Source organism: Bradyrhizobium yuanmingense, from assembly GCF_900094575.1.
GTDB classification, from domain to species: domain Bacteria; phylum Pseudomonadota; class Alphaproteobacteria; order Rhizobiales; family Xanthobacteraceae; genus Bradyrhizobium; species Bradyrhizobium yuanmingense.
On record NZ_FMAE01000001.1, the window covers coordinates 344,531 to 401,120 of the forward strand.

The following is a 56,590-nucleotide window of genomic DNA, read 5'->3' on the forward strand; positions in this document are numbered from 1 at the left end:
GAACGAGCAGCCGAGCACGAAGGTGACGAGATCGTCGCGCCAGTAGCTCTTCACGTCGGTGGGCTCGTCCACGACCTCGCCGTCGCGCCAGACGCGGTAGCGCGGAACGTCGGTGCGGATGTCGAGATCGGCGCCGAGCGAGGGGATGTAAGGGCTGCCGACATCGGACATGCCGATGATCGGGCACGGCTTGGGATTGAGCTGGCAGAAGCGGTGGAACGCACCGGCATATACCGCCGGCAGGATCGCCAGATTGCCCTGGACATATCCGGGGGCGGCGCCGGCGGTGGATGCGACCAGCCCCTCGCGGTAGGCGAGCCGGGCCTTGCGGCTCGGGAGGGCGTCTGGTGTTTCAGTTTGCTGCGCTGCCACCAAAACAGTCATGTGATCGACCTGCCTATAAACTCGACAAAGACAAGCCAACACCAAGCGTGCTATAAAGTCTAATCTTCGTTTCTAATCAATCTCGATAAATCTGATTTATCGATTGGGAAAATCCTTCCAATGCTGGACTTCAGGTCGATCGAGACGTTCCTATGGGTCGTGAAGCTCGGCAGCTTTCGTGGCGCCGCGCAACGCCTCAACACCACCCAGCCGGCGATCTCCCAGCGCATCGCCCAGCTCGAGCGCGAGATGGGCGTGAAGCTCCTGAACCGCGATCATCGCATCGCCTCCCCGACCCCGAGCGGCCGACAGATGATGGTCTACGCGGAGAAGCTGATCGGCCTGCGCGCTGCGATGATGGCGGAGATCGGCGATGCTTCCGCGATGCGCGGCGTGATGCGGCTCGGCGTCGCCGAGACCATCGTGCACACCTGGCTGCCGCGGCTCGTCAAGAGCGTCAACGAGGTCTATCCGAACCTGTCGCTGGAGATCGAGGTCGACATCACGCCGAACCTCACCGCGCGCCTGCTCGCACAGGAGATCGAGCTCGCCTTCGTGGTCGGACCGCTGTCCGCCTCCGGCGTGCACAACCGCGTGCTCGCCGATTATCCGATCGGCTTCCTCGCGAGTCCCTCGCTCGGGCTCGGCAAGGGCCCGGTGACGCCGGCGGACCTCGCGCGGTTTCCGATCATCACCTTCCCGCGCAAGACCAAGCCCTACGAGGTCGTGCGCGAGGTGTTCGACCGGCCGGAGCTGCCGCCGATCCGCCTGCATGCGTCCGCTTCGCTGGCGACCGTCATCCACATGGCGGTCGAGGGCCTTGGCATCGCCGTGATCCCCGACGCCATCGTCGAGAACGAACTCGCCGACGGACGGCTGCAGCTGCTCGACACCGATCTTTCCATCGCGCCGCTGACCTTCACCGCGAGCTGGCTGGCCTCGCCCGATGTCGTCGCCGTGGAGCGCGTCGCCGAGCTTGCACGGCAAATTGCGCAGAGCAGCCTCGCGGTTGACGCGCCCGCACAGGCGCGTCATTGAAAAAGGCGCCGGACAAAAGAGAGAACGACCGCATGAGCCGAGCCGCGACCAACCTGCAAATCGATTCCGCCCGCCTGTGGGGCTCCATCCACGAGACCGCGCAATTCGGCGCGACGGCCAAAGGCGGCGTGCGGCGGCTGACGTTGAGCCGTGAAGACAAGCAGGTGCGCGATTGGTTCCGCAAGGCCTGCGAGGATGCCGGACTGGAAGTCCACGTCGACGCGCTCGGATCACAGTTCGGCCTGCGCAAGGGCCGCGACATGTCGAAGCTGCCCGTCGGCATCGGCTCGCACCTCGACACCCAGCCGACCGGCGGCAAGTATGACGGCATCCTGGGAACGCTCGGCGCGCTGGAGGTGATCCGCACGCTGAACGATGCCGGCATCGAGACCGAGGCGCCGATCTGCATCGTGAACTGGACCAACGAGGAAGGCTCGCGCTTCGCACCTGCGATGATGGCTTCCGCCGCCTATGTCGGCGACTTCACCACCGACGACATTTTGTCGCGCAAGGACGCCGAGGGCACCACCGTCGGCCAGGCGCTCGACGGCATCGGCTATCGCGGCGACAAGCCGGTCGGCTTCCAGAAGCTCGGCTGCTTCGTCGAGCTGCACATCGAGCAGGGGCCGATCCTGGAAGCCGAAGGCAAGACCATCGGCGTGGTCGATTCCGGCCAGGGCGTGCTCTGGTACGACGGCAAGATCTCCGGCTTCGAGAGCCATGCGGGCTCCACGCCGATGCCGCTGCGGCGCGATGCGCTGGCGACCTTGTCGGAGATCGTGCTGGCGATGGAGTCGATTGCGAGGAAGCACGGGCCGAACGCCGTCGGCACGATCGGCGAGGCCGTCATCGCCAATCCCTCGCGCAACGTCATTCCCGGCGAGATCGCCTTCACCATGGACTGCCGCAGTGCCGACGGTGCCATCATGGACGCGCTCGACGGCGATTTGCGAGCGGCAATCGCCGAGATCGCCGCGCGCCGCAAGGTCGAGGTCAAGATCGATCTGGTATGGCGCAAGCCGCCGACGCATTTCGATCCGAAGCTGATTGCTGCCGTCGAGAACGCCGCGAAGACGCTCGGCTATTCCTCGCGCCGCATCACCTCCGGCGCTGGCCACGACGCCTGCAACCTCAACACGATCATGCCGGCGGCGATGGTGTTCGTGCCCTGCAAGGACGGCATCAGCCACAACGAGCTGGAGGATGCGACGCAGGGCGACTGCGCCGCGGGCACCAACGTCCTCATGCATACCGTGCTGGCAGTCGCCGGCGTCGCATCCTGAGCGGAGAGAACCATGCGCGGAGTTTTCGTCGACGCCAATGAATCGCTGGCCGTGATCATGGAGCGGCTGGAGAAGCCTGGCGATCCCAAGGTGCGGATCAACAGGAATCCCGACATCACGCCCGAGCAATATCCGGAAGTCCTCGACGGCGCCGAGATCGCGATCGTCGACCACACCGCGCTGCCGACCGAGGTCGCGAAGAAATGCACCGGGCTGAAGCACGTCGTGTTCCTCGGCACCGGCGCGCGCAGCTACATGAATCCGGAAGAGCTCGCCGAGCTCGGCATCTCCGTGCATCTGATCAAGGGCTACGGCGACACGGCGGTTGCGGAATCCGCGATCGCGCTGATGTGGGCGTCGGCCCGCGTCATCGCGATGATGGACCGCGAGATGCGGGCCGGGAACTGGCTGCGCGAGGACGGCATGCAGCTCACCGGCAAGACGCTCGGCCTGATCGGCTTCGGCGGCATCGCCGCGGAGGTCGCGCGCATCGCGTCCGGCAGCGGCATGAAGGTGATCGCCTGGAACCGTTCGCCGAAGAGCTATCCGGGGGTCGAATTTACCGATCTCGACAGCGTGCTGGCGAGAAGCGACGTGGTGTCGCTGCACCTGCTGCTCAACGACGAGACGCGCGGCATGATCACGCGCGAGAAGATCCTTGCTATGAAACGCGGCGTCATTCTCATCAACACCGCCCGCGCCGCTGTTGTCGACGAGGCCGCCATGATCGAGGCGCTGAAGTCCGGCCATATCCGCCACGCCGGCCTTGATGTCTTCAACATCGAGCCGCTGCCCGGCGATCATCCGCTGACGAAGCTGCCGAACGTGACGTTGTCGGCGCATTCGGCCTTCCGCACACCGGAGGCGAGCGAGAACCTGATTGAAGCGGCGTTGGTCCATTGCCGCCGGATCGTGAAGGGATAAGAGCAACAACAATGGCCGACTATCGCATCATCAAGGCAGAGTCGCTCACCAAGGCCATCCATGCCATCGTCAGGGCCGGCGGCTCCTCGGACCGCGAGGCCGAGCTCGTGGCCACCAATCTCGTCGAAGCCAATCTGAAGGGACACGACTCGCACGGCGTCGGCATGATTCCGCGCTACGTCCAGAGCGTCACCAATGGCGGCCTCGCCGTGAATTCGCACGTCAAGATCGTGCTCGACACCGGCCCGCTTCTCACCCTCGACGGCCTCACCGGCTACGGCCAGGTGATCGGCCATGAAGCGATGGAGCTCGCGGCCGAGCGCGCAAAGAAGAACGGTGTTTGCCTTGTCGGCCTCTCAAATTCGCATCACATCGGCCGCATCGGCCACTGGGCCGAGCAGTGCATCGACCACGGGCTGGTCTCGATCCACTTCGTCAACGTGATCTCGCGCCCGATCGTGGCGCCCTGGGGCGGCAGCGACGCACGCCACGGCACCAATCCGTTCTGCGTCGGCATCCCGCGCGCCGGCAAGGATCCGATCGTGCTCGACTTCGCCACCAGCAGGATCGCGCAGGGCAAGACCCGTGTTGCCCATAACAAGGGCGTCGAGCTCGAGGTCGGCACCATCATTGATCACGAGGGCAAGCCCACGATCAATCCGCGCTACACCGTGATTCCGCCCTACGGTGCCATCCTCCCGTTCGGCGAGCACAAGGGCTCGGGCCTTGCGCTGGTGTGCGAGATCCTCGGCGGCGCGCTCTCCGGCGGCCAGGTGGTCAAGGGCTCGTCCGACGGCAAGTACAACGTCCTTAACGGCATGCTCTCGATCGTCATCGATCCGGGCAAGCTCGGCACCGGCGAGAACCTTGCACGCGAAGTTGAGAGCTTCGTGAGCTGGCACACCGGCTCGCCGCCTGCCCCCGGCGTCGACAAGGTCAGAATCGCGGGCGAGCCGGAGCGCGAGATCAAGAAGAAACGTCTCGCCGAGGGCATCCCGGTCGACCCAACCACCTGGCAGGAGATCCTGGATGCCGGGAAGAAGTTCGGGCTGGAACAGACGGCGATCGAGAAGATCGCGAGCTGATCGGAGCGAGGCGCGCTCCTCGGCGTCGCCTCGCGCCTCATGACCAATCGCGCAAGAGAGACTGGACGGCGGCGAAATGTCGACGTGCTCGCGGCACGGGTTTGAACCGCCCCGCATGACCTTGCGACAATGCGGATATCCGATTGCATCCGCCCGAGGTTCGCATGCTCTCCCGTCTCGCAAAATTCGTGTCCGGCTCAAACCTTCCGTCGCCCGGATCCGATCTCTACCGGCAACGGCTCGCCATCTACGAGAGCGAGCTTGGCGAGCCCGAGCGCACATTCACTGATAACGCAGAGCGCCGCATCGACATCCACGCCTTCGGCCGCGATTTCGTCCCGGTCTGCCAGGAGGGCTCCGACGAAGGCTATGTCCTTCTCACCAACGGGATGAGCGAGCAACGGATGCACGGCGTCCCCGGCGACGCGAAGCCCCGGGCCGAGCTGATGTGGTACGTCCGCGAGCCGACGCAGGACGTTTGCGCCAATCTGCGCTGGCTGGCCAATCTGCCGTTCATCGACACGACCTGGTTCGGCTTCGGCCATCGCGTCGCGCTTCCGTAGCCGCCGGTTGCAGGAACGGACTTCCAGACGTTCCTGTTGCTCACACCGATCATCGGCCCCGACAAGGAGATCGCCGAGGCGCTGGAGATTGCGGGCGATCCGGTGGAGATCCTGACCGTGAACCTGATCTCGCATCAGGAGCTCGGGCTGATCAAGTCCAGGGGGCTCGATCCGTTTCTCGATCTGCTCGACGAGAACGACTATCCGCCGATATTCGATCCGTCGCGGAAGTCGTATGTGTAGTCGTAGGCCAAAGCACTGCTGCCGTTCCCTTCTCCCCTTGTGGGAGAAGGTGGCGCGAAGCGCCGGATGAGGGGTTCTCTCGGCGAACAATTTTACGGCTGATAGGTCTGCCTCTGCGGAAACAGACCCCTCACCCGTCTTCGATGCTTCGCATCGAAGCCACCCTCTCCCACAAGGGGAGAGGGTGAAGCGGCGAACTAATCCACCATATCCGCAACCGCCTTGCCGCACGCCGTCGTGTCGGCATTGCCGCCGAGATCCTTGGTGCGCAGCGTGCGTTCGGCGAGCGTGCGCTCGATCGCCTCGACGATCGACTTGCCGGCTTCCTTCTCCCCGAGATGCTCGAACATCATCGCGCCGGACCAGATCATGCCGATCGGGTTGGCGATGCCCTGGCCTGCGATGTCGGGCGCCGAGCCGTGCACCGGTTCGAACACGGATGGGAAATCGCCCTCCGGGTTGATGTTGCCGGACGGAGCGATGCCGATGGTGCCGGTGCAGGCCGGGCCGAGATCGGAGAGGATGTCGCCGAACAGGTTGGAGCCGACCACGACGTCGAACCAGTCCGGATGCAGCACGAAGTTCGCGGTGAGAATGTCGATGTGGTACTTGTCCCACTTCACGCCTGGAAACTTCTTGGCCATCGCCTCCACGCGCTCGTCCCAATAGGGCATGGTGATCGAGATGCCGTTGGACTTGGTCGCCGAGGTCAGGTGCTTCTTGGGCCGCGACTGCGCGAGCTCGAAGGCGAATTTCAGGATGCGGTCGACGCCGGTACGGGTCATCACCGTCTGCTGCGTCACGAACTCGCGGTCGGTGTCCGGGAACATGCGGCCGCCGACCGAGGAATATTCGCCTTCGGTGTTCTCGCGCACCACCCAGAAATCGATATCGCCGGGCTTGCGCCCCGCCAGCGGCGACGGCACGCCGGGCATCAACCGCACCGGGCGCAGGTTGACGTACTGGTCGAACTCGCGGCGGAACTTGATCAGCGAGCCCCACAGCGAGACGTGGTCCGGGATCTTGGCCGGCCAGCCGACCGCACCGAAATAGATCGCATCGTGCTTGCCGATCTTCTCCTTCCAGTCGTCGGGCATCATCTGGCCGTGCTTCTCGTAATAGTCGTAAGACGAGAAGTCGAAATGGTCGAATTGCAGCGAGACGTTGTGCTTCTTCGCCGCCGCCTCCAAAACGCGCAGGCCCTCGGGCATCACCTCCTTGCCGATGCCGTCGCCGGGAATGACCGCGATCCGGTATTGTTTCTTGCTCATCGAGAACGTCCTTGGTTGGTCCGGCAGTCGCCGCCTTCTGACTGCACTGCAATGGACCAAACGCGGCGGCAGTGCAACGCTGCACTGCAATGTTGACCATGGCGCGGCCAAGCGCCTACTGATTTGATCCTGTTCCCACGAACGAGTATCCCCATGGATCTGCATCTGCGCGGCAAGCGCGTCCTGATCACCGGCGCGTCCAAGGGCATTGGCGCAGCCGCCGCCGAGGCCTTCGCCGAGGAAGGCGCGCATCTCCTCCTCGCGGCGCGTAGCGGCGATCAGCTCAAGGCGCTGGCCGACCGTTTGCGCGCCGCGCACCAGATCGACGCCACAACGAGCATCGTCGATCTGCGCAAGGAGGAGGACGTGGCCCGGCTGGCGAAGGAAGCCGCCGACATCGACGTGCTCGTCAACAATGCCGGCGACATCCCGGGCGGCTCGATCGGCAAGATCGACGAGGCGACCTGGCGGCACGCCTGGGAACTGAAGGTGTTCGGCTATATCAACCTGACTCGCTACATCTACGCCCAGATGAAAGCCAGGGGCGGCGGCGTCATCGTCAACGACATCGGCGCGGCCGGCGAGAAGTTCGACGCCAACTACATCTGCGGCAGCGCCGGCAATGCCGCGCTGATGGCGTTCACACGGGCGCTCGGCGGCAAGAGCCTGGGCGACAACATCCGCGTGGTCGGCATCAATCCCGGCCCCGTCGGCACCGACCGCCACGTCACCCTGCTCAAGACGCGGGCCAAGCACCAGTTCGGCGACGAGAGCCGCTACAAGGAATTCCAGAAGAGCCTGCCGCTCGGCCGTCCCGCGCATGCGCGCGAGATCGGCGACCTCATGGCGTTCCTGGCGTCGGATCGCGCCGGCTATACGTCGGGCGTGATCTACACCGTCGACGGCGGCATCAGCGCCGGGTGGGGTTAACTCTATTCTCGTCATTGCGAGCGCAGCGAAGCAATCCAGGAATGCCTCTGTGGCAACCGGTCTGGATTGCTTAGTCGCCTCGCTCGTCGCAATGACGAGCCCTCGAATAAGGACAGGAGCAAACTAAGTGTCCCAGGATCTGATCCGCGAAACCGCCTGCACCGTCGTCGACAAGCTGCGCTCCGGCGACGTCTCGCCGCTCGAGCTCCTGGACGTGGTGGAGACGCGCATCCAGGAGGTCGACGGCAAGGTCAACGCGCTGCCGACGCTGTGCTTCGATCGCGCGCGGGAGAGTGCGAAGACACTGATGCAGAAGCCGGCCGGTGCGCGCGGGCTGCTCGCCGGGCTGCCGGTGCCGATCAAGGATCTGACCGACGTTGCGGGTGTGTTGAATACGCAGGGCTCGCCGATCTTCAAGGACAACATTCCCGCGAAGTCTGACCTCATGGTCGAGAACCTCGAGGCAAACGGCGCGGTCGTCTACGCCAAGTCGAACACGCCGGAGTTCGGGGCCGGTGCCAACACGTTCAACGAGGTGTTCGGCGCGACGCTCAATCCCTGGGACACGACGAAATCGGCCGCGGGCTCCTCCGGCGGCGCGGCGGTGGCGCTGGCGACCGGCATGGCCTGGCTCGCCCAAGGCTCCGACATGGGCGGATCCTTGCGCAGCCCCGCGGCCTTCTGCGGCGTCGTCGGCATGCGGCCGAGCATCGGCCGCGTCGCGCATACCCCTAAGTCCGGCATCGATCGCAATCTCGGCGTGGTCGGCCCGATGGCGCGCAACGTCGAGGATCTCGCGCTGCTGCTGGATGCCATGAGCGGCGACTATGCCGACGATCCGCTGTCGCTGCCGGCTCCCGCAACCTCATTCCTGTCGGCGGCCCAGGCGGGCAAGCGGCCGAGGCGCATCGCCTATTCGCCCGATCTCGGCATCACCCCGGTCGATCCCGAAGTGAAGGCGATCACACGAAAGGCCGCCGAACGTTTCGCCGAAGCCGGCGCCATCGTCGAGGAGGCGCATCCGGACTGGCGCGAGGCGCATGAATGCTTCCACGTGCTGCGCGCCTTCGACTTTGCGATCACCAAGGCCAATCTGTTGCGCACCAAGCGCGACCTGCTCAAGCCCGAGGTGATCTGGAACATCGAGGAGGGTCTGAAGCTCACAGTCGAGCAGCTCGCGCGCGCCGAGGCGCAGCGCGTCGGCATGACGGCGCGGGCAGTCGAGTTCTTCAAGAGCTACGATCTGTTGCTGACGCCGACCACGATCGTTCCGCCCTTCCCGATCGAGCATCGCTATGTCGCCGAATGCGCCGGCAAGAGGTTCGAAAACTACGTCGAGTGGCTCGGCATCGTCTACGCCATCACGCTGGCCTGCTGCCCGTCTCTCTCCCTGCCCTGCGGCTTCACGGCCTCGGGCCTGCCGGTCGGCGTGCAGGTGGTCGGCGCGCCGCGCGCCGATGCGCAGGTGATTGCCGGAGCGAAGGTGCTGGAGGATATTCTGGGCCTGCGCGGTACGACGCCGATCGATCCGAAGGTGAAGGACTAGCCTCACTCTCGTGTCCCGGACAAGGGGCAGCGCGCCAGCGCTGCGTCGCAGAGCCGGGACACGAGACCTCACCTCCCGCTGGCCGCCTCCAGGCTGGGACGGTTGCTCGGTTCGCTATTTGGCGATCGGGCAGGAGCCGGGATTGGCGCAGCGAGGAGGCGTCGATCGCGTGGTGCCGGTCGCCTCCTCGGAGCTCGGCCCCACCGCCCCGTTCAGAATGACCGAGACACGCCATCGATATGTTGTTTTCGGCGTCAGACCGGAATCCCCAAAGCTCGCGCCTGTCACGTCGCCAACCGCTTGGAACGCACCATCGGGTCCCGCACGCGAAACCCGGTAGGTCGTTCCGTCGTCTCCTGGAGACCAGGCCAGGTCAGCGCCGCTATCCGACGTATCGATCACCGTGAGCGACTGCGGCGCCGATAGCGAGGGCGCGGTCGCGCCGGCGGGCGCCGCGGCAGCGGCCGTGAGCGCATCCAGCATCGCCTTGATCGCCTTGATTTGCGATCCGGACTTCGTCACGTAGCTATCCTGATGGTTGACGTAACTCCACCAATCCCAACAGGCCTGCGGATTGCTTGGCCAGTATGGGCTGGTCTTGGTCTGCGGATAGAGAATGATCATTCGGTTCGTGTCCGCCCACTCATTGTAGCCGGCCTCATCCACGAATCTGCGTCCGATATCGGCGACGTCCTGCTTGCATCCGTGGAGCGCGACGTGGACTCGACACGGACTGCCCTGCTCGCAATCCCTAGGTACGAACACATAGCCGGTATCGCCCATGCTCAGCGCATCGGGCAGATGCGGCGTGGTATAGATCGATTGATCAAAGCTCTTCACCGAACCTGCAAGCTGCGCGGCATTGGGCGGATTCAGGCGGCCGTAAATATGCTGCAGGATGACGCCGGCCTGGTCATAGCCGCATTGGTCGATATAGGGCGCCGTGTTGGCCTTGCAGTCGTTGAGCCCGGGTGCGCCCTGTTTCGCCACGACGAACGAGTGGCCCGCGCCGAGCGTGGCCTGATAGAACAAGTTGCCGCGATTAGCATCCCCCAGATAATGGCGATAGAAATCGGCGGCCGCATCGGTCGCGGCCTTGTCGACGATCGCGTCATTGTAGCCGTGAAAGAGATAGATCTTCTGCCTGCCTACATTGCTGAGAGGGTCGATCTCGCCCGCTGCGGCCTTCGCGTCGGCCTTTGCCGTAAAATCCTTCGGATTCAGATCCGACGCCGGCCCTTTCATGCATGCACCCGTGGCCCGCCGGATCGGCCCCCAGTACCAGGTGACGGCGTCGAACGCGTCCGCCTTTGCGCACCAGTAAGGGCCGCCCGCGACCACACCGACGCCCTTGATCACCGACGACCATGCCGTGCCGAACTGAACGGCCATGAACGCGCCCGACGAAATTCCCGAAATCGAACTCTCACCGATCGGCGCGCGATAGCGCCGCAACCCCTCCGCGGCGCACGATGACACGCCGAGAGCGGTTGTGAAGATCAGGACGCAAATCTGGGCGGCGGTGAATTGCCGCAAAACGGCCACGCGCATGACAGCCTCGCCAAGTCGACCGCAGGAGCAACCTCTGGTATTAGAGATCAAGATCGGAAATCGGCGCAAGCGCAAACAAGCGGCACCAAACGAGAAACCGTCACTTCGGCGTTGTCGGCGCCTCCAGGTCCGGCTGTAGCGCGACATCGCGAAACAGAAGACGAAGTAGATCGCGGCCACGAAGATGTAGACCTCGACCGAAAACTGCTGCCAGGCGGGATCGATGATCGCGGTCTTCGCCGTCGTCAGCAGGTCGAAGATGCCGATGATCAGCACCAGGCTGGTGTCCTTGAAGAAGGCGATGAAGGTGTTGACCAGCGGCGGGATGACGTGGCGGATAGCCTGCGGCAGGATGATCAGCCGGTGCTTGCGCCAGTAGGACAGGCCGAGCGCGTCGGCGGCTTCATATTGCCCGCGCGGCACGGCCTGAAGCCCGCCGCGGATCACTTCGGCGAGGTAAGCACCGGCGAACAGGATGATCGCGATCTGTGCGCGCAGCAGCTTGTCGATGTTGAATCCGGCCGGCATGAATAGCGGAAACATCACGCTCGCCATGAACAGCAGGCTCACCAGCGGCACGCCGCGGATCAGCTCGACATAGAGCACGCTGAGCGAGCGGATCGCCGGCAGCTTCGAGCGCCGCCCGAGCGCGACCAGGATACCGAGCGGAAAGCCGACAGCGAGGCCGAACGTCGCCAGGATCAGCGTCACGGGCAAGCCGCCCCAGCGGTCCTGCGAGACGAAGGACAGGCCGAGCACGCCGCCCCACATCAGCACGCTGATCACCGCCAGTGCACCGATCCAGAGATAGACCAGCTCGCGCCGCCACAGCGCGCGGCGGGTCGAGAGGTAGTACAGTGCGATGAACAGCACGACCGACAGTGCCGGCCGCCACTGCTCGTCGAACGGATAGGTGCCGAACAGGATGAAGCGATACTTCTCGGGGACGATGGCCCAGCAGGCGCCGAGGCCACGCGCGGCGCGACAGGCGCTGGAATCGTTGGTGGGCGTCAGCCAGACCGCATTGGCGATGCCCCATTGCACGAAGCTGAAAATGCCCTTGGCGAGCAGCACCATTAGCAGAACGGTGATGATCCCATTCGGGATCGAGGAGAACAGGTTCTTGCGCAGCCAGTGCAGCACCGGATTGCCCAGCTGCGGTCGGCGGGCGGTCCGGGGTGCATCGGGGATGTCCGTGATCGCGGTCATGATCAGCGCTCCACCAGCGCGATGCGCGCATTGTACCAGTTCATGAAGAAGCTGATCGAAAGGCTGATGGTCAGGAACACCGCCATGATCAGCGCGATAGCTTCGATGGCCTGTCCGGTCTGATTCAGCGTTGTGTTGGCGATCGAGACCACGTCCTGGTAGCCGATCGCGACCGCGAGCGAGGAGTTCTTGGTCAGGTTGAGATACTGGCTCGTCATCGGCGGCACGATGACGCGCAGCGCCTGCGGCAAGATGATCTGCCGCAGCATGAAGCTGCGACGCAGGCCGAGTGCGTTGGCGGCATCCCATTGCCCGCGTGGCACCGACTGGATGCCGCTGCGCACGATCTCGGCGATGAAGGCGGAGGTGTAGGTCACCAGTGCGATCAGCAGCGCGAAGTATTCCGGCGCGAGCGTCAGCCCGCCGACGAAATTGAAGCCGCGCAGCTGCGGCCACTCGACCGTCCAGGACGCGCCGAGCACCAGCGAGACCGCCGCCGGCACCACGACGATGAGGCCGAGCGCAGACGGCCAGGCCGGCCGCGGCTTGCCGTCGCGCATCTGCTGTGCGACCAACCAGCGACGGAAGAGGAAGAACACCGCACAGCCCAGCACCGCGGTGCCGAGCACCGTGAGTTGCGGCGGACCGAACGGGATCGCAGGCAGGATCAGGCCGCGATTGGACAGGAATATGCCCTCGACGGGCCGCCAGGCGGCACGTGCAGCCGGCAGCGCCTGCATCAGCACGTACCAGAACAGCAGCTGGAGCAGCAGCGGGATGTCGCGGAGCGTTTCAACATAGACCGCGGCAAGCCGCGACAGCAACCAATTGGCCGACAGCCGCGAGATCCCGATCAGGGTGCCGAGGATCGTCGCGAGCACGATACCGATCACGGCGACGCGCAAGGTGTTGGCGACGCCGACGACGAAGGCCCAGAGGTAGGTATCCCCAGGATTGTAGGCGAGCAGGTTGTCGGCAATCGGCATACCGGCCTCACGGCCGAGAAAAGCGAAGCCGGTCGTAATGCGGCGGGCCGACAGATTGGTGACGGTATTGGACCAGAGGAAGGCGATCACTGCGATCGCGATGCCGACCACCAGGACCTGCCAGAACAGGCCCTTCAATTGGTTGCGGCCGAGCACGAAGCGGCGGCGCGGCGGCGGCCTGGGATGATCGGCGGTCACAGCACAAAAATCCTTCGTCGAATGCAGCGGTTTCCGGCGACGCACGTCAACTGTTGCATCGAACTCAGATTCATGCAACAAATGTTTCATGGCCGAGCCCGCGAAATCCTCGCCCTTGAGCGAACTGCGCATCGCATTGCCGTCGCTCCCCCTGCGCTTACAGGAGGTCGGCCGTTTCGTCGCCGCCAACGACTACGATGCCACCACCCGCTCGATGCGCGATCTCGCAGCGGAAGCCGGTGCCGATCCCGCCGCGTTCACGCGGCTTGCGAAAGCGATCGGCTATTCCGGATGGGACGAGCTGCGTGCGGCGCTGACCGAGGCGCGGCGGCCGTCCCAGACCGCGCCCTTCTCCGGCCGCACAAGAGGCCGCCGTCACGGGCCGAACGCCGATGTTACGCTCATCCTCGACAAGCTCGAGGCCGAGGCCGCCGGCCTTCCGCGCATCCCGGCACAGCCGATCGCGGAAGCGGCGCGCGCGCTGCACGAGTCCAAGCGGATCTGGATCGCGGGCTATCGCAGCTGCCGCAGCGTCGCGGAACTCCTGAACTACGAGCTGCGCCTGTTCCGGCCCGAACAGGTGCAGCTCGTCGGCACGTCCGGGCCCGACGACCTCGATCTCGGCGCGTTCCGGCCCAGCGAAGCCGTCATCGTCATCGGCTTCCTGCCTTACACGCATGCGAGCGTCCGCGTCTCGCAGGCCGCGCATCGCAGCGGCGCGACGCTGATCGCGATTGCGGACAGCCTGTCGGCACCGATGGCCGAAGGCGCCGACCATGTGCTGCTGTTCGAGGCAGCCTCCTCGCCCGGCTTTTTCCCCAGTCTCACGGGCGCGATCGCGATCGCGCAGTCGCTCGCGGCGGTCACATTCTCGCTCGGCGGCGCCGCCGCGAAGAAGCGGCTGGAAAACACCGAGGCGCGGCTCACTGCTGCCTCCACCTACGTCCCGGAGAAAGGTTGACCCATGAGCACTCGCACCAGCCGCGTGCTGCATCGCTCGCTGCGCGAAACCCCGCCAAAGGCGATCGGCGGCGAGGGCGTTTATCTCTTCGCCGAGGACGGACGTCGCATCATCGATGCCTCCGGCGGGGCGGCGGTCTCCTGCCTCGGCCACCAGCATCCGCGCGTGATCGCGGCGATGGCCAAGCAGGCGTCCACCCTCGCCTATGCGCATACGGCTTTCTTCTCCTCCGAGCCGGCGGAAGCACTTGCTGAAACACTGGTCGGACACGAGCCCGGCGGGCTCGCCTACGCCTATTTCGTCAGCGGCGGATCGGAGGCGATCGAAGCCAGCATCAAGCTGGCGCGGCAATATTTCATCGAGCGCGGCGAACCGCAGCGGCAGCACTTCATCGCGCGGCGGCAGAGCTATCACGGCAACACGCTCGGCGCGCTCGCCGCCGGCGGCAATGCCTGGCGTCGCGCTCCCTATGCGCCGCTGCTCTCGACCGCTTTCAGCCACGTCACGCCGGCGTTCGCCTATCGCGAGAAGCGCGAGGGCGAGTCGGACGCGCGGTTCGTCGCGCGCCTCGCCGCCGACCTCGAAGCCGAGTTCCAGCGGCTCGGCCCCGACACCGTCGCCGCCTTCCTCGCCGAGCCCGTCGTCGGCGCCACCGCCGGCGCCGTGACCGCCCCGGACGGCTACTTCAAAGCGATGCGCGAGATCTGCGACCGTCACGGTGCGCTGCTCATTCTCGACGAGGTCATGTGCGGCATGGGCCGCACCGGCACGATGCATGCGTGGGAGCAAGAAGGTCTCGCCCCCGACATCCAGGCGATCGCAAAGGGGCTCGGCGGCGGCTATCAGCCGATCGGTGCGATGCTGGCAAGCGGCAAGATCATCGACACCATCCGCGCAGGCTCGGGCGCGTTCCAGCACGGCCACACTTATCTGGCGCATCCCCTCGCCTGCGCTGCGGCGCTCGCGGTGCAGGATGTGATCCGCGAGGATGGCCTGCTCGACCGCGTGAAGGAGCGCGGCAAGCAGCTCGAGCAGCGCCTGACCGAACGCTTCGGCAATCATCGCCATGTCGGCGACATCAGGGGCCGCGGCCTGTTCTGGGCGATCGAGCTGGTCGCCGATCGCGCTACCCGCACCTCGTTCGATCCGGCCCTCAAGCTGCACCAGAAGATCAAGGCGGAGGCCTTTGCCGGTGGCCTCGGCTGCTATCCCACCGGTGGTACCGTCGATGGCGTGCGCGGCGACCACGTGCTGCTGGCACCGCCCTATATCGCCTCGGCGGACGAAATCGACCTGATCGTCGACAAGCTGGGCACGGCCGTCGACAGCGTGTTGCGTAGTGTCAATCAGTGAGGGGAGAGTAGTATGAGGAAAGTGGTTATCGCAGCGGGCCTGCTCGCGGCATCGACGGTGATCGCAGCGGCGGCGACGCTCGATACGGTGAAGAGCCGCGGCACGCTGGTGTGTGGCGTCAGTGCCGGTTTTGCCGGCTTCTCGGCGCCGGACTCGCAAGGCAATTACAGGGGTCTCGACGTCGATTATTGCCGCGCGCTGGCGGCCGGCGTGCTCGGCGATCCTACCAAGGTGCGCTACGTCTCGCTGACGGCTCAGAACCGCTTCACCGCTCTGCAATCGGGCGAGATCGACGTGCTCTATCGCAACTCGACGCAGACCTATTTGCGCGGCGCGACGCTGGGCCTGCGGCAGGGTCCGATCAACTTCTACGACGGCCAGGGTTTTGTCGTGAAGAAGGACCTCGGCGTCAAGGAGCTGAAGGACCTCAAGGGCGCCACCGTCTGCGTCGCGCAGGGCACCACGCACGAGGTCACGCTCGGCGATTACGGCCGCGCCAACGGCATCGACTGGAAGCCCCTGGTGTTCGACCGCGTCGACACAATGTACCAGACCTTCTTCGGCGGCCGCTGCGATGCGATGACCCAGGACGCTTCGGCCCTCGCCGGCGCGGTGACCACGGCCGCGCCGAACGCAGCCGACTACATTGTGCTGCCGCAGACCATCAGTAAGGAGCCGCTCGGACCCTTCACCCGCAACGGCGACGAGGTCTGGAGCGACATCATCGCCTGGCTGCATTACGGCCTGATCGAGGCCGAGGAGCTCGGCGTCACGCAAGCCAATGTCGAGGAGATGACGAAGTCGCAAACGCCTGCGATCCAGCGGCTGCTGGGGGCCAGCGGCGACCTCGGCTCGCGGCTCGGGCTCGACAACAAATGGCTGGTCAAGGCGATCAAGGCCGGCGGCAATTACGGCGAGATTTTCGAGCGCAATGTCGGCAAGGCCAGCCCGCTCAAGCTCGATCGCGGCCTCAACGGCCTCTGGAGCAAAGGCGGCTTGATGTACGCCATTCCGTTCAAGTAAGGGAGTTCACCTCTCCCCGCTTGCGGGGAGAGGTCGGATTGCGCAGCAATCCGGGTGAGGGGGAGTTTCCGCGCGTCCAACTCTCACCTTTTTGTGCCGAGAGAGCCCCTCACCCCCGACCCTCTCCCCGTACGAACGGGGAGAGGGAGAAGAAGCATCGAGCCCCCCATGCGCATCGCCCTTATCCACGCCCTCAAGCATTCCATCGCCCCGATCGAGGCAGCGTTTGCGCAGGCGTGGCCCGAGGCGCGGCTGATGAACCTGCTTGACGACAGTCTCTCGGCGGATCTCGCCCGCGACGGGCAACTCAACGATGCCATGACGGAACGGTTCCTCGCGCTCGGCGACTATGCAGCGGCGACGGGAGCGGATGGAATCCTGTTCACCTGCTCCGCCTTCGGCCCGTGCATCGAGGCCGTCGCGCGCGCGCATGCGTCGATGCCGGTGCTGAAGCCGAACGAGGCCATGATCGACAGGGCGGTGACCATGGGCCGGCGCATCGGCCTGCTCTCGACCTTTCCGCCGACGCTGGCGTCGATGCCGCCCGAGTTTCCCGCCTCCGTCGAGGTGGTGCCGAAGCTCGCCGACGGCGCGCTGGCCGCGCTCGACCGCGGCGACCGCGCCACGCATGACCGGCTGATCGCGGAGGCCTCACGGAGCTTGCGCGATTGCGACGTCATCGCGCTGGCGCAATTCAGCATCGCCGCGACGGCGCCGCTGGTCGCGGAGGCCGCCGGCCGCCCCGTCGTGACCACGCCGGACAGCGCGGTCGAAAAGCTGATGAAGCTGCTGAAGGCGAAGGGTTAAAGCGCGATGCGATTAGGATGGATCGTCATCGCGCTTTAGGTTATTGTTTGAGCATGATCTTTTCGGAAAACCGCCATGCACTTTTCCGGATCATGCTCTAAGCGCCGGCCTTGGTCCGACGTCGCGCATCCTTGATCGCGACCGCAAGCGCAGCCTTCGTCTCGTTGACGAAATCCTCGACCAGCTCCTCGCGCGTGGCATGCGCCGCCTCGCCCGTGAACAGGCCCTGCTCGGCCAGCATCACCACGCCGTGCAGCGCCGCCCAGATCTTGAGCGCCTGCCGTTCGCGCAAATAGCCCACGGCGGGCGCTTCCAGAGCTTCGATGACGAGCGCAAAGGTCTCCCGCGTCGCCTCGTGCAGCTCGCTGCCCTTGGCCGCGCAGGACACCGTGCGCGAGGCGAACATCAGGCGGTAGATGCCATTCCGGCGCAAGCCGAAATCGAGCGTCGCCTGTGCGAGCCGCGAGAGCTTCGATTGCTGCGACGGCTTTGCCATCGCATCACGCAAGAGCGCCGAGAGCTGCCGGAATGCTTGCGCGGTAACGGCGGCGAGCAGCGCCTCGCGGTCGGCAAAATGCCGGTATGGCGCCGGCTGCGAGACCCCGAGCTTCTTGGCAAGCGCCTTGATGCTGATCGCCTCCGCGCCGCCCCGCTCTGCCTCTTGCAGTGCGGCCTCGATCAACGCATCGCGGAGATCGCCATGGTGGTAGGTCTTCGCGGGCTTGCGGGCTGGTCGTGAACGCATGTCGGGGCGAAGCCTACAAGTTCCCGCTTGACAAGGGAAGCCCGCCGCGAATGTAATAGTATATAACTTAAATAGAACCGAGATGAGGAAACGCGCCGCCTTCGCCCTCGCGCGCACACGACCAAGGAAGCCGAGAATGGCAGAGCGACTGAAGGTTCACGTCGATCCCGACAAATGCCAGGGCCATGCCCGCTGCAAGGCGCTCGCGCCGGAGCTTTTCGAGCTCGACGAATACGGCAACGCGCACGAAGCTGGTGACGGCACCGTCCCTCCGGGACTCGAGGACAAGGCCTGGCTTGCGAAATCCAACTGCCCGGAAATCGCAATCGATGTGATCGAGGAATAGTGCGGCCGTTGCCGCCCCGCTGCGTTCAGCGAACACGAGCCAAGGGATTCCCTGCCATGTCCGACGTCGACCAGCCTGTCGCCCATCCGCCCGTCACCGACTGGGTTCATGATTTCGACCACACCGATCCGCAATGGACCGAGGACCCGTTCCCGATCTGGGACGAGCTGCGAGCCGTAAGCCCCGTGGTGCACACGAAACGCTTCCTCGGCTGCTATTTGCCGACGACCTATGAGGCCGTGCGCGAGATCGCCAACGACACCGAGCACTTCTCCTCCCGCCGCATCATCGTCCGCGACGTACGGCCGGAAATCACCAGCAGGAACGCAGCCCCGCCGATCACCTCCGATCCGCCCGAGCACAAGCCGGCCAAGCAATTGCTGCTGCCGCCGTTCACCCCGGACGCGATGAAGAAGCTCGAGCCGCGCGTCCGCGCCATCTGCAACGAGCTGATCGACGACTTCATCGCCGAGCAGAGGGTGGACGCTGCGGCGCGCTACACCAAGCACATCCCGGTTCGGGCGATCGCGCACATGCTCGGTATTCCCGAGAGCGACAGCGACCTTTTCATCAATTGGATCCACATGATCCTTGAGCTCGGCATCAAGGACGAGAGCAAGCTGCTCCAGGCCGTGCAGGAGATGACGGCCTATTTCGGCGGCCACATCGAAGCGCGCAAGAGCAAGCCCACCGACGACCTGATCTCCTACCTGATGAACGCCAGGGACAAGAACGGCAATCCGCTCGAGGACACCCATGTGATGGGCTCGCTGCGCCTGCTGCTGATCGCCGGCATCGACACCACCTGGAGCGCGATCGGCTCCTCGCTCTGGCATCTTGCGAAGACGCCGGCCGACCGCGAGCGGCTAATCGCCGAGCCCGGACTGATTCCAACCGCCGTGGAGGAGCTGCTGCGCGCCTATTCGCCGGTGACGATGGCGCGCGAGGTGGTCAAGGAGACCACGGTGTCCGGCTGTCCGGTCAAGCCGGGCAACATGGTGCTGCTGTCGTTCCCGGCAGCCAACCGCGACCCCACGATGTTTCCGGACGCTGACAAAGTCGTGATCGACCGGCGCGAGAATCGTCACGCGGCCTTCGGCCTCGGCATCCACCGCTGCGTCGGTTCCAACCTCGCGCGCATGGAAATGCAGGTGGCGCTGGAGGAATGGCTGAAGCGGATTCCCGACTTCCGGCTCGATCCGGCAGGCACTGTGACTTGGTCGCAAGGAACGGTGCGCGGCCCCCGCCAGTTGCCATTTTTGCTCGGAAAGGCGATGTAAGGCCTTCCCAAAGGAAGCGGACAGGCCTTTCATGGCGGCGCGACACCAAGCACGCCTCCGCCATGCATCGCCACGAGCACAGGCCATGACCGACGAGACGCCATCCGACAGCAAGCTGACGCGCACCAAGGAGAAGTGGGCGCGCGAGGGCCGCTTTCTCACCGGCAAGATGACACGCCCGGAGGATCAAAGGCTTCCGCCCGGGCAGCACCTCACCAAGGACTGGCCGGTACTCGATCTCGGGGTCACGCCGCCGGTCTCGCGCGAGCGCTGGCGGCTCGACGTCTATGGCGCGGTCGAGACCCCCGCGTTCTGGACCTTTGCCGAATTCGCCGCGCAGAAGCAGTCCCGGTTCACCTCGGACATCCATTGCGTCACGACCTGGTCGCGCTATGACAACGAGTGGGAAGGGCTCGCCACGCGCGAGCTGCTGGTGGCCTGCCAGCCGCGCGAGGATGCCCGCTTCGTCGTGCTGCATTCCTATGACGGTTACACCACCAACCTCGCGCTGGAGGATTTTGCCGCCGAGGACGCGCTGCTCGCCCACAGCTGGTCCGGCCAGCCGCTGACGGAGGAGCATGGCGGCCCGGTGCGGCTGGTCGTGCCGCACCTCTATTTCTGGAAGAGCGCGAAATGGCTCCAGGCCATCGAATTCCTGACCGAGGACGCGCCGGGCTTCTGGGAAGTCCGCGGCTATCATAACCGCGGTGATCCCTGGGCCGAGCAGCGCTATTCGGGCGATTAGGTTCGAGCAAGACGGGGGGAAGCCCATGCCGACGGAACGCTTTCAATTCACCGGCGAAGGCGGCCATCAGCTCGCGGCCGCGCTGGAGCTGCCTGACGGCGAGCCCGCGGCTTTCGCGCTGTTGGCGCATTGCTTCACCTGCGGCAAGGACACGCTGGCGGCCAAGCGCATCTCGGTCGCGCTCGCCGCCAAGGGCATCGCGGTGCTGCGCTTCGACTTCACCGGGCTCGGCTCCAGCGGCGGTGATTTCGCCAATTCGACGTTCTCCTCCAACGTTGCCGATCTCGTGCGCGCGGCCGATCATCTGCGCGAGACCCGCAAGGCACCCTCGATCCTGATCGGCCATAGCCTGGGTGGCACCGCGATCCTCGCCGCTGCCGGACAAATTCCCGAGGCACGAGCGGTGGCCACCATCGCAGCGCCCTCGGATCCCGCCCACGTCACCGGCCTGTTCAGGGAGCATCTCGACAACATCCGCGCGCAAGGCGAGGTCGAAGTCTCGCTCGCGGGACGCCCGTTCCGGATCAAGCGCGAATTCCTCGACGACATCGCCGAGCACGAGCTGATGAAGGACGTCACCGGCCTGCACAAGGCGCTGCTGGTGATGCATTCGCCCGTTGACGATACCGTCGGCATCGACAACGCAACGAAGCTCTTCGTTGCAGCAAGACACCCCAAGAGCTTCGTCTCGCTCGACCATGCCGATCATCTTCTGACCAAGCCTGCCGACGCGCTCTACGCCGCCGACGTGATCGTGGCTTGGGCCAGCCGTTACGTCGATGCAGCGACGCCCGCAAAGGCGATGGATCTGCCGGAGGAGCCGCGGAAGGTCGTGGTGCAGGAGACCCGCAAGAGCAAGTTCAACCAGACCATCATCGTCGGCCCGCATCATCTGGTGGCGGACGAGCCCATTGCAGCCGGCGGCGCGGATGCCGGGCCCGGCCCGTACGATTTCCTGCTCGCCGGCTTAGGTGCCTGCACCTCGATGACCATGCGTCTCTATGCCGACCGCAAGTCGCTGCCGCTCGACCGCGTCACGGTGACGCTGAAGCATTCCAAGATCTACGCCAAGGATTGTGCGGAGTGCGAGACCCGCGAGGGCATGCTCGACCAGATCGAGCGCGACATCGCGATCGACGGCGCCCTCGATGCCGAGCAGCGCAAGAAGCTGATGGAGATCGCCGACAAGTGCCCGGTGCACCGGACGCTGACGTCGGAGATCCGGATCGTGACGAAAGCGGTGGAGTAGCGATGCCCCACTAGAAGCACGACGCCATCGTGCGCACGGCCGCGCTGATCTCGTTTTCGCGCCACGCCGCAAAGCCGAGCAGCAGGCCGTGATCGCGCGGCTTGCCGAGCGCCAGGCTGGACAAGGCGCGCGTTTCGACGCCCGCCTCGACCAGCCGCTTCACCGCCGCCCGATCAGTGCGGCCGCGCTCGAGACGGGCGACGAGCTGGATACCGCCGGGGGGCACTTCGACCAAGAGCATGCCACCGAGATGCCGCTGCAGCTCCTCGACAAGATGATCGCGGCGCGCGTGATAGAGCCGGCGCATGCGGCGCAGATGTGCGAGGAAGTGCCCATCGGCGATGAATTCGGCCAGCGCCTCCTGGATGTGGCTGGCGGCGATCAGTCCCATGTGCTGCTGCGCGATCTCCAAGGTGCTGACCAGCGCCGCCGGCGCGACCAGATAGCCGAGCCGGATGTCCGACCTCATCGCCTTCGAGAATGTGCCGACATAGAACACACGGCCATGGGCATCTAACCCCTGCAAGGCCGGCACCGGCCGGCTGTCGTAGTGGAATTCGCCGTCGTAATCGTCCTCGACGATCCAGGTCCTGCCGGGCCGGCTTGCCGCGAGAAACTCGGTTCGACGGGCTAGCGACATCAACCGGCCGGTTGGGTGCTGATGCGACGGCGTCATGAAGATCAGCCTGGGAGCTCCAAGGCCTGGCATTCGCTGCATGCCCTGTTCATCCAGCCTGATGCCGGTCAGGCGCGCGCCGGATGCGTGAAAGGCAGCCGCCGCGCCAGGATAGCCGGGGTCTTCAACCCATACATGATCGCCCGGTGAAATGAGTGTGGCAGCAATCAAGGTCAGCGCGGCCTGCGCGCTCGGCAGGATCATGATCTGCTCCGCCGTGGCGCGGACGTCCCGGTTCGTCGCCAGATAATTCGTCAGCGCCTCCCGCAGGCGCAGCCGGTTGACCGGTCCCAGCTCGCGCCTGCCTGCATGCACGGCACTGCGGCGCAGGCAGCGTGCCCAGACCTCGTTCGGAAACTCCCTGAAATCGCCCAGCCCCGGGCGCAGCGGTTTGAGCTCCCCCCGATAAGACATCGGCCAGTCGGCCTGCTGGAGCTTCGTAGCCCAAGGCGAGAGCCGCAGTTTGCCGACGCATTCGCCCGCTGCGACGGCGCCCCGTTCGATGCGTTCGTGGCCGTCGATCATGACCACGGGACGGCGGCCATGAGACGCTGCGACATATCCCTCGGCCGCGAGCTGCTCGAACGCGTATGTGACGGTGTTGCGCGAGACGCCGAGATCGCTCGCAAGCCGTCGGCTCGACGGCAGCACGCGGCCTTTGCCGAGGCGGCCGGTCGCGATCAGGCCTCGCAGCTGGTTCGTCAGTTGCGCCACCAGCCCCTCGCCATCGGTCCGCTTCAGCTCGATCAACGCGGAGATCGTCGTGTCGGATACTGGCACTCTCTTCTTCTCCAATCTGGCACTTTTTCAAATGCCAGTCGGGATGCTATCCGGCGGCTCGGACTGCTTCAAGGACCTGCGACATGAACACCCTGTCACCCCGTGCGGCCATCGGCCTGTTCTTCATCGTGGTGCTGGCCTGGGGCGTGAATTGGTCGGTGACCAAGCAGCTCGTGCAGTTCGTCCCGCCGTTGTGGAGCGCGGCAATCCGGAGTTGGATCGCGCTGGCTGGATTGTTCGTGCTGCTCGGACTGAGCAACAATCTCGTGATCCCGGAGCGACGCGACTTTCCCGTGATCCTGAGCGTGGCGCTGCTGCATATGACGCTGTTCTCGATCCTGGTTGCCAGCGGCCTTCGCTTCCTGCCCGCAAGCAAGGGCATCGTGCTCGGCTACACCACGCCGCTCTGGGTCGCACTCGCCGCGCCCCTTTTCGGCAAGGACACGCTGACGGCGCCGAAGCTCGCCGGCGCTCTGCTCGGGCTGATCGGCCTTGCCGTCATCCTGAATCCATCCTCGATCGACTGGACCAACCCAAACGTGCTGCTCGGCGCCGGCATGGTCATCCTGGCCGCGATCTCTTGGGCTGCGAACATCATCTATATCCGCGCGCATCGCTGGATCGGATCTCCGCTTCAGCTTTTGCTTTGGCAGGTGCTCGTGGCAACGATCGTGCTGTCGGTCGGCGCGACGGCTGTGGATGGCCTCCCGCATGTGGAGTGGTCGTGGAGGCTCGTATTGTTGTTTCTCTATTCGGGCCTGGTCGGAACAGTCCTGGCTTATTGGGCGATGTCGATGGTCAACAAGAGCATCTCAGCCCTGACGACGTCGCTCGGCACCACCGGGACACCGCTGGTCGGCATCGCCAGCGCTGCGATCCTTCTGGGTGAACCCATCGACGCGAGCCTTGCCGTCGCGGCCGCGCTGATCGTCTCCGGCATCGGCCTTGCGACGCTGGGCGATCGGTTGTTGCGCAGTCAGGCCACCGCGAGAGGCTGAACCCGCAGAACCCCGCGCAGGCCCGCCGCGGTGCCGAGCAGGATGCCGGCAGCCGCGACGAACGATCCCAGCGCGAGCGTAGACACGCCGGTGAGCCCCTGCCCGATCGAGCAGCCGAACGCCATCACGCCGCCGATCCCCATCAGCGCGGCACCGGTCCCTGAGCGGAGCATGTGGCGCGGCGAGGAATAGCCTTCGAGCTTGAAGCGGCCAGTTGCGAGTGCCGTCACCAGACTGCCGGCGAAGACGCCGGCCACCGTCGCGATGCCGAAGTTGAGCGTCAGTCCAGTCGAGAGCATGGCATATTGCAGGCTATCGGCGATCGGCGCGACGAACGTAAGGGAGGTCACGGGGACCGGATTGAAGTCGTCGGCACCGAGATAGCCGGTGGCCAGCCAGCCGCCGGCGACGAGGAGGCCCACAATGATGCCCGCTACGACCTGACCGGGCGAGCGACGGAACGCAGGATGCGCGAAAGCGAACAGGCTCAGCGCGACGGTTGTCGCGGCCGCGGCGAGCGCGCGTGAAAGCGATTCCGTGAAGCCGAGCGTCGCCAGCAACGACGGCAGCGAATTGGCAGGAGCCGTGGCTTGCGTTGCCTGGACCAGCGCAATGCGCGCCGGTGCGATGAGGCCCTTCAGCGTCATCTGCGCGGCAATCGCGAGCACGATCACGACCACGAAGGAGCGGAGATTGCCGCGGCCGAGCAGCACCAGCGCCCGCGAGCCGCAGCCGTTCGAAAGCACCATGCCGTAGCCGAACAGCAGGCCGCCGAGGAACAGCACCGCCGGGGAAAACGATTGCTGCAGATAGATCGACTTGCCGAGATCGACCGTGCCGCTGCCGGCGAGGAACTGGCTCGCGGCGATCGCAACAGCGATTGCGAGCGCGTAGGTCCGCACCAGCCGCCCGTCGCCCTCAGCCAGTAACCCGCGCATGCTGCTCATCAGGCAGAAACCGCTGAGCAGGCCAACGGCACCGTAGACGAGACCGATGGCCAGGCCGGCGAGGATAACGAGTTGCGTGGATTCCATGGTTACGGCTTCAGGATCACCCGGTCACGCGAGGAGCCGGCGACCGCAACATACGCTTCCTTCGCGCGCTCCAGCGGATAGATCGCATTCGCCCTGATCGGAAACGGCTTCAGATGGCCGCTCGCAAAACCCGGCCCGATGTCGCGCAGCACCGCACCCGTCGCGGCCGAGGATAGACCCAGCGTGTCGATGCCGACATAAGTGTGCTGGCCCCGATAGAATTCGAGGATGTTGAACTGCACGATGCGGTCGATCGCGGCGATCAGGATTTGGCGGCCGCGAAGCGCGAGCGATTTGTGCGCGGCCTGGAAATAGGGATCGCCGACCGTGTTGAAGACGACGTCGGCGCCCTTGCCGCCGGTCAATTCGTGCACGCGCGCGGCGATTTCGGTGGCGGAGGCGTCGATCACCTCGATGGGCGCGTTGGTGTGGCCTTCATAGGCTTCCGCCCTGCGCACCACACCGATCACGCGCGCGCCCTGCCAGGTCGCGATCTGCACCGCGGCCTGACCGACCTTGCCATTCACCCCGAAAACCAGAACGGTCTCGCCGCGCTTCGGCACGCCCGCCCTGCGAAAGCCTTCCATCGCGGTCACGAAGGGCACGCCGATGCCGGCGGCCTCCTCCCAGGACACAGTCTTCGGCTTCTCCACGACCGCATCGGCTTCGACCACGAGATGGCTCGCATGAGTGCCGTCACGACGAATGCCGAGGTCCCCGGACGAGCCGAACACTTCGTTCCCAATGGTGCCGGCGGGCCCGTCAATCACCACGCCGGCATAGTCGCGGCCGGGGGTCCGGGGGAACACGGCATAGGGCATCAGCCCGGTCGCAGCCTTGACGTCGGAGGGATTGACCGCGGCAGCCTTCACCTCGATCAGAAGATCGTTCGGCCCGCGCGCAAGCATCTGCCGCTCAATTGTCGGCGCAAGCGCAGCGGCATTTTCAGCTTTGGCGCTGAGGCGCACACAGCGCGCTTCGACGGTTTTGGCATCGGCTGACATGAAAAGACCCGCGATTTCTCGCGGGCCTTGTCGCCTCTGGCGCCGGTCGAGTCAATCCGTCCGGTCAGTCCTTTGGCCGCTTGTCGAAGAGCCGCTTGGCCTTGCCGAGCGAGCGCTCCAGCGTGGCCGGCGCAACTACCTGCACCCTGGAGCTGACGCCGATCGTATTCTTGATGTGGGTCGAAATTCGATCCGCATGGTCGACGAGGCCGCGGCCGTCCCAGCTCTCGGGCCGCGCCTCGGCGATGATGGTGAGCTCGTCCATGCGGCCTTCCCGGGTGAGCTCGAGGATGAAATGGCCGCCGCACCAGTCGGTCGCGAGCAGCACCTCCTCGATCTGGGTCGGGAACAGATTGACGCCGCGCAGGATGATCATGTCGTCCGAGCGCCCGGTCACCTTCTCCATCCGCCGCATGCCCGGCCGTGCCGTTCCCGGCAGCAGCCGCGTCAGGTCGCGGGTTCGATAGCGGATCACCGGAAAGGCTTCCTTGGTGAGCGACGTGAAGACCAGCTCGCCCTTCTCGCCGTCGGGCAGCACCGCGCCGGTCTCGGGGTCGATCACTTCCGGGTAGAAATGATCCTCCCAGATGTGCAGGCCATCCTTGGTCTCGATGCATTCCTGAGCGACGCCCGGGCCGATCACCTCGGACAGGCCATAGATGTCGGTCGCGTCCATGTCGAAGGCGTCCTCGATCTCGGCGCGCATCGCGTTGGTCCAGGGTTCCGCGCCGAAGATGCCGATCTTGAGCGAACACTGGCGCGGATCAAGCTTCTGGCGCTTGAACTCGTCGAGGATCGCCAGCATGTAGCTCGGCGTCACCGTGATGATGTCGGGCCGGAAATCATTGATGAGCTGCACCTGCCGCTCGGTCATGCCCCCGGAAATGGGGACAACCGTGCAGCCAAGCTTCTCGGCGCCGTAGTGCACGCCGAGACCGCCGGTGAAGAGTCCATAGCCATACGCATTGTGGATGATCATGCCGGTGCGGCCGCCGGCGGCCCGGATCGAGCGCGCCATCACCTCGGACCAGGTGTCGATGTCGCGCTGCGTATAGCCGACCACGATCGGCTTTCCGGTCGTGCCGGATGAGGCATGCACCCGCACCAGCTTTTCGCGCGGCACGGCGAACATGTCGAAGGGATAATTGTCGCGCAGGTCCGTCTTGACCGTGAACGGGAATTTGGCGAGATCAGAGAGCTCGCGAAAGTCGGACGGATGCACGCCCGCTTTGTCGAACGCCTTGCGGTAATGCGCGACGTTGTCGTAGGCGTGCTTCAGCGACCACGCCAACCGCTGCTTCTGCAGCGCCATGATCTCGCCGCGCGAGGCGCGCTCATGCGCATCCATCTCGGCGCTATAGGCGTTGCCACCTTCCTTGAGCCTCGTCAGAGCCATCCTCGTTTCCCCACATTGCCTGTTCTTTTTTGTTTGGTTTTATTGATCTTGCGCCGGCAGCCATTTGCCGGGAATGACGCGGGAATGTCCGCGGAATTCCGCGATGACGACCTCGCCCGCCGTGACACGCACGTCGTAGATGCCGGAGCGGCCGCCGCGGGTGATCTCCCGCGCTCTTGCGATGAGACGATCGCCAAGCTTGCCCGGCTTGATGAAAGTGATCTGGCCCTGCGCCGCGACGACGCGCTCATTGTGCGAGTTGCAGGCGAACGCGAAGGCGGAATCGGCGAGCGTGAAGATGAAGCCGCCATGAGCAATACGCTGGCCGTTGACCATATCAGGCCGCACCGTCATGGCGAGCGTCGCGAAGCCCGGGCCGATCTCGACGATCTCCATGCCGAGACCTTTGGAGGCATCGTCCTCAGCCCACATCGCCTCGGCGCAGGCACGGGCAATATCCTCAGGCGACAGGGCGGCTTTCACGTTCACGCGCTTCTCCCGGCCAGACGTTTGCTCATGATGTTGTTCTGGTTGGCTCACACTGTCAAATATTGCGACGCATTTGCATTGCGGAGCCGCAGAACGCCTGATCAGACATGATCATAATCGACCACGACGCGCTCGGTGGACGGCTTGGCCTGGCAGGTGAGAACAAAACCGGCCTCGAGCTCCCACGGTTCCAGCGAATAGTTGATGTCCATCGGCGCCTTGCCTTCGACCAGCTTGGCGCGGCAGGTCGAACACATGCCGCCCTTGCAGGCAAAGGGCAGATCGACGCCGGCGCGCAGCGCGGCATCGAGGATGGCCTCGTCCTGGGCGACGGGCACGTCGCGGCGCTTGCCGTCGATGATCAGCGAGGCGATCGCCTTCGGCGGCGCGTCGGGCGCAACCGCCTTTTTCGGCCGCGGCTTGCCGCCGAACTCGGAGACGAAGCGCTCGACATGGATGCGCTCGTCGGCGATGCCGAGATCGCGGCAGGTCGCCTCGATGTCCTCGCTCATGCCAAGAGGACCGCAGATGAAGACGTGATCGACGCTGGCCGCCGGCACCAGCGCGCGGAGCAGCACCCTCACCTTGTCGCCGTCGAGCCGGCCATGCAGGATCGGAATGTCCTGCTCCTCGCCGGAGAGCACGTAAAAGATCGAGAGACGATCGATGAAGCGGTCCTTGAGCTCCTCGAGCGCTTCGAGGAACATGATGTTGTCGGTGGTGCGGTTGCCATAGAATAGGAAGAAGCGGCTGTCCGGCTCGCGCGCGAGCACGCCCTTCACGATCGACAGGATCGGCGTGATGCCGGACCCGGCGGCGAAGCCGACATGAACGCGCGCACGATCTGCCGGCGGGACCAGACCGAAGCGGCCGGTCGGCGTCATCACGTCGAGTTCGTCGCCGCATTTGAGATCTTCGGCGGCCCAGCTCGAGAACGCGCCGCCGTCGACCTTCTTGACGGCGATACGGATCTCGCCGTCGTCAGGGCCGGAACAGATCGAATAGGAGCGGCGCACCTCTTCGCCGTCGAGCGTGGCGCGCAACGTCAGATACTGGCCGGGTGTGAAGGCGTAATCGCCGGCGAGTTCGTTGGGGATGGCAAAGGTCATCGAGACGGCGTCCGTAGCCTCGCGACGGAGGTCCCTGACGGCGAGGCGATGGAAGCGCGGTGCGGCTGCGGACATGGTCAATGGCACTTGAAATAGTCGAAGGGTTCGCGGCAGGCCTTGCAGCGCCAGAGCGCCTTGCAGGAGGTCGAGCCGAATTCGGACAGCAGCTCTGTCTTGTCCGAGCCGCATTGCGGGCACGCCACCGTCTGATCGCCGAACAGCGCGCGGCGCGAGTTTGAAGCTTGCGGCGGCGCGATGCCGTAGGCGCGCAGCTTCTTGCGTCCGTCCTCGGTCAACCAGTCCGTGGTCCAGGCCGGCGACAGCACGGTCCGTACCTTTGCATGTTGAAAACCGGCGCGCTCCAGCGCAACCTCGATTTCGAGCGCGATCATGTTCATGGCCGGGCAACCCGAATAGGTCGGTGTGATCGCGACCTCGACATGATCGCCGTCGAGAACGACGTCGCGCAGCACGCCGAGATCGGCAATGCTCAGCACCGGAATTTCCGGATCGACCACGCTTGCGGCGGCGTCCCAGGCGCGCTGGCGCAGCGCGGCGTCATCGGTCACCGTCACCATATCAGCCCCGGGAAAGTTCGCTGCATCGATTGCAGCTCCGACAGGAGGTGGCCGAGATGCTCGCTGTGACGACCGGAGCGACCGCCCTGCTGCATCCAGTCGTTCTGCGGCAGCGCGAGCGTTGCTTCACGCGTGACCTCCGAGAGAGTCGCCAGCCAGCGCCCGCGCAAGCTTGCGGGATCGACGGCAATGCCACGATGGATCAGCGCGCGTTCGCCGTCGTCGACGGCAAACATCTCGCCGGTAAAGGCCCAGAGATTGTCGATCGCAGCCTGCGCCCGGCGATGACTCTCCTCCGTGCCGTCGCCGAGCCGGATGATCCATTCCGAGGCATGGCGCAGATGGTAGGCGCTCTCCTTCTCCGATTTCGCAGCAATCGCCGCCAGCGTCGCATCGCGCGAATTCATCATCGCGCGCCAGTAGAGATCGGCGAAGGCGGAATAGAAGAATTGCCGCACCAAGGTCTGGGCAAAATCGCCGTTGGGCTGCTCGACTAGGAGAAGATTGCGGTACTGCCGCACGTCACGCAAGTAAGCGAGCTTGTCCTCGTCGTTGTCCCTGCCTTCGACCTTGGCGGCAAAGGTGTAGAGCTCCCGCGCCTGGCCGATCAGGTCGAGCGCGATGTTGGAGAGTGCCATGTCCTCTTCCAGCATCGGCGCGTGCCCGCACCATTCCGACAGCCTATGACCGAGGATCAGCGCATCGTCGGCGCGGCGCAGCGCGTAGATCACCAGCGGGGTTTCGGAGACCTGGATGTTGGCGACCACCATCACATGTGCCCCACTTCATCCGGCACCTCGTAGAACGTCGGGTGCCGGTAGATCTTGGATTCCGCCGGCTCGAACATCATGCCCTTCTCGGCGGGATCGCTCGCGGTGATCGCGCTCGAGGGCACGACCCAGATCGACAGGCCCTCGCCGCGCCGGGTGTAGATGTCGCGGGCGGCCTGCAGCGCCATGATCGCATCGCTCGCATGCAGCGAGCCGACATGCTTGTGTGCGAGCCCGTTGCGGCTGCGAATGAAGACTTCCCACAGCGGCGTGTTCGGCGTGGCCATATCGGTCTCCTATTCGGCAGCCTGGGCGGTCTGACGCTGGGCGCGCTTGGCGGCATAGCTAGCTGCCGCCTCGCGCACCCAGGCGCCCTCCTCGTGCGCCTTGCGGCGCGCGGCCATGCGGTCGCGATTGCAGGGGCCGTTGCCGGTCAGCACCTGCTTGAATTCGGTCCAGTCGATCTCGCTGTGGCGCCAGTGGCCGTCAGCGTCCTGCGTCATGCCGGGATCGGGAATGGTGAGGCCGAGATATTGCGCCTGCGGCACGGTGGCATCGACGAACTTCTGGCGCAGCTCGTCATTGGAGAAGCGCTTGATCTTCCACTTCGTCGAGGTGTCGCTGTGCTGGCTCGTCGCGTCGGGCGGACCGAACATCATCAGCACCGGCCACCACCAGCGGTTCAGCGCGTCCTGCGCCATCGCCTTCTGCTCCTCCGAGCCGCGGCACAGCGTCACCATGATCTCGTAACCCTGGCGCTGGTGGAAGGACTCCTCCTTACAGACGCGAATCATCGCGCGCGCATAAGGCCCGTAGGAGCAGCGGCACAGCGGGATCTGGTTCATGATCGCGGCGCCGTCGACCAGCCAGCCGATCGTGCCGATGTCCGCCCAGGTCAGCGTCGGATAGTTGAAGATCGATGAATATTTGGCCTTGCCGGCGAGCATGGCGTCGACCAGCTCCTCGCGCGAGGAGCCGAGCGTCTCGGCGGCGGCATAGAGATAGAGCCCGTGGCCGCATTCATCCTGCACCTTGGCGAGCAGCGCGGCCTTGCGGCGCAAGGTCGGCGCGCGCGTGATCCAGTTGCCTTCGGGCAGCATGCCGACGATTTCGGAATGCGCGTGCTGGGAGATCTGGCGGGTGAGCGTCTTGCGATAGGCCGCCGGCATCCAATCGTTCGGCTCGATGCGCTCCTCGGCATCGATGCGGGCCTGGAATTGCGCAGCTTTGCCTGCGTCCTCGAGATCGCGATCAGCGGTCTCGGCCGTGTTCAGCGCCTGGGTGTACATGCGCATCCTCCCGTTTATTGGGAGAGAATATATAACAAGATTTACATCATGCAAGATATTTCTGTAACATAATGATCAGGCGCCGAACCTTCGTTCCAGCAGCTTTCGCGCGGCCGGCAACGGCCCTTTTTCATTGGTTCCATGGCTGTCGAGCCATTGTTCGGACGGAGCAAGCAGCGCGCGATAGATCTCGCCGCAGAGTTCGCGGGCCGCCCTGCCCGGCCAATCCGGCGGCAGCAGGCTCTCGGGCAGCAATGGATCGCGCAGCACGACGCGGCGGTAATGGTGGATCAAGAGGATCCGCGCGGTGAAGGCGTCGGCCTCGGACAGATCCGTGCCGCGCGCGATCGCGGCGCGCAGCGGCTCGAACGTCTTCATGAATTTCAGATAGGCATCGGCGGTCCGATCGAGCGGCCAGCTCGCGCTGAGCAGACGGCGGCCGCTGTCGTCTTCCGCCGAGACTTCGAGGCGGATCGCGCCCGCGGCCTCATCCGGCACCGGAACGCCCGATGGCGCGACCCATACGCCCGGCAGCGGGCTGCCGAAGCCGGCATTGCGCAGCGCTTCGCGCGATGCGTCGCGATCCTCGCCATTGCCGATCAGCAGCAGCTCGAAACGTCCGGTCCAGTCGGACGGCGGCGGATCGTAGATGTGGCGCGTCGCGGCCTCGAACGTCTGGCGGCCCTTGTCGGCCAGGCGATAGAAACTGTTGCGACCGACCTTCTCGCGCGTCAGCCAGCCGTCGGCGGCAAGCCGCGACATTGCGGTGCGCACCACGCCGCTGACGATGTCGAGGCTTTCGAAGAATTCCAGAAGCGTGCCGAGCCACACCGAGCCACCACGCGGCACGATGGCATCACCAAACACTGTGATGACGATGGAGCCGGTGCGCGAGGGCTCGCGCTTGAGCTGGTCGATGATACGAGAGAGCGGATGCGCCATGCAGCAGCCTTAGCGCGTTTGGTGCAGGCGCGACAGTGGAGCGGGACGACGGCTCTTCTCCTTCTCCCCGCTATCGCATCTCCGATGCAATCCGACCTCGCCCAGCTTGCAGGGAGAGGTGAAGAGGAGCGCTACCGATGCGGATCGGGATACACCACGCTGCGCCAGCCGCTGCGATCGAACGGGCGCCACTGGCCTTCCTTCTGCGCGAGGCGATCGGCTACGGCATAGACGGCGGCCGGATGATGGCCCATGCCGCAATGGCTGCTCTCGACCTCGATGCTCTCGGTCTGTGCGCCCGTCTTCTCCATGCAGCCTTGCCAGGCGCAGACGCCGTCGGTACGGCTGAAGATGGCGGTGGTCGGCACCGGCGGCGGAGCGGCAAGCTCGCCGCCGAAACGCGGATCAACCTCGTCGGCCTTGCGGCCGCTCGCCCATTCATAGACGCGCCAGGCGTTGGTCGAGCGTGGATCGCCGGCAAAGGGGCTACCAAGCGTGATCACTTGGCGCACGCTGTCCGGCACCATCTTGGCAAGCTGGCGCGCATAGATGCCACCGAGGCTCCAACCGACCAAGCTGATCTTGCGGCCGTGGGTGTCGTTGAGCTCTCGGATCTGACCGAGCATCGCATCCTGCACGCCGGGCCGCAGGCCGTAGTTGCGGCCTTGGCGCCAACCAGCCACTGCATAGCCCTTGCTGCTCAGAAACGTGCGCAGCGCGCCAGTGGAGGTGTCGGAGGCCACGAGGCCCGGCAGCACCAGCACCGGATGCCCATCGCCGCGCGGCGCAAGGCTCAGCAGCGGCAGCGCGCCGAGGAATGCGCCGAACTCGTGGATCGCGCGTCCTTCCAGAAACATCAAGGTACGGGACGGCGGACGCAGCGTTTGGGCAGTAGCGGTCATCAATGGTCCCCTGGGAAGAATCGCTGAAAAGGAGGCCGGCGAGGCCGGCAAATGCGTAGACAGATTTCCAACTCGCCGGCTTCTGGATCGTTCCGCAGCGCAACATGAATCAGCTAGGCGGCCGGTTCCTGGTATTCAAGCGGGAGAGACGCGGGGCGACAATAGGTCCGCGCGTTAATGCTAACGGCCGTGACGCAAAAGTCACAACAATCGGAGCAGGAATTCTACGGTGTAGAGCGCGAGCCCGGCGAGCCCGCCGATCAACGAGCCGTTGAAGCGGATGTATTGCAGGTCGCGGCCGATGTTGATCTCGATCAGCGAAATCAGCTGGGTCATATTCCACGCTTTGACCTGATCGGAGATGAAGGTCGAGACGCCGCTCTTCTGGTCCGCGACGAAGCTGCGCAGCACGGTGACGAGACCCTTGTTGATCTCGCCGCGCAACTCGGCATCGCTGGCGAGCGCCTCGCCGGCCGAGACGAACATCCCGGCGAGATGATGTTGCAGCACCTGCGTCTCGCCGCTCGCGCTGCGCTCGATGAAGGAGCGCGTGTTGGCCCAGACGGTGCGGGCGAGATCGGCGAGCTCCGGCCGCGCCAGGAGATCGCGTTTCAGGCCGTCGATGCGGTCGATATAGGCCTGATCGGTGCCGAGCCTATCGACGAAGTTCAGCACCATGCGGTCGAACTCGTCGCGGAACGGATGCTTGGGGTCGCTGCGCACTTCGTTGAAGAAGGCGGTGGCGGAGGCCACGATCTTGTTCACCAGAAACTTGTCGGCGCGATAGAGCTTGAGCAGGGTCGGCAATTCCGCGCGCACCTTCTCGCGGATCATCGCCATCGTCTCCGTCTGGTTCAAGGTCTCGTGCATCACGCGCAGGAGATCGTCGAACAGGATCTGGTGCCGTCCCTCCGCGACGAAGCCGCGCAGCGTGCCGGCCGCGAGCGGCGCGAGGTCGATCGCCTGGAGCTGCGAGGACATGCGGCGGATGATAAAGGTCATCAGGCCGGAGCTTTCGGTTGCGGACACGGCCTCCGGCAAGAGACGCAGGGCAAAGCGCGCGAGGTCGTCGCTGCGCTTGCGGTCGCGCAACCAGTCGGCGACGAAGGAGCCGAAATCGATCTCCTTCAGCTTGGCTTCGACGGGACCCGCCTCGAGGAAATGCACCTGGATGAATTCGCCGAGCTTGTCGGCGATGCGGGCCTGGTTGCTCTGGATGATCGCGGTGTGCGGGATCGGCAGGCCGAGCGGCCGCTTGAACAGCGCCACCACGGCATACCAGTCGGCGAGCCCGCCGATAGTCGCGGCCTCGGCGAAGGCGGCAATGAAGCCGAACACGGGATGCACGGGCAGAAGCCATTTCGCGACGACGAACAGTGCCAGCGTCGCGGCCAGCACCAAAGTCGCCAGCGTCTTGACGCGGCGCAGCTCGGCCGCGCGTGCGGCATCGCCGGGGGCGTCGAAGGAAAAGGTGACAGATGAGTCCATGACTGCATCACAGTACTCGTCATTGCGAGCGAAGCGAAGCAATCCGGAATCTTTCAGAGGAAAGACTCTGGATTGCTTCGTCGCATCAGCGCAAAATTACTACGCAATTTTGTCGCGAGCTCCTCGCAATGACGGCGGCGCAAAACAAAGGCCCGCCGAAGCGGGCCTCAAATTCAGTTTGTGCTCAGGCGCCAGATCAGGCGGTCTTGCTGTAGACCTTGGCGAAATTGTCCTGAGCGGACTTCGCACCGTTGGCGGCGAGCTTGCCGAGATAGTCGGCGGTCGCCTTGGCGCGCGAGACGAACACTTCGCCGCGGGAGCGGAGCAGGCTCGACTGGATCTCGACGGCTTCGCTGACCGACTTGGCGGACGCGAGCTTGTCGATGCCCGAGAAGAACGCCTCGGCGTCCTCGTAGATCGCCTGCTGGATGTTGCGGCTGATCTTGCCGGCCTCGGTGATGGACTCGGTCACCGCGTTCTCGACGGCGGCGGTCACGCGCTCGGAGCCAGCAAACACCTCGGCAGCACGGTCCTTGGCGGTATTGGCAGTCTTCTTGACGAATTCGCGGGCGGCCTCGGGAACTTCCAGGTTCTGGATGTTCTTGAAAGCGTCCTTGAAGCCCTCGAAAGCGGTGTTGGTTTCAGTGGTCATGGGGTTCTCTCCATCCTCAATGGTTTGAGCTATGGGCTCACCCCGTCCGCATTGGCCCGGGGCACGACCTATATGGCACGGTTAATTGTGCATCGCAATATTGATATTGCAGTGCGATATCACGAAATCGTGAACAACTCTCACGAGAGACATCGTGATGCTTCCGTAGCCATGGGGGCACGTGAATGGGTTCCGATCCGGACCCAATGTCGGACGCCTCCTGCTTAGTGCTGCACGGCGCCAGGCAGGCCGTAGGCCTCCATCTGAGCCTGGACCTGCGCGATGTTATGGCCGAGCACGACGATGTCGTGGGTCTTGCCGTCGACGTCCCGGACATGGTCCCGCAGCAGGGCCTCGGCCTTGAAGCCGAGGCTCTCGAACAGGGCGATCGCCGCCTGCTGATCCACCGTCATCTGGACCGAGAGCTTTTCCAGGCCCGCTCCGAGCGCCAGCGCAAAAGTCTCCTGCGACAGCGCTTTGCCCACGCCCTTGCCGCGGACCTGGGGCGAAACCACCATCCGGATCTCACCGACATGAGGCGACCAGGAATGGGGATCGCGCACCAGCGTGCCGCAACCAACGACCCTGCCCTCTCTCACCGCGAGCAGGCTCTGAATAGCTCCGCGCTCGATTTCCTTGACCCAGGCCGACAGCACCTTCGGCTCGCTGATGTTGCGTGGCAGGAACAACAGGTCATGGGTCGGCAGGCCCTTGCCAAAAGCCAGCACCGCGGCCTCGTCTGCGGGCGACATCAGGCGGATCTCGATAGCGCCGGCGTCGGTCTTGACGTCGCGCGGATAGGAACGCTGCTCGCTCATGTCGATCTCTTTCCCAGCCAGGAATCCAGTTTCGGCCACAGCCGCTTCACCGCGTTGGCGCCGGCGACGAGCGAGACGTGACCGCCCTTCAGGATCACCTCTTCCTTGTCGGTCGAGCCGATCTTGGCGATCAGGTGCTTGGCGGCCTCATAGGGCACGATGTGATCGTGCTCGGCGACCGCATGCAGGATCGGCACCGTGATGTTCTCGAGCCTGGCCGCACGGCCGCCGACCGACATGGTGCCGTTGAACAGCTTGTTATCCCACATCAGGTCCTTGGTGATGGTGCGGAAATATTCGCCGGCGAGCGGCAGCGTGTGGGTCGCCCAGCGGTCGAACATGCGGTACGACTTCACGAACTCGTCGTTCCAGATGTTTTCCCAGAGCTGGATCTGGCTCACCGTGCGCGAGGCCGGCCGCAGCATCTCGAACGAGGACAGGATCATCTCCGGCGGCACGTTGCCGACGCTGTCGACGAGGTGGTCGACGTCGAAATAGCGGCGGTCGGAGAAGTTCGAGAACAGCTTCATCTCCCGGAAGTCGATCGGCGTGGTGAAGCAGATCAGGTTCTTCATTGGCCCGCCCTTGTGGATCGAGCCGTAGAGCAGCGACAGCACGCCGCCAAAGCAATAGCCGATGACGGAGACGTCCTGCTCGCCGGAATCGGCTTGCACGCGGCGGACGCAGTCCGGAATGAAGTCGAGGACATAGTCCTCCATGCGCAGGCTCTTCTCCTCCGGCCTCGGCGCGCTCCAGTCCAGCATGTAGACGTCGTAGCCGCGTTTCAGCAGGAACTCGATGAAGCTCTGGCCGGGCACGAGGTCGAGGATGTAGCCGCGATTGGTGGTTGCCATTACGATCAGCACCGGCACGCGGTAGATCTCGTCCGACATCGGCCGGTAGTGATAGAGGCTCATGGTGCCGCGCGAGTGCAGCACGTCCTTTGGCGTCGAGCCGAGCGAGGGGCCCGAGGTCGAGAAATATTCGACGCCCTTGATGCTGCGCTGAATCGCGCGCTGCACCTCGGACTGGATGCGCTCCGGGATCGAGGCAAGATCAAGTCCCGCCGGCGCGTTCATTTTTGGTCTCCGCCTTCGGACGGCGGACGCTTGGTTCGCGGTGGCCGCGGCGCGGCGCCGGGTTGCGGCGCGCCCGACGTGGCCGACATCTGGCTCAGCATCGACTTGATCTCGCCGAGCTGGCCTTCGATCGACTGGAGCCGTTCCGCGATGCCGGTCATCTGCTCGCGGCTCGGCAGGTTCATCGAGATCAGGTACCTCTCCATGAGATCGCCGAATTGCTTCTGAGCACCTGCAGCAACGCCGCCGGCGCGGTTCATGGCCTGCGAGAATTCGGGCGTCTCCATCGCCTTGGTCGCGAAGGAGTTGAAACCCTTCTCCATTTCGCCAACCATCTTCTGCCACAAGGCGACCGGATCGGTGATCTTGTCGGTCATCGGCGTCCTCCCAATGCGGAGGGCTTTGCACCCTTCTTGTCCCGCCATACCACACCGTTGCGCGGTGCCGGTCAACCGGCAAGCAACCGACGCAACGTCGGAGACGCGGCTTCTTCGTGAAATGAAACCGTGCGATACAGCATCGGTCAGCAGGAGGAACCCGTGACCGCCCATCAACCACCCCAGACCGTCCGCGCCAACGGCATCGACATCTGCTACGAGATCTTCGGCAACGACAATGCCGAGCCGCTGCTGCTGATCATGGGCCTCGGGGCGCAGATGATCCATTGGGACGATGCATTCTGCGAGCAGCTCGCCGCACGCGGCTTCCGCGTGATCCGCTTCGACAATCGCGACATCGGCAAGTCGAGCCATCTCACCGGCGGCAAGCGGCTGACGCCGTTCGAGCTGCTGAAGCTGCGCTTCTTGCGCATCCCGGTGGCCGCGACCTACAAGCTGATCGACATGGCAAAGGACACGGTCGGGCTGATGGATGCGCTCGGCATCAAGTCGGCGCATCTCGTCGGGGCGTCCATGGGCGGCATGATCGCGCAGGAGGTGACGCTGTCGTTTCCGCACCGCGTGCGCTCGCTGACCTCGATCATGTCGACGACGGGCAATCCGCGCGTGCCGCCGCCGACGCGCGAGGCCGCCGCGGTGCTGATGGCACCGCCGCCGCGCAGCAAGGAGGAGTTCATCGTCCGCTATGGCCAGACCTGGAAGGTGCTGCGCGCCGGGCATTTCCCGGAAGAGGAAGCGCTCGACCCTGGCCGCGCCGAGCGGGTGTTTGCACGCGGGCTCAATCCGGCCGGCGTCGGCCGCCAGCTCCGCGCCGTGCTTGCCTCCGGCAGCCGCAAGGAACGGCTGCACGCCGTGAAGGCTCCGACGCTCGTGATCCACGGCACCGTCGATCCCCTGGTTCGCCCCGAAGGCGGCAAGGACACGGCCGCGTCGATCCCGAACGCAAAGCTGCTGATGATCGAGGGCATGGGCCACGCGCTGCCCATGCGCTTCTGGCCGGAGATCATCGACGCGATCGACAAGCATGCGCATGGCGCGGCGGCGCAGGCGGCCTAGCCCTTCCGCGCGATCCAGATCACGTGGCGCGCGCCGCCGCCTCTGCCGGTGGCGCGAACGTTGACTTCGTTGACGTCGAAGCCGGCGCGCTTGAGGCGCCCTGTGAATGCCGCATTGGGTCCAGACGACCAGACGGCCAGCACGCCTCCCGCCCGCAGCGCCGTCTTCGCAACCTGCAGCCCGCGCGCATCGTAGAGCGCGTCATTGCCTTTCCGGGTCAGCCCCTCGGGACCGTTGTCGACGTCGAGCAGGATGGCGTCGAAGGCCGAACGCTTCGCCCGGATGACTTCGCCAACATCGATCTCGCGAATGCTCACCCTGGCATCATCGAGGCTATCTCCGAAGACCTCCGCCATCGGGCCTCGTGCCCAGGCGACCACCGACGGCACCAACTCGGAGACCACGATCTTCGCCTGGGCTCCGAGCACGGCCAGCGCCGCGCGTAGCGTAAAACCCATGCCGAGACCGCCGATGAGAACGACGGGCTTTGCGACTTTCTCGATCTGCTTCGCGGCAAGGGTTGCCAGCGCTGCTTCCGACCCCGACAGGCGGCTGTTCATCAGCTCGTTGGTGCCGAGCTTGATGGAGAACTCCTTGCCCCGGCGCATCAGGCGAAGCTCCTCGTCGGAACCGGGAATTTTGGCGGTGTCAATCTTTTCCCAGGGAATCATGGGAATGCTTTAGCACGAACAGGATCGTAGGGTGGGTTAGCCGAAGGCGTAACCCGCCGCTCGGACAGAATTGGTGGGTTACGCCTAGCGGTTTGCGCTTCGCGCAATCCGCGGGGCTAACCCACCCCACGATCTGCGGCTACCCGCCCGCCCAGACGTCCAGCACATAGCGGTTGTTCGCGCCCATCTCCTCGATCCAGCGCGCGCCTGCCGCGGCATCACTGCCGCTCTTGTCGCGGTGGATCGCGACGAGCGCCGCCTTCACGTCGGGCTCCATCTTGCCGCCATCGCCGCACACATAGATGATCGCGCCCCGCTCGATCAGCGGCCAGACCTTGTCCTTCTGCGCCGCGATCACGTGCTGCACATAGGTCTTCGGCCCGTCCGCGCGCGAGAATGCCGTGAACAGCTCGGTGATGCCGCTCGCCGCCAGCGCCTTCAGCTCCTCCGCGTAAAGAAAATCCTGGTCGGGATGGCGGCAGCCGAAGAACAACATGGCCGGGCCGAGCGCGGCCCCTTTCGCCTTGCGCGCGGCGCGCTCCTGGAGGAAGCCGCGGAACGGCGCAAGTCCCGTGCCCGGACCGATCATGATAACAGGCACGGAAGGATCGTCCGGCAGGCAGAAGCCCGCCTTGGTCTCGCGCACGGTGGCATAGATCGTATCGCCCTCCCGCCGATTGGCGAGATAGTTCGAGCAGATGCCCTTGTAGGTGCCGCGGCCCGAGGCAGCCGGACCTTCGACCACGCCGACCGTGACGCTGCAACGCGCCGGGTCGACCGACGGCGAAGACGAAATCGAGTAATAGCGCGGCGCCAGCAGCGAGAGCATTTCGAGATAGACGTGGAACGGCAGTTCGCAAGCCGGATATTCGAGCAGCAGGTCGAACACCGATTTGCGCTTGGCGAGGATCTCACTGCGATAGCGCTCGAGCGGCTCCGCCTCCTCGCCGACGAAGGCCAGCAGCTTCGGCTTGGTGACGGGACAGCGGGTGTGCTCGGCCATGATCTGGATCTGCTTGCGCGTCGCGACCTGCTGCAGCTCGACGAACTCGCTGAGCAGGCGGCCAACCGACACGGCCGCGCCGACCGGCAATTGCGCGCGCCGGCCTTCGGCCACCTGGAGCCTGATCTGATCGGCCGGCAAAAAGCCGAAGCGGCGGGCAACTGAATCAACCAGCGTAGGATCGTTGCGCGGAACGACGCTGAGGTGATCGCCGACGCGGTAGCTGAGGTTGGCCGGCAGCTGCACCTCGATGTGGCGCGTCGAGCGCTCGGAAGCATTCGCGCCGGACTTGTTCTGGAGCTCGTCATTGACCAGCACCTTCATCGCCACTGCGCCGCCCTGGGCGACGATGGTGTTGACGGCGGTCACCGCGACCGGCTCGATTGCATAGAGCGGATCGTCCTCGGCGGTGCGGGTGAAATTCCAGTCGATGCCGAACTCCTTGGTCGCGACTTGCGCGGCGGCGGGGAACCATTTCTGGAACTGGCTGTCGAGATCGCTGCGGGCATCGCCCTCGCCGCGCGGATAGACCGCGCGCGCACCATGCTTCGACAATTGCTCGTCGATGAAGCGCGGCACCGATTGATAGGTCGCGGCCCAGTCGCTGTTGCCGCAGCCGAACACGGCGTAGCGCACACCGGCAAAGGCATCCTTCGGCAGATCCTCGCCGAGCCATTTGACGAACTGCGTCGCATTGTCGGGCGGCGCGCCGTTATAGGAGGCGCAGATGATCAGCACGCCGCCCTCCTGCGGCAGCTTGCCGACATAGTCGTCGAGCGGGCCGAGATGCACGGCAAAACCGTTGATCTCGGCAAGATCGGCCATGCGCGTTGCGAGCTCCTCGGCGGTGCCGAGATTGGAGCCGTAGAGCACCAGCATCGGCGTGTTGTGGCCGGGCCGCGTGGTGGGCTGACGCTGCGCCTTTGGTGCCGAGGACGCAGCCGCAACTGGCCCGCCATAGGCGCCGCGCTCGCGGTCGGCACGCGGCCGCACCTTGATCTTGAAGCCTTCCGGCTTGATCGTCAGCGTCTCCTTCAGATGCATCTGGTAGCGCTGGTGGTCGATCAGCTTGAAGCGCTGCAGGATCATGCCGAGTGCGAGCGCTGCTTCATGCATGGCGAAGCCGCGGCCGATGCAGGCGCGCTGGCCGTTGCCGAACGGCTTCCAGGCATTGATCGGCCGTCTTGCCTCCGCCTCGCGGCTGAAATTCTCGGGGTCGAAGGCGTCGGGGTTGGGACCCCACACGCTGGGATCACGATGCAGCGCCGTCACCAGGATGGTGACGAACGTTCCCTTCCTGAGCTTGTACTGCCCGCCGCCGATGGTCTCGTCGTTCAGCGGCGAGATGCCGTAGGCCGGCGCCGGCGGCCACAGCCGCAGCGACTCCTTCAGGATCTGCGTGATGTAGGTGAGCTGCGTCACCTGCTGATAGGTCGGCTTGGCGTTGACGTCGGGGCCGAAGACGCGGTCGACCTCGTCATAGGCCTTCTTGAGAATCTCCGGGTGCTTGAGCAGCGCATAGAGCGTGTAGGACAACAGGCCGCTGGTGGTCTCGTGCCCTGCGATCAGGAAGGTGTTGATCTGGTAGCGGATATTGACGTCGTCGAGCTGCTCGCCGGTGGAACGGTCGACGCCGGTCATCATCGCGGCCAGCATGTCCTTCTTGTCGTCGATGCCTTCCGCGCTCTTGCGGCGTTCGGCGATGATCTCGTCGACCATCTTGTTCATGAAAGCGACGTCTTGGGCCAGCGTCTTCCGCCGCTTCTGCATCCAGAGCTGCTCGAACGGCAGGCCGCGCGTCATCATGATGGTTTCGAGCGATCGTACCAGTGACTCGACGAAAGGATGGTAGTCGCGCCGGTAGAACGAGTTGAAGCGGTACTCGAAGCCGCACAGGCCGATCGTATCCAGCGTCAGCGCGGTCATGTCGTGGACCACGTCGATCTCGTCGTCGGCGTTGAGCCGCTCCCATTTCTGGACGAGCTGCTCGGCGATGTCGACCATGCTCGGGTGATAGGACTGCATGGCGCGGTTGCCGAAAGGCTGCAGCAGGATGTTGTGCGCCTTGCTCCAGTTCGGCTCACGGGTGTCGGCGGTGAAGAGGCCGTCGCCGCCGACCGCACGCACGCGCCGCAGCGCGCCGCGCACCGTCTTGTCGAACCGCTTCTCGTCGGAGAGCTCGTCGACGAGATCGTGGCCGGAGACGACGACGATCGGCGAGCCCATCATGTCAAGCCAGAAGATCGGACCGAGCTCCTTGGCAAGCCGCGTCAGGTGCTGCACGGGAGCGGCCGCGTCCAGCGACAGCATATTGCCGACCACTGGCTTGGTCGGCGGCTGCGGAATCGGGTCCAGACGGTTCTTGGATGACATCGAAATGTAGTCCCCCTGCCTCAATGTCGTCGTTGCGAGCGAAGCGAAGCAATCCAGAAATGTATCCGTGGAGGCAGTCTGGATTGCTTCGTCGCCTCGCTCCTCGCAATGACGCGTTCCCAATGACGACCGCTAGCCAAACCGCCTTCTCCGCCACTCGATCAGCTTGGCGCTGACCTCCTCCGGCTTCTCCTGTTGCGTCCAATGGCCGCTGTCCTTCACCAGATACTTCTCGAGATCATCGATCAGTTTCTCCATGCCGTCGGCCGCCGAGGGCGGCAGCACGGCATCATTCTCCGCCATGATCATCAACGAGGGCACGTGGATGTGGTGGTCCAGCCCCTCGGCGCGCTCCCAGTTGCGGGTGAAGTTGCGGTACCAGTTGATGCCGCCGGTGAAGCCGGTCTTCGTGAAGGTGTCGACGAACACCTTCTTCTCATCAGCCGACAGGATCGGCGTGCGCGGATCGACCTTGGCGTCGTACGCCGCAATCATCTGCGGGAAAGCCAGGTTGGTCTTCGACGAGGCGCCGACACCCGCGATCGGCGGCTCGTCCGGTTTCGCTGCCGGCTTTGCCAGCGGCTTGCGCATGAAGGCGTCGAAGGTCTGCTCGACGCGGCTGCCGAAGATCTTGTCCGGCTCGCGCGCGGGATCCTGGAACTGGACGATGTACATCTGGTCGCCGTAACGCTGGCGGAACAGCGCGATCGGGTCGATCGGCATGCGGTCCCAATGCGGGGTGTTGACGCCGACGACTCCGGCGACGCGCGTGGGATGCCGCAGCGGCATCTGCCAGACGACGAAGCCGCCCCAGTCGTGGCCGACGAAGATCGCCTTGTCGATCCCGAGATGATCGAGCAGACCGACGAGATCGCCGGTCAGGTGCTCCATGTCATAGGCTTCGACCGGCTCGGGCCGGTCGGTCGCGCCGTAGCCACGCTGGTCGGGCGCGACTACGCGGATGCCGGCCTCGCTTAGTGCCTTGATCTGGTGACGCCAGGAGAATGCGAGCTCCGGCCAGCCGTGGCACAGCACGACCGGCGGTTTGTCATCGGACGGGCCCGCCTCGTAATAGCCCATGCGGATTCCGTTCGTCGTCGCGAACTTGAGCGGCGGCATTTCAATCATTGCAAAGTCCTTACTCGGCGGCGCCCTTGATATCAGCGGCCGGCGGCGTGTACGCCGCCTCCAGCGCGGCGAATTCCTCAGGCAGCATGTCGCACATCACCTGCACATGCGGAATGATGTTGGCACCGACGATAAAGCCGAAATCGAGCTGGTCGCGATAGCTCTGCACGGTGATGTTGAGTGCCTGCCCGTGGGTCGAGATAGACACCGGGAAGATGTGCAAGAGCTCGGCACCGGCGGCATAGAGCGTCTGCCGCGGCCCGGGCACGTTGGACACGGTGATGTTGGCCGCGGGCGGCAGCACGTCGGAGAGGTTCGAGCGGCTGTAGAGCAGCGCCAGAATCTGCACCATGATCGGCGCGCCCAGCATCGAGATGTTGGAGACCTGCGGCATCAAAGCCCGCAAAGGATGCGACATCTCCTTGGACTTGGTTGATTGCGCGATGATCGCTTCCAGCCGCGCCTTGGGATCCTCGATGTTGGTGGCGATCGAGCAGATCATGCCGAACACCTGGTTGTTGGCCTCGGTGTTGCCCTCCTCCCGCAGCGAGATCGGCACCGCTGCGGTCAGGGATTTCGCCGGCAGCGTGCCGTATCGCAGGAGATAGCGGCGGACGACGCCGGAGGCGAGCGCCAGCACCACGTCGTTGAGCTTGCCGCCGGCCTGCTTGGCCAGCGCCTTCGCCCGCGACAGCGGGATCGATACGCCGGCAAAGCTCCGCTCCGAGGAGATCGTCTTGTTGAGCATGGTCGGCGGCGACACCATGCTGGCAAGGCTCTCGCGCGACTTCGGATCGGCGATCTTGCCGAGCACGTCGGAGACGCTCTTGAGCACGGTCGGGATGTTGCCGGCGAAGCGCACCGCGCTCTCGATCTGGTACATAGCGTTGTCGAACAGGATCGAGCCGATATCGCTCTTGCCGGTGCGGGGCAGCTGCAGGTTCTTCGCCGCTTGCGAAGCCTCCAGCGGCTGGCTGAACAGCTGCTGATAGGAGTCGAGCAGGTTGGCGGCGATGTCGCGCGGCTCCTGCCCGGGCTTGCTGCCCGCGGTCGGCGGATCGACCTTCCGCGGGATCGGCGAGATGTCGTAGATCATGTTGGTCAGCGCCGCACCGGCGCCGCCATCGATCGCGGCATGGTGCATCTTGGAATAGAGCCCGACCTCGTTGTCCTTCATGCCCTCGAACACGTAGAACTCCCAGAGCGGACGGGCGCGGTTGAGCAGCTTGGCATGCATCCAGCCGACGATGCGCTCGAGCGTGGCGCGGTCGCGCGGCTGCGGCAGGCTTGCCCGGAAGATGTGGCGGTCGATGTCGAACTGGTCGTCCTCGACCCAGGAGGGATGATCGATGTCGAGCGGCGCCTTCTCCAGCCGCGCCTTGAGAATCGGCGCGATGTGCAGGCGCGAGACGATCATCGCCTTGAACTCTTCGAAGAAATCGCCCTTGTAGTCGTCAGGCAGGCGGAAGATCGCCATGCTGCCGACATGCATCGGCATCTCCGGTGTTTCCAGATAGAGAAACGACGCGTCAAGCGACGACAGCTTCTTACCGTCAGCCATGGTTCCCTCCCGAGTATTCGACGGGCGCCTTGGCGGCGCTTCTCGTCAGGCCGATACTGCCCGGTCCGGCGGGGCATATGCAATGGCAAACGGCCCCGCCCGGTCAAATGGCCGGAAGTCTCCCTCCGGTTGCGCCAGGCGATCCGCCACGGCCCACAGCACCGCCGGGTTCACGCCAAGCCCAATATGGCTCGCCAGGTGCACCTCGATGTTCTCGGCACGGTCGGAGGGGCGCAGCAGACAGGTCCGCCAGTTCACGACGCCGTCGGCGCGCGAATAGATCGACGTTGCCGGCACCGGCAGATCGCCGGCAATCGCCTCGCGTGCTTCCGCATAGTCCTCCACCTTCTCGCCGGATAACGTCTCATAGAGCCGCGTCGCGTGGGTCGCCCGCACATCGTTGGCGAAAGGGCTGCCGAGTGTGACGACGTAGCGGACCTTGTCCGGCGCCCAAAGCGCGAGATCGCGGGCATAGACGCCGCCGAGACTCCAACCGACCAGGCTGACCTTGCGTCCCGTGGCGGCATGGATTTCGGCCAAGCGCATGCGCAGCGAATCCCGCATTCGCCCGAGCCCGCCGAGATTGCGGCCCATCCGCCAGGCATGCGCCGCATAACCGAGCTCGCTGAGATAGCGCCGTATCGGCACCATGGAGAGGTCGCTGGCGAGAAAGCCCGGCAGCGCCAGCACCGGATGGCCATCGCCCCGCGGCGCCCGCATCAGGAGCGGCGACAGCAAGAGGCTCGCATTCAACTCGAATAGCCCACGGGCCTCGGCGAGCAGCAGGCCGAGACCCGGCGGACGAAGCCGGCCTTCTTGCAGCGCCCCGTCCGGCTCGGGCGACACTATTTTTTCTTGTCGCCGCTGCGGGTGCCGCCGAGGCCGGCCATCGCGACGAACATGTCCTGAAACCGCTCGGCGATCTTGGGATCGAAGGTGAACCAGCTCTGGATCAGCGATTCCGGCGAGATCTTCTCAATATTGCTGAGCACCTGCTGCTGCAGCTTGTCCATGACGGCGGTCTGCATCGGCGCCACGTCAGGCAGACCGAAGAACTGACGGGCTTCGAGGGGGGTACAGTCGATTTCGATGTTAACCTTCATGTCCCCTCCGGATGAGATTCGAGCGGCCTGTCGGAGTATCACCGCGAGAAGGTCTGCAAGGCAAGCGACCTGAGGGGAAGCCGCTAGGACCAGCTTCCCCAATCGACGGGTATGGTCAATCAAATTGTCGGCCCGCGCCCCCGCGCAGAAGCTCGCCGGCCTGCCGGGGATTGCCGGGCAGCATTGCTGCACAGCGGCGCAACTTGGCGCGTTCCTTGCTGGAATGACGCTTGCACGGGTCGAGAACTCTGGGCAACATGGATCAGTCAGCCTCGCCGAACAATCAAAAATCACCGGCGCGGCAGTGTGGAGAGGGTCAAGAATGTCAGTCGGTCAAAGTCTGTTTGCGGCGACACTCGCCGGTACGCTCGCGTTGGCGGTCTCGCCAGCATCGAGCCAGACGCTACGTTATGCCAACCAGGGTGACCTGAAGTCGCTCGATCCCTATACCCTGAACGAGAGCACCACCCACGCTCATCTCGGCCACGTCTATCAGGGCCTCACGGCGCGCGACAAGGACCTCAAGATCATTCCGGCGCTGGCGGAAAGCTGGGAAACCCCAGAGCCGACGCGCTGGCGCTTCCATTTGCGCAAGGGCGTGAAATTCCACAACGGCAACCCCTTCACCGCCGACGACGTGGTGTTCTCGGCCGATCGCGTCCGCAAGAAGGGGTCGAACATGCAGACTCGCCTTGCGCCGGACGTCAAGGTGGTCAAGGTCGATGACTATACCGTCGACTTCGTCCTGCCCTCGCCAAATCCCATTCTGCATAACGCGTGGGATGTCTGGTACATCATGAACAAGAAATGGGCCGAGGAGAACAACGTCGTCGATCCGACGCCGGTGGCGGCGACCACGCCGAGCTATGCCTCACTGAACGAGAACGGCACCGGTCCCTTCATCATTGAAAGCCATCAGCCCGGCGTGAAGACGGTGTTCAAGGCCAATCCCAATTATTGGGGCAAGGTCGAGGGCAATCTCAAGGAGATCATCTTCACCCCGATCGCTTCCGACGCCACCCGCGTCGCCGCCCTGCTCTCGGGCGAAGTCGACGTCATCGAGCCGGTTCCGATCCAGGACATCTCCCGCGTCGATTCCAGCCCGAACGCCCAGGTGCTGAAGGGACCGGAGCTGCGTACCATCTTCCTCGGCTTTGACCAGATGCGTGACGAGCTGCTCTACTCCAACATCAAGGGCAAGAACCCGTTCAAGGACGTCCGCGTCCGCGAGGCCTTCTACAAGGCGATCGATATCGAGCTGATCAAGACGCGCGTGATGCGCGGGCTGTCGACGCCGTCGGCGCTGATGATCGCACCGGAACTGTTCGTGCTGTCCAAGGAGTTCACGCGGCCGAAATTCGATCCCGACGGCGCCAAGAAGCTCCTGACCGAAGCCGGTTACCCCGACGGCTTCGAGGTCACCATGGACTGCCCGAACGATCGCTACGTCAACGACGCCGCGATCTGCCAGGCCGTGGTCGGCATGCTCGCCCGCATCGGCGTCAAGATCAATCTCCTGGCGCAACCGAAGGCGCAGTACTTCGCCAAGGTGCTGAAGCAGGGCGGCTACCAGACCTCGTTCTACCTGCTGGGCTGGACTCCGAGCACGATGGATTCCCACAACGTGCTCTACGACATCATGGGCTGCCGCGACGATGCGAAATCCTCGCGCGGCGAGGCCAATCTCGGCGGCTATTGCAACAAGGAGTTCGACGCCATCACCGACAAGGTGCTGGTCGAAGCCGACACCACCAAGCGCAACCAGTTGATCAAGCAGGCCTACGAAATCGGCATGAAGGACTGGTCCTACATCCCGCTACACCAGCAGGCGCTGGCCTGGGGCGTTTCGAAGAAGGTGAACCTGCCGCAGCGCGCCGACAATCTCGTCATGTTCCACTGGGCAACCAAGAAGGAATAGGATCGGTTGAACACGAGGTCCCGGCGGCATCCGCCTTCCGGGACCTTTTCTTTTCCGGCCGCCAAGGACGTCGGCCGTACGCTCACCCAAGGACAGTGGAAGGCATGCTCGCTTTCACGCTTCGCCGCGCCGTTCAGGCCATCGGCGTCATGTTCGCCGTCGGCATCATCGCGTTCTCGATGTTCCGCTTCGCCGGCGACCCCGTCAACCAGATCGTCTCGATCGACACCTCGGCCGCCGAACGCGCGATCGTGCGCAAGTCGCTCGGCCTCGATGACCCCGTGCCGGTGCAGTTCGTGCGCTATTTCGCCGATGCGGCGCAGTTCAAGTTCGGCGTCTCCTACCAGTTCCGCCAGCCGGTCGCGACGCTGTTGATGGAGCGCATGCCCGCGACGCTGGAACTTGCGATCTGTGCGACCGTGTTTGCAATGGTGTTCGGCATCCTGATGGGCGTCTATTCGGCGCTCAAGCGCGATACCGTGCTGGCCAAACTATTCCAGGCGGTCTCGCTGATCGGCATCTCGCTGCCGACCTTCCTGATCGGCATTCTCCTGATCTACCTGTTCGCTGTGACATTGGGCTGGTTGCCCTCGTTCGGCCGCGGCGAGGTGGTCAAGCTCGGCTGGTGGACGACCGGCCTGCTCACGGTGTCGGGACTGAAGGCACTGATCATGCCTTCGATCACGCTCGGCCTGTTCCAGATGACCCTGATCATGCGGCTGGTGCGCGCGGAGATGCTGGAAGTGTTGCGGACCGACTATATCCGCTTCGCCCGCGCGAGGGGGCTGACCACGCGTGCGATCCATTTCGGCCACGCGCTGAAGAACACGCTGATTCCGGTGATCACCGTGGCCGGGCTTCAGTTTGGCTCGGTTATTGCATTTTCGATCATCACCGAAACCGTGTTCCAATGGCCGGGCATGGGGCTTCTGTTCGTCCAGGCCGTGCAAAACGTCGACATTCCGATCATGGCCGCCTACCTGCTGATGGTTTCACTGATCTTCGTCACCATCAATCTGGTGGTCGACATTCTCTACACGGTGGTCGATCCGCGCCTGCGCTCGACCGTCGGTCGCGCCGCATAGGGCAGCCTGCAATGTCCGACGCAGTCGTCTCCAATTCCGACAAGCAGAGCGCGCAGCCGGTGCAGGCCGCCCATGGCTGGTTCAGCCGCACGCTCGACAGCGACTTGTTCTATTCGTTCCGCCGCTCCAAGCTCACCATGGTGGCTGCGGCTATCACGGTCCTGTTCTTCCTGCTTGCGATCTTTGCATCCGTGCTCGCGGTGCAGAACCCGTTCGATCCGGCACAGCTGCAATTGATCAATTCGCGGATTTCACCGCTGTGGACTGCGGACGGCCAGAGCCCGTTCCTGCTTGGCACCGACGAGCAGGGCCGCGACGTGTTCTCCGCGATTCTCTATGGCATGCGCATCTCGCTCGCCGTGGGTGTCGCCGGCGTGATCTTCGCCGGCGCGCTCGGCATCGCCCTCGGCCTGATCGCCGGCTATTTCGGCGGCGCAGTGGACGGCGTGATCATGCGGATCGCCGACGTGCAGCTGACATTCCCTGCAATCCTGATCGCGCTGCTGGTCAACGGCATCGCGAAATCAATCCTCGGCAACCGGCTGGACGCCACCAGCATGCTGGTGGTGCTGGTGATCTCGATCGGCCTGAGCTTCTGGGTCGGCTATGCCCGGACGGTGCGCAGCTCCGTGATGGTCGAGAAGAACAAGGACTACGTCGCCGCCGCACAGCTGATCGGCCTGCCGGCGCCGAAGATCATGCTGCGGCACGTGCTGCCGAACACGATGGGCCCGATTCTGGTCATCGCCACCATCAACCTTGCGCTCGCCATCATCACCGAGGCGACGCTGTCCTTCCTCGGCGTCGGCCTGCCCGATACCATGCCCTCGCTCGGCACGCTGATCCGCATCGGCAACAATTATCTGTTCGCCGGCGAATGGTGGATCGTCGCCTTCCCGGGGCTCGCGCTCGCAACGCTGATCCTATCGATCAATCTGCTCGGCGACTGGCTGCGCGACGCGCTCAATCCGAAGCTTCGATGAATACGCCTCGTCCATGACCGAACCCGTCCTTTCCGTGCGCGATCTTCACGTGGAGTTTGCCTCCCGCCGCGGCACGCTGCGCGCCATCGACGGCGTCTCCTTCGACATTGCCAAGGGCGAGGTGCTCGGCGTCGTCGGCGAGTCCGGAGCCGGCAAGTCCGTCACCGGCCTCGCGGTGATCGGCCTGATCGATCCGCCCGGCCGCATTGCCGGCGGCGAGATTCATCTCGCGGGCCTGCGCATCGACAATCTGCCGCCGGAGGAGATGCGCCGTATCAGGGGCAAGCGCATCGGCATGATCTTCCAGGATCCGCTGACATCGCTCAATCCGCTGTACAAGGTCGGCGACCAGATCGTGGAGACGATCCGCACCCACCTCAATCTGTCCGAGTCGGCCGCCCGCCGCCGCGCCATCGACCTCCTGGCCGAAGTCGGCATTCCCGCGCCGGAAAAGCGTATCGACGGCTATCCCCACGAGTTTTCCGGTGGCATGCGCCAGCGCGTCGTGATCGCGCTCGCGATCTGTGCCGAGCCCGAGCTGATCATCGCGGACGAGCCGACCACCGCGCTCGATGTCTCCGTGCAGGCCCAGATCATCTCGCTGATCAAGCGGCTCGGACGCGACCACGGCACCGCGGTGATGCTGGTGACGCACGACATGGGCGTGATCGCCGAAACCTCCGACCGCGTCGCGGTGATGTATGCCGGCCGCGTCGCCGAGATCGGCCCGGTGCAGGACCTCGTGAAGAATCCGCTGCATCCTTATGCCAAGGGCCTGATGGGCGCGATCCCGACGCTTGCGGGCGAGGACAAGCGCCTGGTGCAGATCCCGGGCTCGATGCCGCGCCTGTCGGCGATCCCGCGCGGCTGCTCGTTCAATCCGCGCTGCGCCTTCGCCTTCGATCGTTGCCGTGTCGATCGGCCGGAGCCGCTGCCGCGCGGCGCGCAATCGGTGGCCTGCCACCTCTATGACGACGTGCCGGCGGAGAGCGTGGCATGAGTGCTCCCTTCGTCCAGGCCACAAACCTGCGCCGCGTCTTCGACGTCTCGAAACCCTGGCTCAACCGCGTGCTTGAAGGCGGACATCTCGAATATCTCAAGGCAGTCGATCACGTTACCTTCGACATCAGGAAGGGCGAGACGTTTGCCCTGGTCGGCGAGTCCGGCTCCGGCAAGACCACGGTGGCACGCATGGTCGTCGGCCTGCTGCCGCCAAGCGCCGGCGACGTGCTGATCGACGGCGTCTCCATGACCGACCCGCGGCAGGCGCCAGCGCGGCGGAAGCTGCGCCGGCGCATCCAGATGATCTTCCAGGATCCCTATGCGAGCCTGAACCCGCGCTTCCGGGTCGATGCCATCATCTCCGAGCCGATCCGTGCCTTCGACCTGATCCAGGGCGAGCGCGACATCCAGGCTCGCGTCGGCGAGCTGCTCAGCCTCGTCGGCCTGCATCCGGACGACCGGCTGAAATATCCGCACGAATTCTCCGGCGGCCAACGCCAACGCATCGCGATCGCGCGCGCGCTCGCGTCCGACGCCGAATTCATCGTCTGCGACGAGCCGACCTCGGCGCTCGACGTCTCCGTGCAGGCGCAGATCCTGAACCTGATGCGCGACCTCCAGGACAAGTTCGGCCTGACCTACATGTTCATCAGCCACAACCTCGCCGTGGTGCGCCACATGGCGAGCCGCGTCGGCGTGATGTATCTCGGCCGTATCGTCGAGATTGCGGACGGACGCGAGCTGTTCGCCAATCCGCGCATGCCTTACACCAAGATGCTGCTGGGCGCCGTGCCTGATCTTGCCATGAGCGGCCGCCAGCGCATTCCGGTCAAGGGCGAGATTCCGAACCCGATCAATCCGCCCTCCGGCTGCGCCTTCAATCCGCGCTGTCCGCTGGCGTTCGATCTCTGCCGCAAGGAAACCCCGGAACTAATCGACGGCGTCGCCTGCCATGCGGTCAACACCGCGCCGGTCCCGGCGTGACGCGCGCGTGCCATGCAGCCTGCGCATTTGGAAGCGGGGTGGCCCTGTGATCAATTGCGCGCGCCGGAAATAAGGTGGTGAAGTCCCATGGGCAGTAATATCAATCCCGATCCGTTCACGACGAGGCCCGAGATCGAGGGCACGTTCGGGGTCGTCGCCTCGACGCACTGGATTGCGACTGCCGTGGGCATGGCCATCCTGGAAAAGGGCGGCAATGCCTTCGATGCCGGCGTTGCCACCGCCTTCACGCTCCAGGTGGTCGAGCCGCATCTGAACGGTCCCGGCGGCGACGTGCCCATCATCGTGCATGACGTCAAGCGCGGCCGCACCGAGGTAATCTGCGGCCAGGGCCCGGCGCCGGCGCGGGCCACCATCGCGCATTACAGAAGCGAAGGCCTCGACATGGTGCCGGGCACGGGTCTGCTCGCCGCCTGCGTTCCCGGCACCTTCGAATCCTGGATGATGCTGCTGCGCGACTACGGAACGATGCGCGTGCGCGACGTGCTGGAGCCGGCGATCTCCTACGCCCGCGACGGCTATCCGCTGGTCGAGCGCGCCTGCGCCACGATCCAGACCGTCGAGCAGCTGTTCCGCAAGCACTGGCCGACGTCCGCCGCGGTCTACCTCCCGAACAGTGAAGTGCCGAAGCCAGGCACGCTGTTCACCAACAAGACACTGGCTGCGACCTACGCCCGGATCCTGAGCGAGGCGGAAAGCGGCGGCGGTGGCCGCGATGCGGAGATCGAGCGCGCGCGCAAAGCCTGGTCGCAAGGCTTCGTCGCGGAAGCCGTCGACAAGTTCTGCCGAACCCAGGAGGTGATGGACGTCAGCGGCTCGCCACATCGCGGCGTGCTCTCCGCCGACGACATGGCGCGCTGGCAGCCGACAGTCGAGGCGCCACTCACCTACGACTATGGCCGCTACACCGTCTGCAAGGCCGGCGTCTGGAGTCAGGGTCCGGTCACCTTGCAGCAGCTCGCGCTGCTGAAGGGCTTTGCACTCGACGGACTCGATCCGACCGGGCCGGAGTTCATCCATCTCCAGATCGAATGCGCCAAGCTCGCCTTCGCCGACCGTGAAAAATTTTACGGCGATCCCAAGTTCAACGAGATCCCGATCGCAACGCTGCTGTCGGATACCTACAACGACGAGCGCCGCAAGCTCGTCACCGACAAGGCTTCGCTCGATTTCATTCCGGGCTCGGTTGAGGGCTTCGGCGGTGTCGTCAAGCTGCGCCGCGCGGAGGGCCAGCGCGAGGCGGTCGGCGCGCTCGGCGCCGGCGAGCCGACCGTGGGCCGCTTCGGCGAGGTGCGCGGCGACACCGTGCATTTCGACATCATCGATAGGGACGGCAATATGGTGTCGTCGACGCCGTCGGGCGGCTGGCTGCAATCCTCGCCGATCATTCCCGAGCTCGGCTTTTGCCTCGGCAGCCGCGCTCAGATGTTCTGGCTGGAGGAAGGCCATCCCGCCGCGCTCGCGCCGGGGAAGCGGCCGCGCACCACCCTCTCTCCGACCATGGCGCTACGCGATGGCGAGCCTTACCTCGCCTGGGGATCGCCCGGCGGCGATCAGCAGGACCAGTGGATCACGCAATTCTTCTTGCGCCATGTCCATTGCAACCTCAATCTCCAGGAAGCCATCGACGCGCCGGCCTGGCATTCCGAGCATTTCCCGATCTCGTTCTGGCCGCGCACCGCGCGTCCCGGCGTGCTCGTGGTCGAGAACCGCGTGCCGAAGGCGACCATCGAGAACCTGCGCGAGCGCGGGCATATCGTCGAGATCGGTCCCGACTGGTCCGAAGGCCGCCTCACGGCCGCCTCACGCGTCGGTCGCCGCCGCCGTGCCGCGGCCAATCCGCGCGGCATGCAGGGCTACGCGGCGGGGCGCTGAAGGCAGCACATGACCTGGTCGATCATCGCGCGCGATCCTGCTACCGGCCAGTTCGGCATCGCGGTCGCGACCCGCTTCTTCGCAGTCGGTGCGCGCGTGCCCTACATCGCCGCCGGCCTTGGCGCCATCGCAACGCAGGCCTTCGTCAATCCCTATTACGGCATCGACGGCGTCAAGCTGTTGCGCGAGGGCCTCAATGCGCACGACGTGCTCGCCGCGCTGCTGGCAACTGATGACGGCCGCGAGAGCCGACAGGTCCACGTCATGGATGCCAGCGGCGCCATCGCCGCGCATACCGGGCGCGACTGTGTCGATTGGTGCGGCCACGTCGCGGGCAGCGGCTTCTCGATCGCCGGCAACATGCTCACCGAGGCCGACGTGCTCGACGAGACGGCGAAGACCTATATCGCCAGCGACAGCCTGCCCTTCCCGCGCCGCCTGCTCGCGGCCATGCGCGCCGGCGAAGCCGCCGGCGGCGACAAGCGCGGCAAGCAATCGGCCGCGCTCGTGATCCACGGCGAGGAGGAATGGCCGGCCCTCGACATTCGCGCCGACGACCATTCCGATCCGCTCGGTGAGCTCGAACGGCTCGAGCGCGTCAGCCACGAGCTCTGGGTGCATTTCCGCGCCTCCATGCCGACGCGGCAGAACCCGGCCGGCAACACCGATCGCAGCGTCATCGACGCCAGCATCGAAGCGGCGCGCGCGAGACGATCATGAGCGCCAGCCCCCTCATCGAGATCAAGGATCTGCGTATCCGCTTTCATGGCGACGACGGCCGTATCACCCACGCGGTCGACAGCGTCGATCTCAGCGTCGCCAATGGCGCGACGCTCGGTCTCGTCGGGGAATCCGGCTGCGGCAAGAGCGTGACGTCGCTGGCGATCATGGGCCTGCTGCCGAAGCAGAGCGCGGAAATAAGTGGCGCGATCCGCTTCGACGGCTTCGACCTGCTGACGACGCCGGACCAGACCCTGCGCGATCTGCGCGGCAATCGGTTGGCGATGATCTTCCAGGAGCCGATGACCTCGCTCAATCCGAGCTTTACGATCGGCGACCAGATCATCGAGACGATCCTGCGTCACCGGGGCGGCTCGCGGAGGAGCGCGCGCGACCGCGCGATCGAGCTGCTGCGCCGCGTCCATATCCCTTCGCCCGAGCGTCGCATCGACGACTACCCACACAAGCTCTCCGGCGGCATGCGCCAGCGCGTGATGATCGCGATGGCACTCGCCTGCGACCCGCGGCTGCTGATCGCGGACGAGCCGACCACCGCGCTCGACGTCACCCTGCAGGCCCAGATCCTGGAGCTGATGCGCGAGCTGAAGGCCGCGAGCGGCGCCGCGATCATCTTGATCACCCACGATCTCGGCGTCGTCGCCGAGGTCTGCGACGAGGTCGCGGTGATGTACGCCGGCGAGATCGTCGAGCGGGCGCCGGTCGACGAGTTGTTCTCCGCGCCGCAGCATCCCTACACGGTCGGCCTGCTCGGCTCTATCCCGCGGCTCGACCACCGCGCCGAGCAGCTTGCGACGATCGAAGGCATGGTGCCGAACATGGCGCAGCCGCCCGGCGGTTGCCGCTTCGCCGCGCGTTGCCCCTTCGTGCTCGACGCCTGCACCAGGGTGCCGCCGCCGCTGGTCGAAGTCAGCGTCGGCCACCTCTCGCGCTGCATCCGCGCCCCGCTCGAATTGCTGGTGTCGTGATG

53 protein-coding genes and 2 pseudogenes (2 of these 55 cut by a window edge) are annotated in these 56,590 nt (G+C 65.0%); 26 read left to right on the top strand and 29 right to left on the bottom strand.

All coding sequences use genetic code 11. The features are described 5' to 3' along the window. On the bottom strand, positions 1 to 384 hold the 5' portion of the coding sequence (locus GA0061099_RS01490) for a putative hydro-lyase (RefSeq protein ID WP_036025709.1). It extends 432 nt beyond the left edge of the window; the window shows 384 of its 816 coding nt (coding positions 1–384); it begins with the start codon at positions 382 to 384; its stop codon lies beyond the left edge, outside the window. A 120-nt stretch (positions 385 to 504) separates the two neighbouring features. Here GA0061099_RS01490 and GA0061099_RS01495 point away from each other — a divergent pair, with 120 nt between their 5' ends. The 5 genes and pseudogenes from GA0061099_RS01495 (at position 505) to GA0061099_RS01515 (ending at position 5,520) form a co-directional block, all read left to right on the top strand. Continuing rightward, entirely contained in the window at positions 505 to 1,422 is a 918-nt protein-coding gene (locus tag GA0061099_RS01495) for a LysR family transcriptional regulator (RefSeq protein ID WP_036004923.1), read from the top strand. Positions 1,423 to 1,454: 32 nt separating this feature from the next. Further along, complete coding sequence (locus GA0061099_RS01500; RefSeq protein ID WP_074447504.1) at positions 1,455 to 2,705, top strand: Zn-dependent hydrolase; 1,251 nt, start codon at positions 1,455 to 1,457, stop codon at positions 2,703 to 2,705. Positions 2,706 to 2,717: 12 nt separating this feature from the next. Further along, the gene (locus GA0061099_RS01505; RefSeq protein ID WP_036025717.1) at positions 2,718 to 3,629 is read left to right on the top strand and encodes an NAD(P)-dependent oxidoreductase; all 912 of its coding nucleotides are present in this window, start codon (positions 2,718 to 2,720) and stop codon (positions 3,627 to 3,629) included. An 11-nt stretch (positions 3,630 to 3,640) separates the two neighbouring features. Beyond that, the gene (locus GA0061099_RS01510; RefSeq protein WP_036004878.1) at positions 3,641 to 4,714 is read left to right on the top strand and encodes a malate/lactate/ureidoglycolate dehydrogenase; all 1,074 of its coding nucleotides are present in this window, start codon (positions 3,641 to 3,643) and stop codon (positions 4,712 to 4,714) included. Positions 4,715 to 4,878: 164 nt separating this feature from the next. Beyond that, positions 4,879 to 5,520: pseudogene (locus tag GA0061099_RS01515) on the top strand (suppressor of fused domain protein). 197 nt (positions 5,521 to 5,717) lie between these two features. On the opposite strand, the gene GA0061099_RS01520 reads toward GA0061099_RS01515, so the two are convergent. Then, positions 5,718 to 6,791, bottom strand: a complete 1,074-nt coding sequence (locus GA0061099_RS01520; protein ID WP_036025718.1) for a tartrate dehydrogenase — start codon at positions 6,789 to 6,791, stop codon at positions 5,718 to 5,720. 153 nt (positions 6,792 to 6,944) lie between these two features. On the opposite strand from GA0061099_RS01520, the gene GA0061099_RS01525 reads away from it, so the two are divergent. Beyond that, positions 6,945 to 7,721, top strand: coding sequence for an SDR family oxidoreductase (locus GA0061099_RS01525; protein ID WP_036025720.1), 777 nt, complete (start codon positions 6,945 to 6,947; stop codon positions 7,719 to 7,721). A 127-nt stretch (positions 7,722 to 7,848) separates the two neighbouring features. Next, the gene (locus GA0061099_RS01530; RefSeq protein ID WP_036025722.1) at positions 7,849 to 9,267 is read left to right on the top strand and encodes an amidase; all 1,419 of its coding nucleotides are present in this window, start codon (positions 7,849 to 7,851) and stop codon (positions 9,265 to 9,267) included. A 114-nt stretch (positions 9,268 to 9,381) separates the two neighbouring features. On the opposite strand, the gene GA0061099_RS43405 is transcribed toward GA0061099_RS01530, so the two are convergent. From GA0061099_RS43405 to GA0061099_RS01540, 3 genes and pseudogenes are all read right to left on the bottom strand, one after another. Next, positions 9,382 to 10,965, bottom strand: a complete 1,584-nt coding sequence (locus GA0061099_RS43405; protein WP_478209839.1) for an extracellular catalytic domain type 2 short-chain-length polyhydroxyalkanoate depolymerase — start codon at positions 10,963 to 10,965, stop codon at positions 9,382 to 9,384. Then, a pseudogene (locus GA0061099_RS01535) lies at positions 10,945 to 12,027 on the bottom strand (amino acid ABC transporter permease); the annotation flags it as partial. The gene GA0061099_RS43405 and the pseudogene GA0061099_RS01535, both read right to left, overlap by 21 nt. A gap of 2 nt (positions 12,028 to 12,029) precedes the next feature. Next, positions 12,030 to 13,211 (bottom strand): amino acid ABC transporter permease, encoded by a 1,182-nt coding sequence (locus GA0061099_RS01540; protein ID WP_036004908.1) that lies wholly within the window; start codon positions 13,209 to 13,211, stop codon positions 12,030 to 12,032. An 88-nt stretch (positions 13,212 to 13,299) separates the two neighbouring features. Here GA0061099_RS01540 and GA0061099_RS01545 point away from each other — a divergent pair, with 88 nt between their 5' ends. The 4 genes from GA0061099_RS01545 to GA0061099_RS01560 all read left to right on the top strand — a co-directional run bounded on the left by GA0061099_RS01545 (position 13,300) and on the right by GA0061099_RS01560 (position 17,355). Continuing rightward, positions 13,300 to 14,172, top strand: a complete 873-nt coding sequence (locus tag GA0061099_RS01545; RefSeq protein WP_074447505.1) for a MurR/RpiR family transcriptional regulator — start codon at positions 13,300 to 13,302, stop codon at positions 14,170 to 14,172. Positions 14,173 to 14,175: 3 nt separating this feature from the next. Continuing rightward, positions 14,176 to 15,525 (top strand): aspartate aminotransferase family protein, encoded by a 1,350-nt coding sequence (locus tag GA0061099_RS01550; protein WP_036025726.1) that lies wholly within the window; start codon positions 14,176 to 14,178, stop codon positions 15,523 to 15,525. Between the two features lie 12 nt (positions 15,526 to 15,537). Beyond that, entirely contained in the window at positions 15,538 to 16,548 is a 1,011-nt protein-coding gene (locus tag GA0061099_RS01555; protein WP_036025729.1) for an amino acid ABC transporter substrate-binding protein, read from the top strand. A 168-nt stretch (positions 16,549 to 16,716) separates the two neighbouring features. Beyond that, positions 16,717 to 17,355 carry an aspartate/glutamate racemase family protein gene (locus GA0061099_RS01560; protein WP_036025731.1) on the top strand — a complete coding sequence of 213 codons (639 nt, stop codon included), beginning with the start codon at positions 16,717 to 16,719 and terminating at the stop codon, positions 17,353 to 17,355. A gap of 97 nt (positions 17,356 to 17,452) precedes the next feature. Here the strand turns inward: GA0061099_RS01560 and GA0061099_RS01565 are convergent, their stop codons facing one another. Next, positions 17,453 to 18,100, bottom strand: a complete 648-nt coding sequence (locus GA0061099_RS01565; RefSeq protein ID WP_036025733.1) for a TetR/AcrR family transcriptional regulator — start codon at positions 18,098 to 18,100, stop codon at positions 17,453 to 17,455. Between the two features lie 136 nt (positions 18,101 to 18,236). Between GA0061099_RS01565 and GA0061099_RS01570 the strand changes: the two genes are divergently transcribed. From GA0061099_RS01570 to GA0061099_RS01585, 4 genes are all read left to right on the top strand, one after another. Continuing rightward, a complete protein-coding gene (locus GA0061099_RS01570; protein ID WP_018648108.1) occupies positions 18,237 to 18,446 on the top strand; it encodes a ferredoxin in 210 nt (69 codons plus the stop codon). 56 nt (positions 18,447 to 18,502) lie between these two features. After that, positions 18,503 to 19,726 (top strand): cytochrome P450, encoded by a 1,224-nt coding sequence (locus GA0061099_RS01575; RefSeq protein WP_036025735.1) that lies wholly within the window; start codon positions 18,503 to 18,505, stop codon positions 19,724 to 19,726. Between the two features lie 85 nt (positions 19,727 to 19,811). Continuing rightward, positions 19,812 to 20,471, top strand: coding sequence for a sulfite oxidase-like oxidoreductase (locus tag GA0061099_RS01580; protein WP_036025737.1), 660 nt, complete (start codon positions 19,812 to 19,814; stop codon positions 20,469 to 20,471). 25 nt (positions 20,472 to 20,496) lie between these two features. Further along, complete coding sequence (locus GA0061099_RS01585; protein ID WP_036025738.1) at positions 20,497 to 21,720, top strand: bifunctional alpha/beta hydrolase/OsmC family protein; 1,224 nt, start codon at positions 20,497 to 20,499, stop codon at positions 21,718 to 21,720. Positions 21,721 to 21,730: 10 nt separating this feature from the next. Here GA0061099_RS01585 and pdxR read toward each other — a convergent pair whose 3' ends face one another. Then, entirely contained in the window at positions 21,731 to 23,176 is a 1,446-nt protein-coding gene (gene pdxR, locus GA0061099_RS01590; RefSeq protein ID WP_036025763.1) for a MocR-like pyridoxine biosynthesis transcription factor PdxR, read from the bottom strand. A gap of 83 nt (positions 23,177 to 23,259) precedes the next feature. Here pdxR and GA0061099_RS01595 point away from each other — a divergent pair, with 83 nt between their 5' ends. Then, positions 23,260 to 24,174, top strand: a complete 915-nt coding sequence (locus GA0061099_RS01595; RefSeq protein WP_036025740.1) for a DMT family transporter — start codon at positions 23,260 to 23,262, stop codon at positions 24,172 to 24,174. Here GA0061099_RS01595 and GA0061099_RS01600 read toward each other — a convergent pair. The 16 genes from GA0061099_RS01600 to GA0061099_RS01675 form a co-directional block, all read right to left on the bottom strand. Then, positions 24,153 to 25,208, bottom strand: coding sequence for a YeeE/YedE family protein (locus GA0061099_RS01600; protein ID WP_036004835.1), 1,056 nt, complete (start codon positions 25,206 to 25,208; stop codon positions 24,153 to 24,155). The two genes, GA0061099_RS01595 and GA0061099_RS01600, sit on opposite strands and share 22 nt — an antisense overlap. A gap of 2 nt (positions 25,209 to 25,210) precedes the next feature. After that, complete coding sequence (locus GA0061099_RS01605) at positions 25,211 to 26,212, bottom strand: quinone oxidoreductase family protein (RefSeq protein ID WP_036025741.1); 1,002 nt, start codon at positions 26,210 to 26,212, stop codon at positions 25,211 to 25,213. Between the two features lie 64 nt (positions 26,213 to 26,276). After that, entirely contained in the window at positions 26,277 to 27,608 is a 1,332-nt protein-coding gene (paaK, locus tag GA0061099_RS01610; RefSeq protein WP_036025742.1) for a phenylacetate--CoA ligase PaaK, read from the bottom strand. Positions 27,609 to 27,647: 39 nt separating this feature from the next. After that, positions 27,648 to 28,097, bottom strand: coding sequence for a hydroxyphenylacetyl-CoA thioesterase PaaI (paaI, locus tag GA0061099_RS01615; protein ID WP_036025743.1), 450 nt, complete (start codon positions 28,095 to 28,097; stop codon positions 27,648 to 27,650). 101 nt (positions 28,098 to 28,198) lie between these two features. After that, positions 28,199 to 29,281 carry a 1,2-phenylacetyl-CoA epoxidase subunit PaaE gene (gene paaE / locus GA0061099_RS01620; protein ID WP_036025744.1) on the bottom strand — a complete coding sequence of 361 codons (1,083 nt, stop codon included), beginning with the start codon at positions 29,279 to 29,281 and terminating at the stop codon, positions 28,199 to 28,201. Positions 29,282 to 29,283: 2 nt separating this feature from the next. Then, positions 29,284 to 29,784, bottom strand: coding sequence for a 1,2-phenylacetyl-CoA epoxidase subunit PaaD (gene paaD / locus GA0061099_RS01625; protein ID WP_036025745.1), 501 nt, complete (start codon positions 29,782 to 29,784; stop codon positions 29,284 to 29,286). Next, positions 29,778 to 30,554, bottom strand: a complete 777-nt coding sequence (gene paaC / locus GA0061099_RS01630; protein WP_036025747.1) for a 1,2-phenylacetyl-CoA epoxidase subunit PaaC — start codon at positions 30,552 to 30,554, stop codon at positions 29,778 to 29,780. Before paaC ends, paaD begins: the two co-directional genes overlap by 7 nt. After that, positions 30,554 to 30,841 (bottom strand): 1,2-phenylacetyl-CoA epoxidase subunit PaaB, encoded by a 288-nt coding sequence (gene paaB, locus GA0061099_RS01635; protein ID WP_036025749.1) that lies wholly within the window; start codon positions 30,839 to 30,841, stop codon positions 30,554 to 30,556. Before paaB ends, paaC begins: the two co-directional genes overlap by 1 nt. Positions 30,842 to 30,850: 9 nt before the next feature. Further along, on the bottom strand, positions 30,851 to 31,843 hold the full coding sequence (gene paaA, locus GA0061099_RS01640; RefSeq protein ID WP_036025764.1) for a 1,2-phenylacetyl-CoA epoxidase subunit PaaA: 993 nt from the start codon (positions 31,841 to 31,843) through the stop codon (positions 30,851 to 30,853). Between the two features lie 75 nt (positions 31,844 to 31,918). After that, positions 31,919 to 32,785, bottom strand: coding sequence for a phenylacetic acid degradation operon negative regulatory protein PaaX (gene paaX, locus GA0061099_RS01645; protein ID WP_036025750.1), 867 nt, complete (start codon positions 32,783 to 32,785; stop codon positions 31,919 to 31,921). Between the two features lie 131 nt (positions 32,786 to 32,916). Continuing rightward, the gene (locus GA0061099_RS01650) at positions 32,917 to 33,687 is read right to left on the bottom strand and encodes an esterase/lipase family protein (protein WP_036025751.1); all 771 of its coding nucleotides are present in this window, start codon (positions 33,685 to 33,687) and stop codon (positions 32,917 to 32,919) included. 201 nt (positions 33,688 to 33,888) lie between these two features. Next, a complete protein-coding gene (locus GA0061099_RS01655; RefSeq protein ID WP_036025752.1) occupies positions 33,889 to 35,175 on the bottom strand; it encodes a DUF445 domain-containing protein in 1,287 nt (428 codons plus the stop codon). Between the two features lie 196 nt (positions 35,176 to 35,371). Continuing rightward, positions 35,372 to 35,827 (bottom strand): phasin, encoded by a 456-nt coding sequence (locus tag GA0061099_RS01660; protein WP_036004804.1) that lies wholly within the window; start codon positions 35,825 to 35,827, stop codon positions 35,372 to 35,374. Between the two features lie 224 nt (positions 35,828 to 36,051). After that, positions 36,052 to 36,645 (bottom strand): GNAT family N-acetyltransferase, encoded by a 594-nt coding sequence (locus GA0061099_RS01665; protein WP_036025753.1) that lies wholly within the window; start codon positions 36,643 to 36,645, stop codon positions 36,052 to 36,054. Further along, complete coding sequence (locus GA0061099_RS01670) at positions 36,642 to 37,724, bottom strand: PHA/PHB synthase family protein (protein WP_074447506.1); 1,083 nt, start codon at positions 37,722 to 37,724, stop codon at positions 36,642 to 36,644. The genes GA0061099_RS01665 and GA0061099_RS01670 overlap by 4 nt, the downstream gene beginning before the upstream one ends. After that, on the bottom strand, positions 37,721 to 38,101 hold the full coding sequence (locus GA0061099_RS01675) for a hypothetical protein (RefSeq protein ID WP_036004795.1): 381 nt from the start codon (positions 38,099 to 38,101) through the stop codon (positions 37,721 to 37,723). Before GA0061099_RS01675 ends, GA0061099_RS01670 begins: the two co-directional genes overlap by 4 nt. Positions 38,102 to 38,263: 162 nt before the next feature. Between GA0061099_RS01675 and GA0061099_RS01680 the strand changes: the two genes are divergently transcribed. Further along, positions 38,264 to 39,178 carry an alpha/beta fold hydrolase gene (locus tag GA0061099_RS01680; protein ID WP_036004891.1) on the top strand — a complete coding sequence of 305 codons (915 nt, stop codon included), beginning with the start codon at positions 38,264 to 38,266 and terminating at the stop codon, positions 39,176 to 39,178. On the opposite strand, the gene GA0061099_RS01685 is transcribed toward GA0061099_RS01680, so the two are convergent. The 6 genes from GA0061099_RS01685 to GA0061099_RS01710 form a co-directional block, all read right to left on the bottom strand. Beyond that, entirely contained in the window at positions 39,175 to 39,849 is a 675-nt protein-coding gene (locus GA0061099_RS01685; RefSeq protein ID WP_036025757.1) for a polyamine aminopropyltransferase, read from the bottom strand. The two genes, GA0061099_RS01680 and GA0061099_RS01685, sit on opposite strands and share 4 nt — an antisense overlap. 139 nt (positions 39,850 to 39,988) lie before the next feature. Next, a complete protein-coding gene (locus GA0061099_RS01690) occupies positions 39,989 to 43,225 on the bottom strand; it encodes a bifunctional cytochrome P450/NADPH--P450 reductase (protein ID WP_036025766.1) in 3,237 nt (1,078 codons plus the stop codon). 132 nt (positions 43,226 to 43,357) lie between these two features. Continuing rightward, a complete protein-coding gene (locus GA0061099_RS01695; RefSeq protein WP_036004787.1) occupies positions 43,358 to 44,353 on the bottom strand; it encodes an alpha/beta fold hydrolase in 996 nt (331 codons plus the stop codon). Positions 44,354 to 44,363: 10 nt separating this feature from the next. After that, a complete protein-coding gene (locus GA0061099_RS01700) occupies positions 44,364 to 45,914 on the bottom strand; it encodes a WS/DGAT/MGAT family O-acyltransferase (protein WP_036025769.1) in 1,551 nt (516 codons plus the stop codon). A gap of 45 nt (positions 45,915 to 45,959) precedes the next feature. Then, positions 45,960 to 46,760, bottom strand: a complete 801-nt coding sequence (locus GA0061099_RS01705) for an esterase/lipase family protein (RefSeq protein WP_036025771.1) — start codon at positions 46,758 to 46,760, stop codon at positions 45,960 to 45,962. Then, positions 46,760 to 47,017, bottom strand: a complete 258-nt coding sequence (locus GA0061099_RS01710; protein ID WP_036025773.1) for a DUF6489 family protein — start codon at positions 47,015 to 47,017, stop codon at positions 46,760 to 46,762. The genes GA0061099_RS01705 and GA0061099_RS01710 overlap by 1 nt, the downstream gene beginning before the upstream one ends. 322 nt (positions 47,018 to 47,339) lie before the next feature. On the opposite strand from GA0061099_RS01710, the gene GA0061099_RS01715 reads away from it, so the two are divergent. The 9 genes from GA0061099_RS01715 to GA0061099_RS01755 form a co-directional block, all read left to right on the top strand. Beyond that, positions 47,340 to 48,935 (top strand): ABC transporter substrate-binding protein, encoded by a 1,596-nt coding sequence (locus GA0061099_RS01715; protein ID WP_036025774.1) that lies wholly within the window; start codon positions 47,340 to 47,342, stop codon positions 48,933 to 48,935. Between the two features lie 104 nt (positions 48,936 to 49,039). Further along, positions 49,040 to 50,020, top strand: coding sequence for an ABC transporter permease (locus tag GA0061099_RS01720; protein ID WP_036025775.1), 981 nt, complete (start codon positions 49,040 to 49,042; stop codon positions 50,018 to 50,020). 11 nt (positions 50,021 to 50,031) lie between these two features. Further along, positions 50,032 to 51,003 (top strand): ABC transporter permease, encoded by a 972-nt coding sequence (locus GA0061099_RS01725; RefSeq protein ID WP_036025778.1) that lies wholly within the window; start codon positions 50,032 to 50,034, stop codon positions 51,001 to 51,003. Between the two features lie 13 nt (positions 51,004 to 51,016). Further along, on the top strand, positions 51,017 to 52,003 hold the full coding sequence (locus tag GA0061099_RS01730; RefSeq protein WP_036025779.1) for an ABC transporter ATP-binding protein: 987 nt from the start codon (positions 51,017 to 51,019) through the stop codon (positions 52,001 to 52,003). Then, positions 52,000 to 52,989 carry an ABC transporter ATP-binding protein gene (locus GA0061099_RS01735; RefSeq protein WP_036025780.1) on the top strand — a complete coding sequence of 330 codons (990 nt, stop codon included), beginning with the start codon at positions 52,000 to 52,002 and terminating at the stop codon, positions 52,987 to 52,989. Before GA0061099_RS01730 ends, GA0061099_RS01735 begins: the two co-directional genes overlap by 4 nt. A gap of 87 nt (positions 52,990 to 53,076) precedes the next feature. Further along, entirely contained in the window at positions 53,077 to 54,882 is a 1,806-nt protein-coding gene (locus GA0061099_RS01740) for a gamma-glutamyltransferase family protein (RefSeq protein ID WP_036025783.1), read from the top strand. Between the two features lie 9 nt (positions 54,883 to 54,891). Further along, positions 54,892 to 55,602, top strand: coding sequence for a DUF1028 domain-containing protein (locus GA0061099_RS01745; protein ID WP_036025784.1), 711 nt, complete (start codon positions 54,892 to 54,894; stop codon positions 55,600 to 55,602). Continuing rightward, positions 55,599 to 56,588, top strand: coding sequence for an ABC transporter ATP-binding protein (locus GA0061099_RS01750; RefSeq protein WP_036025786.1), 990 nt, complete (start codon positions 55,599 to 55,601; stop codon positions 56,586 to 56,588). The genes GA0061099_RS01745 and GA0061099_RS01750 overlap by 4 nt, the downstream gene beginning before the upstream one ends. Further along, positions 56,588 to 56,590, top strand: the beginning of a protein-coding gene (locus GA0061099_RS01755) for an ABC transporter ATP-binding protein (RefSeq protein WP_036025789.1). 1,104 nt of this gene lie beyond the right edge of the window; the window shows 3 of its 1,107 coding nt (coding positions 1–3); the start codon lies at positions 56,588 to 56,590; its stop codon lies off the right edge, out of view. Before GA0061099_RS01750 ends, GA0061099_RS01755 begins: the two co-directional genes overlap by 1 nt.

Bases quoted from the DNA above. Each gene is read 5' to 3' on its own strand.
- GA0061099_RS01735 (WP_036025780.1), top strand. From the start codon at position 52,000: ATGAGTGCTCCCTTCGTCCAGGCCACAAACCTGCGCCGCGTCTTCGAC.
- GA0061099_RS01675 (WP_036004795.1), bottom strand. From the start codon at position 38,101: ATGACCGACAAGATCACCGATCCGGTCGCCTTGTGGCAGAAGATGGTT.
- GA0061099_RS01555 (WP_036025729.1), top strand. From the start codon at position 15,538: ATGAGGAAAGTGGTTATCGCAGCGGGCCTGCTCGCGGCATCGACGGTG.
- GA0061099_RS01715 (WP_036025774.1), top strand. From the start codon at position 47,340: ATGTCAGTCGGTCAAAGTCTGTTTGCGGCGACACTCGCCGGTACGCTC.
- GA0061099_RS01495 (WP_036004923.1), top strand. From the start codon at position 505: ATGCTGGACTTCAGGTCGATCGAGACGTTCCTATGGGTCGTGAAGCTC.
- GA0061099_RS01655 (WP_036025752.1), bottom strand. From the start codon at position 35,175: ATGGACTCATCTGTCACCTTTTCCTTCGACGCCCCCGGCGATGCCGCA.
- GA0061099_RS01580 (WP_036025737.1), top strand. From the start codon at position 19,812: ATGACCGACGAGACGCCATCCGACAGCAAGCTGACGCGCACCAAGGAG.
- GA0061099_RS01740 (WP_036025783.1), top strand. From the start codon at position 53,077: ATGGGCAGTAATATCAATCCCGATCCGTTCACGACGAGGCCCGAGATC.
- GA0061099_RS01505 (WP_036025717.1), top strand. From the start codon at position 2,718: ATGCGCGGAGTTTTCGTCGACGCCAATGAATCGCTGGCCGTGATCATG.
- GA0061099_RS01695 (WP_036004787.1), bottom strand. From the start codon at position 44,353: ATGATTGAAATGCCGCCGCTCAAGTTCGCGACGACGAACGGAATCCGC.
- GA0061099_RS01730 (WP_036025779.1), top strand. From the start codon at position 51,017: ATGACCGAACCCGTCCTTTCCGTGCGCGATCTTCACGTGGAGTTTGCC.
- paaA (WP_036025764.1), bottom strand. From the start codon at position 31,843: ATGTACACCCAGGCGCTGAACACGGCCGAGACCGCTGATCGCGATCTC.
- GA0061099_RS01520 (WP_036025718.1), bottom strand. From the start codon at position 6,791: ATGAGCAAGAAACAATACCGGATCGCGGTCATTCCCGGCGACGGCATC.
- GA0061099_RS01725 (WP_036025778.1), top strand. From the start codon at position 50,032: ATGTCCGACGCAGTCGTCTCCAATTCCGACAAGCAGAGCGCGCAGCCG.
- GA0061099_RS01575 (WP_036025735.1), top strand. From the start codon at position 18,503: ATGTCCGACGTCGACCAGCCTGTCGCCCATCCGCCCGTCACCGACTGG.
- GA0061099_RS01750 (WP_036025786.1), top strand. From the start codon at position 55,599: ATGAGCGCCAGCCCCCTCATCGAGATCAAGGATCTGCGTATCCGCTTT.
- GA0061099_RS01650 (WP_036025751.1), bottom strand. From the start codon at position 33,687: ATGACCGCTACTGCCCAAACGCTGCGTCCGCCGTCCCGTACCTTGATG.
- GA0061099_RS01720 (WP_036025775.1), top strand. From the start codon at position 49,040: ATGCTCGCTTTCACGCTTCGCCGCGCCGTTCAGGCCATCGGCGTCATG.
- GA0061099_RS01585 (WP_036025738.1), top strand. From the start codon at position 20,497: ATGCCGACGGAACGCTTTCAATTCACCGGCGAAGGCGGCCATCAGCTC.
- GA0061099_RS01700 (WP_036025769.1), bottom strand. From the start codon at position 45,914: ATGGCTGACGGTAAGAAGCTGTCGTCGCTTGACGCGTCGTTTCTCTAT.
- GA0061099_RS01595 (WP_036025740.1), top strand. From the start codon at position 23,260: ATGAACACCCTGTCACCCCGTGCGGCCATCGGCCTGTTCTTCATCGTG.
- GA0061099_RS01500 (WP_074447504.1), top strand. From the start codon at position 1,455: ATGAGCCGAGCCGCGACCAACCTGCAAATCGATTCCGCCCGCCTGTGG.
- GA0061099_RS01685 (WP_036025757.1), bottom strand. From the start codon at position 39,849: ATGATTCCCTGGGAAAAGATTGACACCGCCAAAATTCCCGGTTCCGAC.
- GA0061099_RS01660 (WP_036004804.1), bottom strand. From the start codon at position 35,827: ATGACCACTGAAACCAACACCGCTTTCGAGGGCTTCAAGGACGCTTTC.
- paaD (WP_036025745.1), bottom strand. From the start codon at position 29,784: ATGGTGACGGTGACCGATGACGCCGCGCTGCGCCAGCGCGCCTGGGAC.
- GA0061099_RS01665 (WP_036025753.1), bottom strand. From the start codon at position 36,645: ATGAGCGAGCAGCGTTCCTATCCGCGCGACGTCAAGACCGACGCCGGC.
- GA0061099_RS01510 (WP_036004878.1), top strand. From the start codon at position 3,641: ATGGCCGACTATCGCATCATCAAGGCAGAGTCGCTCACCAAGGCCATC.
- GA0061099_RS01570 (WP_018648108.1), top strand. From the start codon at position 18,237: ATGGCAGAGCGACTGAAGGTTCACGTCGATCCCGACAAATGCCAGGGC.
- GA0061099_RS01605 (WP_036025741.1), bottom strand. From the start codon at position 26,212: ATGTCAGCCGATGCCAAAACCGTCGAAGCGCGCTGTGTGCGCCTCAGC.
- paaE (WP_036025744.1), bottom strand. From the start codon at position 29,281: ATGTCCGCAGCCGCACCGCGCTTCCATCGCCTCGCCGTCAGGGACCTC.
- GA0061099_RS01710 (WP_036025773.1), bottom strand. From the start codon at position 47,017: ATGAAGGTTAACATCGAAATCGACTGTACCCCCCTCGAAGCCCGTCAG.
- GA0061099_RS01690 (WP_036025766.1), bottom strand. From the start codon at position 43,225: ATGTCATCCAAGAACCGTCTGGACCCGATTCCGCAGCCGCCGACCAAG.
- paaK (WP_036025742.1), bottom strand. From the start codon at position 27,608: ATGGCTCTGACGAGGCTCAAGGAAGGTGGCAACGCCTATAGCGCCGAG.
- paaC (WP_036025747.1), bottom strand. From the start codon at position 30,554: ATGGTGGTCGCCAACATCCAGGTCTCCGAAACCCCGCTGGTGATCTAC.
- GA0061099_RS01560 (WP_036025731.1), top strand. From the start codon at position 16,717: ATGCGCATCGCCCTTATCCACGCCCTCAAGCATTCCATCGCCCCGATC.
- GA0061099_RS43405 (WP_478209839.1), bottom strand. From the start codon at position 10,965: ATGTCGCGCTACAGCCGGACCTGGAGGCGCCGACAACGCCGAAGTGAC.
- GA0061099_RS01600 (WP_036004835.1), bottom strand. From the start codon at position 25,208: ATGGAATCCACGCAACTCGTTATCCTCGCCGGCCTGGCCATCGGTCTC.
- paaB (WP_036025749.1), bottom strand. From the start codon at position 30,841: ATGGCCACGCCGAACACGCCGCTGTGGGAAGTCTTCATTCGCAGCCGC.
- GA0061099_RS01670 (WP_074447506.1), bottom strand. From the start codon at position 37,724: ATGAACGCGCCGGCGGGACTTGATCTTGCCTCGATCCCGGAGCGCATC.
- GA0061099_RS01745 (WP_036025784.1), top strand. From the start codon at position 54,892: ATGACCTGGTCGATCATCGCGCGCGATCCTGCTACCGGCCAGTTCGGC.
- paaX (WP_036025750.1), bottom strand. From the start codon at position 32,785: ATGGCGCATCCGCTCTCTCGTATCATCGACCAGCTCAAGCGCGAGCCC.
- GA0061099_RS01550 (WP_036025726.1), top strand. From the start codon at position 14,176: ATGAGCACTCGCACCAGCCGCGTGCTGCATCGCTCGCTGCGCGAAACC.
- GA0061099_RS01525 (WP_036025720.1), top strand. From the start codon at position 6,945: ATGGATCTGCATCTGCGCGGCAAGCGCGTCCTGATCACCGGCGCGTCC.
- GA0061099_RS01565 (WP_036025733.1), bottom strand. From the start codon at position 18,100: ATGCGTTCACGACCAGCCCGCAAGCCCGCGAAGACCTACCACCATGGC.
- GA0061099_RS01545 (WP_074447505.1), top strand. From the start codon at position 13,300: ATGGCCGAGCCCGCGAAATCCTCGCCCTTGAGCGAACTGCGCATCGCA.